The 57,671-nt window shown below is 60.8% G+C and carries 52 protein-coding genes (2 of these 52 cut by a window edge); 33 read left to right on the forward strand and 19 right to left on the reverse strand.

Translation table 11 applies throughout. The features are described 5' to 3' along the window. The 4 genes from AD668_RS18370 to AD668_RS18385 form a co-directional block, all read left to right on the forward strand. Positions 1-1,419 carry the 3' portion of an aldehyde dehydrogenase family protein gene (locus AD668_RS18370; protein ID WP_053160998.1) on the forward strand. Its footprint begins 54 nt before the window's first position, so only the last 1,419 of its 1,473 coding nucleotides appear in the window; its start codon lies beyond the left edge, outside the window; its stop codon occupies positions 1,417-1,419. A gap of 574 nt (positions 1,420-1,993) precedes the next feature. Beyond that, complete coding sequence (locus AD668_RS18375; protein WP_053161000.1) at positions 1,994-3,040, forward strand: alpha/beta fold hydrolase; 1,047 nt, start codon at positions 1,994-1,996, stop codon at positions 3,038-3,040. A 367-nt stretch (positions 3,041-3,407) separates the two neighbouring features. After that, positions 3,408-4,880 (forward strand): HAMP domain-containing sensor histidine kinase, encoded by a 1,473-nt coding sequence (locus AD668_RS18380; RefSeq protein WP_053161002.1) that lies wholly within the window; start codon positions 3,408-3,410, stop codon positions 4,878-4,880. A 143-nt stretch (positions 4,881-5,023) separates the two neighbouring features. Then, positions 5,024-6,058 carry an NAD(P)-dependent alcohol dehydrogenase gene (locus tag AD668_RS18385; protein ID WP_053161005.1) on the forward strand — a complete coding sequence of 345 codons (1,035 nt, stop codon included), beginning with the start codon at positions 5,024-5,026 and terminating at the stop codon, positions 6,056-6,058. 118 nt (positions 6,059-6,176) lie between these two features. Here the strand turns inward: AD668_RS18385 and AD668_RS18390 are convergent, their stop codons facing one another. Next, positions 6,177-6,797 (reverse strand): cell wall hydrolase, encoded by a 621-nt coding sequence (locus tag AD668_RS18390; RefSeq protein ID WP_053161006.1) that lies wholly within the window; start codon positions 6,795-6,797, stop codon positions 6,177-6,179. A 142-nt stretch (positions 6,798-6,939) separates the two neighbouring features. On the opposite strand from AD668_RS18390, the gene AD668_RS18395 reads away from it, so the two are divergent. The 6 genes from AD668_RS18395 to speF all read left to right on the forward strand — a co-directional run bounded on the left by AD668_RS18395 (position 6,940) and on the right by speF (position 16,018). Further along, entirely contained in the window at positions 6,940-7,791 is an 852-nt protein-coding gene (locus AD668_RS18395) for a CAP domain-containing protein (protein ID WP_053161008.1), read from the forward strand. A 142-nt stretch (positions 7,792-7,933) separates the two neighbouring features. Further along, a complete protein-coding gene (locus AD668_RS18400; RefSeq protein WP_053161010.1) occupies positions 7,934-8,833 on the forward strand; it encodes a bestrophin family protein in 900 nt (299 codons plus the stop codon). Positions 8,834-8,860: 27 nt separating this feature from the next. Next, on the forward strand, positions 8,861-10,192 hold the full coding sequence (gene chrA, locus AD668_RS18405) for a chromate efflux transporter (protein ID WP_371259822.1): 1,332 nt from the start codon (positions 8,861-8,863) through the stop codon (positions 10,190-10,192). A 320-nt stretch (positions 10,193-10,512) separates the two neighbouring features. Further along, positions 10,513-11,877: a glutamine synthetase family protein gene (locus AD668_RS18410; protein ID WP_053161014.1), complete on the forward strand. Its 1,365-nt coding sequence runs from the start codon at positions 10,513-10,515 to the stop codon at positions 11,875-11,877. Between the two features lie 138 nt (positions 11,878-12,015). After that, positions 12,016-13,302 (forward strand): FAD-binding oxidoreductase, encoded by a 1,287-nt coding sequence (locus AD668_RS18415; protein ID WP_053161016.1) that lies wholly within the window; start codon positions 12,016-12,018, stop codon positions 13,300-13,302. Positions 13,303-13,834: 532 nt separating this feature from the next. Continuing rightward, the gene (speF, locus tag AD668_RS18420) at positions 13,835-16,018 is read left to right on the forward strand and encodes an ornithine decarboxylase SpeF (RefSeq protein WP_053161018.1); all 2,184 of its coding nucleotides are present in this window, start codon (positions 13,835-13,837) and stop codon (positions 16,016-16,018) included. Positions 16,019-16,067: 49 nt separating this feature from the next. On the opposite strand, the gene ppk2 is transcribed toward speF, so the two are convergent. Genes ppk2 through AD668_RS18435 form a run of 3 tightly spaced genes read right to left on the reverse strand, consistent with a single transcriptional unit; the run spans position 16,068 to position 19,619 of the window. Continuing rightward, entirely contained in the window at positions 16,068-16,886 is an 819-nt protein-coding gene (gene ppk2 / locus AD668_RS18425) for a polyphosphate kinase 2 (RefSeq protein ID WP_053161364.1), read from the reverse strand. A 54-nt stretch (positions 16,887-16,940) separates the two neighbouring features. After that, positions 16,941-18,662: a SulP family inorganic anion transporter gene (locus tag AD668_RS18430; RefSeq protein WP_053161021.1), complete on the reverse strand. Its 1,722-nt coding sequence runs from the start codon at positions 18,660-18,662 to the stop codon at positions 16,941-16,943. Between the two features lie 42 nt (positions 18,663-18,704). Continuing rightward, positions 18,705-19,619 (reverse strand): LysR family transcriptional regulator, encoded by a 915-nt coding sequence (locus AD668_RS18435; RefSeq protein ID WP_053161023.1) that lies wholly within the window; start codon positions 19,617-19,619, stop codon positions 18,705-18,707. An 82-nt stretch (positions 19,620-19,701) separates the two neighbouring features. On the opposite strand from AD668_RS18435, the gene AD668_RS18440 reads away from it, so the two are divergent. From AD668_RS18440 to AD668_RS18460, 5 genes are all read left to right on the forward strand, one after another. Beyond that, positions 19,702-20,769 (forward strand): LLM class flavin-dependent oxidoreductase, encoded by a 1,068-nt coding sequence (locus AD668_RS18440; protein WP_053161025.1) that lies wholly within the window; start codon positions 19,702-19,704, stop codon positions 20,767-20,769. A 72-nt stretch (positions 20,770-20,841) separates the two neighbouring features. Continuing rightward, positions 20,842-21,834 (forward strand): flavin reductase family protein, encoded by a 993-nt coding sequence (locus AD668_RS30045; RefSeq protein WP_256220707.1) that lies wholly within the window; start codon positions 20,842-20,844, stop codon positions 21,832-21,834. A 92-nt stretch (positions 21,835-21,926) separates the two neighbouring features. Next, on the forward strand, positions 21,927-23,315 hold the full coding sequence (locus AD668_RS18450) for an MFS transporter (protein WP_053161027.1): 1,389 nt from the start codon (positions 21,927-21,929) through the stop codon (positions 23,313-23,315). A 31-nt stretch (positions 23,316-23,346) separates the two neighbouring features. Beyond that, positions 23,347-23,760: a GFA family protein gene (locus AD668_RS18455; RefSeq protein ID WP_053161028.1), complete on the forward strand. Its 414-nt coding sequence runs from the start codon at positions 23,347-23,349 to the stop codon at positions 23,758-23,760. Positions 23,761-23,793: 33 nt separating this feature from the next. Continuing rightward, the gene (locus AD668_RS18460; protein ID WP_053161030.1) at positions 23,794-25,167 is read left to right on the forward strand and encodes a DUF1329 domain-containing protein; all 1,374 of its coding nucleotides are present in this window, start codon (positions 23,794-23,796) and stop codon (positions 25,165-25,167) included. A gap of 137 nt (positions 25,168-25,304) precedes the next feature. Here the strand turns inward: AD668_RS18460 and AD668_RS29550 are convergent, their stop codons facing one another. Both AD668_RS29550 and AD668_RS18470 read right to left on the reverse strand, forming a co-directional pair. Beyond that, entirely contained in the window at positions 25,305-25,778 is a 474-nt protein-coding gene (locus tag AD668_RS29550; protein WP_053161032.1) for a hypothetical protein, read from the reverse strand. Between the two features lie 119 nt (positions 25,779-25,897). Next, positions 25,898-26,341, reverse strand: coding sequence for an anti-virulence regulator CigR family protein (locus AD668_RS18470; RefSeq protein WP_053161034.1), 444 nt, complete (start codon positions 26,339-26,341; stop codon positions 25,898-25,900). Between the two features lie 160 nt (positions 26,342-26,501). Here AD668_RS18470 and AD668_RS18475 point away from each other — a divergent pair, with 160 nt between their 5' ends. Both AD668_RS18475 and AD668_RS18480 read left to right on the forward strand, forming a co-directional pair. Next, entirely contained in the window at positions 26,502-27,410 is a 909-nt protein-coding gene (locus tag AD668_RS18475; RefSeq protein ID WP_053161037.1) for an alpha/beta fold hydrolase, read from the forward strand. A gap of 70 nt (positions 27,411-27,480) precedes the next feature. Beyond that, complete coding sequence (locus AD668_RS18480; RefSeq protein ID WP_053161039.1) at positions 27,481-27,699, forward strand: PLD nuclease N-terminal domain-containing protein; 219 nt, start codon at positions 27,481-27,483, stop codon at positions 27,697-27,699. Positions 27,700-27,788: 89 nt separating this feature from the next. On the opposite strand, the gene AD668_RS18485 is transcribed toward AD668_RS18480, so the two are convergent. The 5 genes from AD668_RS18485 to AD668_RS18505 all read right to left on the reverse strand — a co-directional run bounded on the left by AD668_RS18485 (position 27,789) and on the right by AD668_RS18505 (position 33,632). Further along, positions 27,789-28,001 carry a hypothetical protein gene (locus AD668_RS18485; RefSeq protein WP_256220708.1) on the reverse strand — a complete coding sequence of 71 codons (213 nt, stop codon included), beginning with the start codon at positions 27,999-28,001 and terminating at the stop codon, positions 27,789-27,791. Positions 28,002-28,353: 352 nt separating this feature from the next. Next, a complete protein-coding gene (locus AD668_RS18490) occupies positions 28,354-28,902 on the reverse strand; it encodes a cupin domain-containing protein (protein WP_053161042.1) in 549 nt (182 codons plus the stop codon). Positions 28,903-29,219: 317 nt separating this feature from the next. After that, positions 29,220-30,503 carry an FAD-binding oxidoreductase gene (locus AD668_RS18495; protein WP_053161045.1) on the reverse strand — a complete coding sequence of 428 codons (1,284 nt, stop codon included), beginning with the start codon at positions 30,501-30,503 and terminating at the stop codon, positions 29,220-29,222. Positions 30,504-30,555: 52 nt separating this feature from the next. Further along, positions 30,556-32,046 carry an aldehyde dehydrogenase gene (locus AD668_RS18500; protein ID WP_053161047.1) on the reverse strand — a complete coding sequence of 497 codons (1,491 nt, stop codon included), beginning with the start codon at positions 32,044-32,046 and terminating at the stop codon, positions 30,556-30,558. Between the two features lie 209 nt (positions 32,047-32,255). Then, positions 32,256-33,632 carry a glutamine synthetase family protein gene (locus AD668_RS18505; protein WP_053161048.1) on the reverse strand — a complete coding sequence of 459 codons (1,377 nt, stop codon included), beginning with the start codon at positions 33,630-33,632 and terminating at the stop codon, positions 32,256-32,258. 283 nt (positions 33,633-33,915) lie between these two features. Here AD668_RS18505 and AD668_RS18510 point away from each other — a divergent pair, with 283 nt between their 5' ends. From AD668_RS18510 to AD668_RS18530, 5 genes are all read left to right on the forward strand, one after another. Continuing rightward, positions 33,916-34,677: a gamma-glutamyl-gamma-aminobutyrate hydrolase family protein gene (locus AD668_RS18510; RefSeq protein WP_053161050.1), complete on the forward strand. Its 762-nt coding sequence runs from the start codon at positions 33,916-33,918 to the stop codon at positions 34,675-34,677. Positions 34,678-35,025: 348 nt separating this feature from the next. Then, on the forward strand, positions 35,026-36,168 hold the full coding sequence (gene potA / locus AD668_RS18515; protein ID WP_053161052.1) for a polyamine ABC transporter ATP-binding protein: 1,143 nt from the start codon (positions 35,026-35,028) through the stop codon (positions 36,166-36,168). Positions 36,169-36,197: 29 nt separating this feature from the next. Further along, positions 36,198-37,079: an ABC transporter permease subunit gene (locus tag AD668_RS18520; RefSeq protein WP_371259823.1), complete on the forward strand. Its 882-nt coding sequence runs from the start codon at positions 36,198-36,200 to the stop codon at positions 37,077-37,079. Further along, a complete protein-coding gene (locus AD668_RS18525) occupies positions 37,076-37,960 on the forward strand; it encodes an ABC transporter permease subunit (protein ID WP_053161055.1) in 885 nt (294 codons plus the stop codon). The genes AD668_RS18520 and AD668_RS18525 overlap by 4 nt, the downstream gene beginning before the upstream one ends. 141 nt (positions 37,961-38,101) lie before the next feature. Continuing rightward, entirely contained in the window at positions 38,102-39,199 is a 1,098-nt protein-coding gene (locus tag AD668_RS18530; RefSeq protein ID WP_053161057.1) for a polyamine ABC transporter substrate-binding protein, read from the forward strand. Between the two features lie 124 nt (positions 39,200-39,323). Here the strand turns inward: AD668_RS18530 and thpR are convergent, their stop codons facing one another. Continuing rightward, a complete protein-coding gene (gene thpR, locus AD668_RS18535; RefSeq protein WP_053161058.1) occupies positions 39,324-39,863 on the reverse strand; it encodes an RNA 2',3'-cyclic phosphodiesterase in 540 nt (179 codons plus the stop codon). A 110-nt stretch (positions 39,864-39,973) separates the two neighbouring features. Here thpR and AD668_RS18540 point away from each other — a divergent pair, with 110 nt between their 5' ends. After that, complete coding sequence (locus AD668_RS18540) at positions 39,974-40,168, forward strand: hypothetical protein (RefSeq protein ID WP_053161061.1); 195 nt, start codon at positions 39,974-39,976, stop codon at positions 40,166-40,168. Positions 40,169-40,182: 14 nt separating this feature from the next. Here the strand turns inward: AD668_RS18540 and AD668_RS18545 are convergent, their stop codons facing one another. From AD668_RS18545 to AD668_RS18555, 3 genes are all read right to left on the reverse strand, one after another. Then, the gene (locus AD668_RS18545; RefSeq protein WP_053161063.1) at positions 40,183-40,536 is read right to left on the reverse strand and encodes a DUF1428 domain-containing protein; all 354 of its coding nucleotides are present in this window, start codon (positions 40,534-40,536) and stop codon (positions 40,183-40,185) included. Between the two features lie 16 nt (positions 40,537-40,552). Then, complete coding sequence (locus AD668_RS18550; RefSeq protein WP_053161066.1) at positions 40,553-41,620, reverse strand: hypothetical protein; 1,068 nt, start codon at positions 41,618-41,620, stop codon at positions 40,553-40,555. 322 nt (positions 41,621-41,942) lie between these two features. Next, entirely contained in the window at positions 41,943-42,179 is a 237-nt protein-coding gene (locus AD668_RS18555) for a hypothetical protein (protein WP_053161068.1), read from the reverse strand. 179 nt (positions 42,180-42,358) lie between these two features. Here AD668_RS18555 and AD668_RS18560 point away from each other — a divergent pair, with 179 nt between their 5' ends. The 6 genes from AD668_RS18560 (at position 42,359) to yghX (ending at position 49,533) form a co-directional block, all read left to right on the forward strand. Beyond that, positions 42,359-44,122: an L-lactate permease gene (locus AD668_RS18560; RefSeq protein ID WP_053161070.1), complete on the forward strand. Its 1,764-nt coding sequence runs from the start codon at positions 42,359-42,361 to the stop codon at positions 44,120-44,122. 173 nt (positions 44,123-44,295) lie between these two features. Continuing rightward, a complete protein-coding gene (glcD, locus tag AD668_RS18565) occupies positions 44,296-45,795 on the forward strand; it encodes a glycolate oxidase subunit GlcD (RefSeq protein WP_053161071.1) in 1,500 nt (499 codons plus the stop codon). After that, positions 45,795-46,859, forward strand: a complete 1,065-nt coding sequence (gene glcE / locus AD668_RS18570) for a glycolate oxidase subunit GlcE (RefSeq protein ID WP_053161072.1) — start codon at positions 45,795-45,797, stop codon at positions 46,857-46,859. The genes glcD and glcE overlap by 1 nt, the downstream gene beginning before the upstream one ends. A gap of 3 nt (positions 46,860-46,862) precedes the next feature. Beyond that, positions 46,863-48,080, forward strand: a complete 1,218-nt coding sequence (glcF, locus tag AD668_RS18575; protein ID WP_053161073.1) for a glycolate oxidase subunit GlcF — start codon at positions 46,863-46,865, stop codon at positions 48,078-48,080. Between the two features lie 19 nt (positions 48,081-48,099). Next, positions 48,100-48,501, forward strand: a complete 402-nt coding sequence (locus tag AD668_RS18580) for a heme-binding protein (protein WP_053161074.1) — start codon at positions 48,100-48,102, stop codon at positions 48,499-48,501. 144 nt (positions 48,502-48,645) lie between these two features. Continuing rightward, positions 48,646-49,533 carry a YghX family hydrolase gene (gene yghX, locus AD668_RS18585; protein ID WP_053161075.1) on the forward strand — a complete coding sequence of 296 codons (888 nt, stop codon included), beginning with the start codon at positions 48,646-48,648 and terminating at the stop codon, positions 49,531-49,533. A 128-nt stretch (positions 49,534-49,661) separates the two neighbouring features. Here yghX and AD668_RS18590 read toward each other — a convergent pair whose 3' ends face one another. The 3 genes from AD668_RS18590 to AD668_RS18600 form a co-directional block, all read right to left on the reverse strand. After that, complete coding sequence (locus tag AD668_RS18590) at positions 49,662-50,315, reverse strand: peroxiredoxin (RefSeq protein WP_053161076.1); 654 nt, start codon at positions 50,313-50,315, stop codon at positions 49,662-49,664. Positions 50,316-50,422: 107 nt separating this feature from the next. Continuing rightward, positions 50,423-51,367, reverse strand: coding sequence for an aldo/keto reductase (locus AD668_RS18595; RefSeq protein WP_172681837.1), 945 nt, complete (start codon positions 51,365-51,367; stop codon positions 50,423-50,425). A 21-nt stretch (positions 51,368-51,388) separates the two neighbouring features. After that, entirely contained in the window at positions 51,389-52,642 is a 1,254-nt protein-coding gene (locus tag AD668_RS18600; RefSeq protein ID WP_053161078.1) for an NTP/NDP exchange transporter, read from the reverse strand. Positions 52,643-52,694: 52 nt separating this feature from the next. Here AD668_RS18600 and AD668_RS18605 point away from each other — a divergent pair, with 52 nt between their 5' ends. Then, positions 52,695-53,483 carry an alpha/beta hydrolase gene (locus AD668_RS18605; protein ID WP_053161079.1) on the forward strand — a complete coding sequence of 263 codons (789 nt, stop codon included), beginning with the start codon at positions 52,695-52,697 and terminating at the stop codon, positions 53,481-53,483. A gap of 21 nt (positions 53,484-53,504) precedes the next feature. On the opposite strand, the gene AD668_RS18610 is transcribed toward AD668_RS18605, so the two are convergent. Further along, positions 53,505-54,293: a DNA-binding transcriptional regulator gene (locus AD668_RS18610; RefSeq protein WP_053161080.1), complete on the reverse strand. Its 789-nt coding sequence runs from the start codon at positions 54,291-54,293 to the stop codon at positions 53,505-53,507. Positions 54,294-54,427: 134 nt separating this feature from the next. On the opposite strand from AD668_RS18610, the gene AD668_RS18615 reads away from it, so the two are divergent. The 3 genes in view from AD668_RS18615 to AD668_RS18625 are tightly spaced (at most 15 nt apart) and all read left to right on the forward strand, a layout consistent with a single transcriptional unit that may run on beyond the window. Further along, positions 54,428-56,086, forward strand: coding sequence for a bifunctional 3-(3-hydroxy-phenyl)propionate/3-hydroxycinnamic acid hydroxylase (locus AD668_RS18615; RefSeq protein ID WP_053161082.1), 1,659 nt, complete (start codon positions 54,428-54,430; stop codon positions 56,084-56,086). 1 nt (position 56,087) lies between these two features. Further along, on the forward strand, positions 56,088-57,041 hold the full coding sequence (gene mhpB / locus AD668_RS18620; protein WP_053161084.1) for a 3-carboxyethylcatechol 2,3-dioxygenase: 954 nt from the start codon (positions 56,088-56,090) through the stop codon (positions 57,039-57,041). Positions 57,042-57,056: 15 nt separating this feature from the next. Then, a protein-coding gene (locus AD668_RS18625; RefSeq protein WP_053161086.1) for an alpha/beta fold hydrolase crosses the window boundary here: on the forward strand, positions 57,057-57,671 show its 5' portion. It continues 249 nt past the right edge of the window; 615 of the gene's 864 nt are visible here — the first part of the coding sequence; the start codon lies at positions 57,057-57,059; its stop codon lies off the right edge, out of view.

Raw genomic sequence — 57,671 nt, forward strand, 5'->3', positions numbered from 1 at the left:
TATCTGGACGTGATCGACCCAGCCACCGAGCAAGTCTTCCATCGCGTCGCGGCAGGCACTGAAGAGGACGTTGACCACGCCGTGCGTGCGGCCCGTCGCGCCTTCGACAGTGGCTGGAGCCAGACCACCGGCGCCGAGCGCGCGCAGTGGCTGGAAGCATTGGCCAATGAACTGGAAAGCGGCCAGCAGGCACTGGCGGAGCTGGAAGTGCGTGACAACGGCAAACCGTTGCCAGAAGCGCAGTGGGACATTGGCGACGCGATTGGGTGCTTGCGTTATTACGCAGGGTTGGCCCGCGATCTCGATCAACAGCAGGACCAACCGCTGGCCTTACCGGACGCACGCTTCCGCTGCCGCATCCGCCACGAGCCGATTGGCGTGGCCGGGCAGATCATTCCCTGGAACTACCCGTTGCTGATGGCCGCGTGGAAGGTTGCGCCAGCCCTTGCCGCCGGGGCCACGGTGGTGTTGAAACCGTCCGAGCTGACGCCGTTGACCGCCCTGGAGCTGGCGGCCGCCGCCGACCGCATCGGCTTACCCGCTGGAGTGCTGAACGTAGTGACCGGACTCGGTGCCGAGGCTGGCAGCCCGCTCACCGAGCACCCGGGCGTGGACAAACTGGCCTTCACCGGCAGCGTGCCCACCGGGGCGAAAATCATGTCGGCGGCGGCGCGGGACATCAAGAACATCAGTCTGGAGCTGGGTGGCAAGTCAGCCTTCATCGTGTTTGACGACGCTGATATCGATGCCGCAGTGGAGTGGATTCTGTTCGGAATTTTCTGGAACCAGGGCCAGGTGTGCAGCGCCACGTCACGCTTGCTGGTTCAAGAATCCATCGCCCCGCGCCTGATCGAACGGCTGGTAGAAGAAACCCGCAAGATCAGCATGGGTCCCGGCATGCAGCCCGGTGTACAGCTCGGTCCGCTGGTCAGCCAGGGCCAGTACGACAAGGTGCTCGGGTTCATCGATCAAGGACTGGCCAGTGGCGCCCGTTTGCTCACGGGTGGGCGGCGGCCGGCCCACCTGAACCAAGGTTACTTCATCGAACCGGCGATTTTTGATGAGCCAGGCCACAGCAGCATTCTATGGCGCGAAGAGGTGTTCGGTCCGGTGCTGTGCATCAAGCGCTTCAAGACCGAAGAGCAAGCCGTGCAGATGGCCAACGCCAGCCGCTTCGGCCTCGCTGCCGCCGTGATGAGCGCCGACTTGCAGCGCACGGCCCGCGTCGCCAACCAACTGCGCGCCGGGATCGTCTGGGTCAATTGCTCGCAACCGACCTTCGTCGAAGCGCCCTGGGGCGGCATGAAACACAGCGGCATCGGCCGTGAACTGGGGCAATGGGGGCTGCACAATTACCTGGAGGTCAAACAAGTGACCGAGTACATCAGCGATCAGCCGTGGGGTTGGTACTTGAAGTAAGCAGGCCCTGTAGGAGCGAGCATGCTCGCGATAGCGGTGGGCCGGCCAATATCTCTGTTGGACGTGCCGACCTCTTCGCGGGCAAGCCCGCTCCTACCGGGATTTGTGGACGGCCGGCGGATTGGCATTCACTGAAGATCAAACTGTAGGAGCGAGCATGCTCGCGATGGCGGTGGGCCGGCCAATATCTCTGTTGGACGTGCCGACCTCTTCGCGGGCAAGCCCGCTCCTACAGGGATTTGTGGACGGCCGGCGGATTGGCATTCACTGAAGATCAAACTGTAGGAGCGAGCATGCTCGCGATAGCGGTGGGCCGGCCAATATCTCTGTTGGACGTGCCGACCTCTTCGCGGGCAAGCCCGCTCCTACAGGGATTTGTAATCAGCGGGATTGGCGTTCACTGAAGATCAGGCTGTGTATCACTGTGTATCGAACCGGTTTCCCGATACACAGGCTTTCATCCCTCCCACCCTTTCGACACAGAACGGATACGTCACCGCGTTCAAATGCAGGCACGGTTTGAAGGGGAGCACCCCAGAGCCCCTGGCCAATGGCTTGCAACGGAGACATCCCCATGAAGATGGCATTGCAGAAACACTTCACCGCTCACCGCCTGGTCGGCTCGTCGGTCCTTGCTCTCACCCTGTTAAGTGGTTTCGGCGTGGCCCACGCGCAAGCGACTGCGCCCTCGACCAGCGCCAGCGCCTCGTACTCGACCCCTTCTCCGTTCGGCCCGCTCAAACACGTCAACGCCGGCCTGCTGAACGTGGCCTATGCCGAAACCGGGCCGGCCGATGGCCCGGTGGTGATACTGCTGCACGGCTGGCCCTACGACATTCACAGCTATGACGAAGTCGCGCCCTTGCTCGCCGCCAAGGGCTATCGCGTGCTGATGCCGTATGCCCGTGGGTATGGCGACACGCATTTCCTGTCCGAGAAGACCATGCGCAATGGCCAGCCGGCCGCACTGGCCAGTGATGTCATCGACTTCATGGATGCACTCCAGATCAAACAAGCCGTGCTAGGGGGTTATGACTGGGGCGCTCGGTCGGCCGATATCGTGTCGGCACTGTGGCCGGAACGGGTCAAGGCACTGGTGTCGGTCAGCGGCTATCTGATCGGCAATCAGGCGGCGGGCCAGAATCCTTTGCCACCCAAGGCTGAGTTGCAATGGTGGTATCAGTTCTACTTCGCCACCGACCGAGGTCGTGCCGGGTACGAAAAGAACACCCACGACTTCGCCAAGTTGATCTGGCAATTGGCGTCGCCGAAATGGGCGTTCGATGACGCTACCTTCGACCGCAGCGCCAAGGCCTTGAGCAACCCCGACCATGTCGACATCACCGTGTTCAACTACCGCTGGCGACTCGGGCTGGTAAAAGGCGAAAGCCAATACGAAGCGCTGGAGCAAAAACTTGCCACGGCGCCGCCGATCAGCGTGCCGACCATCACCCTCGAAGGCGACGCCAACGGCGCTCCGCACCCGGCCCCCGAGGACTATGCCAGGCGATTCACCGGCAAATACGAGTTCCGCCTGATCAACGGCGGCATCGGCCACAACCTGCCGCAGGAAGATCCACAGGCGTTCGCCAAGGCGGTGATTGACGCGGATCATCTTTGAGGTGAGTCAGGCACCTTCACAGCAACGGCCCGTGTGACTGACCGGGCCGCTGTTTTCCGGGCGAGATGTACTGCAAAGAAAAACGCCACACCCTTCACTATTTCCGGCCACCCCCCACGCACAGGGGCATTTACCCCAGAGCTGGTTGGATTGCCCCAGCCCCGCCTTTCATCATTCTGGTTGCCGCGATGGCTGTGGCATTCGCTGTCCCCGGTTTCAGGCGCAACGCTGCAAAAGTGCCGGGGTCTTTCTCATTCGTCGCTCGCCCAAGCCTGTTGGCATAGAGAATGCTGGGTAATCACCCAGGCGTGACCTGCAAACCCAAGCGGGCGAACAGGGATATGAACCACACCAAAGGACACTCGCCATGCATGCACTATCCGCATTGTTCAGGCGCCTGCCTCAAAGAACGAGTGGCTCGATTGCGCCCATTGGACAATTCAACCTCCTGCGCTGGTTTTCAGTCATCAGTTTCATTCTCATCAGTGCGATCGCTGTCGGATTGGGTACGGTTTCAACGCGTTTTCTGGTGACCGAAAGCCTGGAGCGCGACGCCCTGCTGTCAGCGCAGTTCATTCAGACCATCGCGACCGGCGAGATACGCCATCACCAACTGCTCGGAATGCGAATGGGGGATGTGCTGGCGGCCACCCCGTATGGGATGTTGTCGGATGAAATGACGCAGAACAGGCACCGTGCACGCTCGGAGTTTCTCGACCACCTTTCGCACCTCCCCGATTCACTGCTGATCAGCATCTATTCCCCGCTGCGAACGGTGATCTGGTCCACCAACCCACAACGGGTCGGGCAGCGATTTCTGAACAACGACGCGCTGGAAGCAGCCTTTAGCTCCCGGGATCGCGTTTCCACCCAATACAGCGATGCGGATGAAGTCCGCGCCGAGCAGCAATTTTTGTATCCACCCAAAATGTTCTTCATCGAGAGCTACATTCCCCTGGTCGATGACCTGGGGAATACCCTGGCGGTGGTGGAAATCTACAAGGAACCGTTCGACCTGATTGAACGGTTCAACCGGGGGCATCGAATCATCTGGCTGGCCACGGCCGTGGGCGGCCTGCTCTTGTATTTCGGGCTCTACTGGATGGTCCGGCGGGCATCGATCCAGCTGGCGTCCCAGCAAGCCCAGCTGGTTGCCAACAAGACCTACGTTGGCCTGGTCGAGATGTCCACGGCGGTGGCCCACAGTTTGCGCAATCCACTGGCCTGCATCCGCTCCAGTGCTGAACTGGCCAACGACATGGACGGTCAACCGGCGACCAAAAACATCGCCGACATCGTCAACCAGGTTGATCGCATGTCCAAGTGGGTCCATGAGTTGCTACAGTGCTTGCGCCCGATCCACGGCGAGCCAGAGCTGGTGGAGCCCATGGCGATCGTTCAGGCCACAGTGTCCCGCTTCGGTACGCAACTGGCCCAGTCTAGAATTCATGTCGACCTCAACGGCAACGAGCAAACGCCACGGGTAGTCAGCAACCCGCATTTGCTTACGCAAATCGTCGACAGTGTGATGGCCCATGCCATCGAATCGATGCCGGCCGGGGGGACATTGACTATCAAGTCCCGCCTGGAGGACAGCCACCAATGGCTGCATCTGTCGATCGATGACACCGGGGAAGGCGCATCGCGTCAGCAGGAAATGCTCGCGTTCAAGTCTTTCTACACCACCCGGCAAGGCAGGCTGGGTATCGGGTTGATCATGGTGAAACAGATCATGGAAAGTTTTGGTGGAGAGGCCAGTCTGACCCGTCACGAACAACAAGGAACGTCGGTGCGATTGAGTTTCAGGGTGATAGAGAGAACAGACAGCTCCCTGCGATAAACCTTGCCCGTATCCCCGGTCATTGCTCAAATCCTTGAGCACCAACGGTACAAAGTGCAGCGCCCGCAACCCGCTACACTTTCTTCGCTCGGCCGTTGCACCCGTACGGCCGACTCCCCTGACACTTGATCCGGAGGTCTCCCATGAGCGACGCCAGTACCGAACTCAAAACCTTCACCGGCTGGGCCGCCACTGCAGCCGGCGCGCCACTGGAACGCCACAGCTACGATCCAGGTCCCTTGGGCAATGACGAAGTGGAAGTCGCCGTGGAATATTGCGGCGTCTGCCATTCCGACCAGTCGCTGATCGATAACGATTGGGGCATCAGCCAGTACCCGTTCATTCCTGGGCACGAGGTTGTCGGTCGGGTGGTGCGGGCAGGCGCGCAAGTGCGTGGTCTCAAGGTCGGCCAACGGGTGGGCATTGGCTGGTACAAGGGCAGTTGCATGCACTGCTCGTCCTGTATCGAAGGCTCGCATAACCTGTGCCGTACGGTGCAACCGACCATCATCGGCAGTAACGGCGGTTTTGCCGACCGCCTGCGCTCGCACTGGGCCTGGGCCCTGCCGATCCCCGACGGGCTCGACCCGGCCATGGCCGGACCACTGTTCTGCGCAGGCTCAACGGTGTTCAACCCACTGGTGGAATTCGGCATCAAGCCCACTGATCGAGTGGGTGTGGTCGGCATCGGCGGGCTCGGGCATCTGGCGCTGGGTTTTCTCAATGCCTGGGGCTGCGAAGTCACCGCATTCACTTCGTCATTGAGCAAACAGGATGAAGCCAAGCGCTTGGGCGCGCACAAGGTGGTGGCCTCGACCGACAGCGAAGCGCTGAAGGCCATCGCCGGCACCCTGGATTTTCTGTTGATCACCGCCAACGCCGATCTGGACTGGGCGGCCATGCTTGCCACCCTGCGTGGCAAAGGCCGACTGCATTTTGTCGGCATCGTGCCCGGTGCGATTCCGGTTCATGTGTTCGACCTGATCCCGCAGCAAAAAACCTTGTCCGCCTCGCCGGTCGGGTCGCCTGCCAACACGGCGCTGATGCTGGAGTTCTGCGCCCGGCATCAGATCCTGCCGCAGGTCGAGATGTTTCCCATGAGCCGGGTCAACGAGGCCGTCGAACATTTGCGCAGCGGCAAGGCGCGTTACCGCGTCGTGCTGGATGCCAGTAAATGACCGCCCCGCTCACACCTTAGGGATTGGCCGCCTGCGCCGGCAATGCCGGCGCCGATGGTTTATACGGGTCCAGGCGAATCGACTGGTTGAGACGTAGAACAGCGTCCGGTCAACGCAACTACTTCGCGTCTGCGCCTTGAGGCTTGTAAAACTTGAACAACCCGATGTTCGCCGTATTGGTGTACTCCCTGGCCCAATCAGGCTTCACCGTACGGTCGTGAAAATACAATGCGCCTTTTGTGCGATCCGGTAGTTGTTTGTTCAATGCCTTGCGCGCGATTTCCTTGGCCAGCGCGTAAGGCACTTCTTCCTGTACGGAATCGGAGCGCCCGTCGCACCACCAGGAGAACTGGCAGCTTTTGCTTTCAGAACCCTGCTTGACCACGGCGCAGACCGTGTCCGGAAAACCCTTGTGCCCCAGTCGATTCATGACCACATTGGCCACCGCTTCCATATCGGCGGCGTTCTTGCCTTTGGCTTCCCAGTAGATCGAGCGGGCCATGCAGGTGATTGCGTCATCCAGTGGTGCTTTGCCTGCCGGGTCCACGGCCTGGACTTCAGGCTGGGTAATGGCTTGCGCCTTGGGTGCCGGCGCCGGGCTCCTGTCCTGTGCAGCTTTTTGCTCAAGCGCTTGGGCCTTGTCTTCGGCGACTTTTTGTTTTTGCTGCTGTTCGGTGGCGAAAACCGGGCCGGCAAGCAACGTGACGGCAAGGCAAGTGGCGATCCAGTCTAGACGCATAGTGGGGTTCAACCCTGTTGGCGATGTGCCTTCAGTGTAGTAGTGAAATGATTGCACTCGCCCCACTACACTTGGAAAATCCGTTGCCCATGAGGGGGCAACTTCGCGCATCATGGGCGCAGTCAGTTCAAAGGGGATTTCCATGCGTTTGACGTCATCCGCCATGCGTTTTGCCGGTTTGTCACTGGGCCTGGTGTTCGCGGCATCAGCCGCGGCCAACGACGAGTCGCAGTTGATCGAGTCGATCAACCAGTACCGCAACCAACCGCAGCGCTGTGCCGGCCAGGCCTCCTCGGAGTTGCCGCCGCTGTCGGCCGATCCACGCCTGGTGCTGTCCGCCGCCAGTGTCGGCAACCTGCAACAGGCCATGGCCACGGCGGGTTATCCGATGAAGAACGTGCAGGCGATCAGTTTGTCCGGCCCGCGCGATGCGCCGTCGGCGATGAAAGCCATCCAGGAAAGTTTTTGCCAGATCGTGCTCGATCCGCAATTTGTCGACGTCGGCGTCAGCCGTCAGGACCGTGAATGGCGCATTACCCTGGCGCGTCCCCTGTTGAGCGGGCGACTGGGCGACTGGCAGGCCGAAGGCCAGAAACTCCTGGCCGAACTCAACACCGCCCGCAGCCGCGCCACCCAGTGCGGCACACAATCTTTTGCCGCCACCACGCCGCTGACCTGGAACGCCACGCTGGCAACGGCGGCCGAGACTCACTCGCGGTCCATGGCCAACAACAACTACTTCGATCACAAGGATCGCGACGGCCGCACCCCCGGTGATCGTGCGGAACTGGCGGGCTACGACTTTCAGCAAATCGGCGAAAACATTGCCGCCGGGCAAGACAGCGTGAGCAAGGTAGTCGACGGCTGGCTCGCCAGCCCCGGCCATTGCGCCAACCTGATGAACCCGCAGTTCCGCGATCTGGGCGCGGCGTACGCGACCGATCCGAAGAGCGACGGCGGGATTTACTGGACGGCGATGTTTGGGGCGCAGTGAACGGGGCAACGGGAAGCTTCATAGAGGTTATCGATGACCCGGTCATTAACAGTGATTGGACGCCGCGTCCCTTTGTTTCTAGCCTGCGCCGTTTGATGAACACGAGCCGTGGCTGGACTACGGCTCTTCTCTGGCGAACACCATGATCGTAAGACCCAAGCCCAACCTGATCGGCATCCTGACTTCGCTCAAGGGCTCGATTGCCAAACGCATCGCCTGGCGCGCGTTGATGGTGACGCTGCTCGCGTCAGCCATCGTGCTCGTTGAAATGTGGCACCCCAGCTACTTTTCCAAAGTCAGTGCAACGCCCTTCACCCTGCTCGGCTTGTCGTTGTCGATCTTCATGAGCTTTCGCAACAACGCCTGTTACGACCGCTGGTATGAAGCGCGTAAAGCGTGGGGCGATCTGCTGGTGGGGGTTCGCTCCCTGGCGCGCGAAGCCCAGGTCATCAAGGAGGAAAGCGAGCGTCACAGCCTGCTGCGAAACCTGTGCGGTTTTGCTCACGCGCTGAACGCCAGGTTGCGTAAGGAGGACGAACTGGCCGCCAGTGGCTCCTGGCTCGATCCGGTGCCCAAGGACACTGCCGGCGACCTCTGCGGGCGGATTCTGATGCAGGTCGGACAGCGCTGCTCGACCCTCGCCGAGTCCGGCGCGATCAATGAATGGCGCTACACGCTTATGTCCAACCAGTTGACCCGCCTGACCCAGGTCCAGGCCATCTGTGAGCGGATCAAAAACACCCCGCTGCCCTTCCCCTACACCCTGTTGCTGCACCGGACCATTTACCTGTTCTGCATCCTGCTGCCCTTCGCCATGGCCGAGCCGCTGGGCTGGATGACGCCGATTTTCACCGCGATCGTCAGCTATACCTTTTTCGGTCTGGACGCAATTGCCGATGCCCTCGAGGACCCGTTCGGCGGCGATGAGAACCAGTTGCCCACCGATGCGCTGGTGCGCATCATCGAGCGCGACGTTCTGGCGGCACAAGGTGTGAGCCCCTTGCCACCACTGCTGGAACCCGTGGACTTTGTGCTGAGCTGAACCCATAAGGAAATCCGTTTGAAGCCGATCTCGGAACAGGATCTGTCGACACCTCAAGCCATCAGCCTGCGTGCAGCATTTCTGTTCTGGCTCAAACTGGGCTTCATCAGTTTCGGCGGGCCGGCGGGGCAGATTTCGATCATGCACCAGGAACTGGTCGAACGCCGGCGCTGGATTTCCGAACGGCGCTTCCTGCACGCCCTCAACTATTGCATGTTGCTGCCCGGCCCCGAGGCCCAGCAACTGGCGACTTACATCGGCTGGCTGATGCACCGGACCTGGGGCGGTGTGATCGCTGGCGTGCTGTTTGTGTTGCCGTCGCTGTTCATCCTGATCCTGCTGTCCTGGGTGTACATCGCGTTCGGGGACGTACCGGTGGTGGCCGGGTTGTTTTACGGGATCAAGCCGGCGGTGACGGCGATTGTGCTGCAAGCGGCGCATCGCATCGGCTCGCGGGCGTTGAAGAATAATTGGTTGTGGGGCATTGCCGCGGCGTCTTTCGTGGCTATTTTTGTACTCAACATGCCGTTTCCCCTGATCGTGCTGGGCGCGGCGGTGATCGGTTATTTCGGCGGGCGACTGGCTCCGGAAAAATTCAGGACCGGGGGACACAGTGCTGCCGAAAAAACCTTCGGTCCAGCGTTGATCGACGACGACACACCGCCCCCTGAACACGCCCGTTTCAGTGGATTGAAACTGGCGCGTCTGCTGGTGATCGGCGCGGTGTTATGGACGCTTCCCATGGCGATCCTCATCACCCTGTTCGGCTGGGAAGGCACGCTGACGCAAATGGGCTGGTTCTTCACCAAAGCGGCGCTGCTCACGTTCGGCGGCGCCTACGCGGTGCTGCCGTATGTGTACCAGGGCGCGGTCGGCCACTATGGATGGCTGACACCGACGCAGATGATCGACGGCCTGGCGCTCGGCGAAACAACGCCCGGCCCGTTGATCATGGTGGTGGCATTTGTCGGCTTCATCGGCGCTTACGTGCATCAGGTGTTCGGCCCGGATCAGGCTTTTGTCGCCGGTGCACTGGCCGCATCGCTGGTAACCTGGTTTACCTTCCTGCCCTCGTTCCTGTTCATTCTCGCCGGTGGCCCGCTGGTGGAGTCGACGCACAACGAACTCAAATTCACCGCGCCGTTGACCGCGATCACGGCCGCAGTGGTCGGGGTGATTCTTAATCTGGCGTGTTTTTTTGCCTATCACGTCCTTTGGCCGAACGGTTTCAGTGCAAACCTCGACTGGCCTTCGGCGCTGATCGCGATGGCAGCGGCGGCTGCGTTGCTGCACTTCAAGCGCGGCGTGATCGAAGTATTGATCGGCAGTGGGGTGCTCGGCCTGGGTCTGATGCAATGAATCAGGCGTTTACACACGCCACATTCCCCCCTAGTATCCAGCCACGCCCGGATGGCTTGTCACACTGGCCTCCGACGAAATCCAATGCTGGAAAACTCGCTATGAACCGCATTGTCAATCTGCCCATGGCCTTGAGCCGTTCCAAACTTCGTCACTCCGCACGTCCGCCGGATAGCACCCTGCTCGTCTAAGCGCGTCCCCAACGCGTCGAGCCCTCTCCCTCGCTAATCCCTTGCCTGCATGCCCCGGATCTTTGTATCCGCCGTCGTGCCGAGGCCCGAATCCGTGCGTCCGCAGGACGCCAACGTGAGTGACGAACCATGAAATTCGCAGCCCTTGAAGACGCCAAACGCTTTCTGGCCGACAACCCCGATATCGATATGATCGAGCTGTTCATTCTCGACGCCAACGGCGTGCCGCGCGGCAAGCTGTTGCACCGCGAAGAACTGCTGGCGGTCTACGAAAGCGGCCGTCCGCTGCCCAGCACCATCCTCGGTTTGACCCTGCAAGGTGAGGACGTCGAAAACTCCGGTCTGGTCTGGGACGTGGGCGACATCGATTGCCGCGCCTATCCGCTCGAAGGCAGCCTGGTGCGCTTGCCGTGGCGGCAGATTCCGACCGCCGCCGTGCAGGTCAGCATGCACCCTGAAGAAGGCATGCCGGCGAGCATCGCCGACCCGCGTCACCTGCTGATCAATGTGATCGAGCGTCTGAAAGCCGAGGGTTACTACCCGGTGATGGCCTGCGAACTGGAGTTCTACCTGCTCGACGCCAAACGCGACCACAACGGTCGCCCGCAACCGGCGCTGGACGCGGACGGTGGTCGACCGCGACACACGCAGGTGTATGGCCTGCGCGAACTGGAACAGATCGAACCGTTCCTCGCCGACCTTTATGCGGCGTGCAAGCTCCACGGCATTCCAGCTCGCACGGCGATTTCCGAGTACGCACCGGGTCAGGTGGAAATCACCCTGGAACATGGCGATGCCCTGGAAGCGATGGACCAAGCGGTGCGCTACAAGCGTCTGGTGAAAGCCATCGCCCACAAGCACGGCATGCAGGCGACGTTCATGGCCAAGCCGTTCGATCACCTGGCGGGCACCGGTATGCACATGCACGTCAGCATCGCCGACGCCGAGGGACGCAATCTGTTCGCGTCCGAAGACCCGGCCGGTACGCCACTGCTGCGCACCGCCATCGGCGGCATGCTGGCTTCGTTGCTTGATTCACTGCTGCTGTTCTGCCCCAACGCCAACTCCTACCGGCGTTTCCAGGCCAACAGCTACGCACCGCTGGCGCCGACCTGGGGCGTCGACAACCGCACCGTCAGCCTGCGCGTGCCCGGTGGCCCGGCCAACAGCCGCCACATCGAACACCGCATCTGCGGCGCCGACGCCAACCCGTATCTGGCGGCCGCGGCGATTCTGGCGGGGATTCATCGGGGCATCAGCGAAAACATCGATCCGGGCGATCCGGTGGAAGGCAACGGCTACGCGCAAGCTACGCAATTGCTGCCGACCGATTGGCTGACGTCGCTGACAGCGCTGGAGAATTCAGTATGGGCGCGGGACGCCTTGGGTCAGGAGTTTCTGGGGGTGTATCTGGCGGTCAAACGCGCCGAGTACCGGCAGTTCATGGCTGAAGTGGGTGAGCAGGACTGGCGCTGGTATTTGACTGAAGCGTAAGCCCCTGTGGGAGCGAGCTTGCTCGCGATTGCGGTGTGTCATTGACCTGTGATGTTGCCTGACATGGCCTCATCGCGAGCAAGCTCGCTCCTACAAGATTCGCGTCGCCTTCACTTCCCCTTTTGCGTAGACACCCAAATGACCCAACAACGCTGCAACTCCTACTACACCGCAACCCTCAACCAGGACACTGATTACCCGACCCTGCAAGGCCGGCACCGCGTCGACGTGGTGATCATCGGCGGCGGTTTCACCGGCGTCGCCACCGCTGTCGAACTGGCGGAAAAAGGCCTGAAAGTCGCCATTGTCGAAAGTAATAAAATCGGCTGGGGCGCCACCGGGCGCAATGGCGGCCAGGTCACCGGCAGCCTCTCGGGCGATGAAGCGATGCGCAAACAGATGCGCCGCACCATTGGCGACGACGTCGACGATTTCATCTGGCACCTGCGCTGGCGCGGGCACCAGATCATCCAGCAGCGGGTCGAGAAATACGGTATCGCCTGCGACCTCAAGCACGGTCACCTGCATGCGGCCTACAAGCCTGCTCACATGGACGGCTTGCGCAAGGATTACGACGAAGCCGTGCGCCGTGGCATGAGCGACGAGGTCAGCCTGCTCGATCGCAGCCAGGTACGCGACCTGTTGCAAAGCGACCTCTATCACGGGGCAATCAAGAACACCCGCAACATGCATTTGCACCCGTTGAACCTGTGCATCGGTGAAGCGCGTGCGGCCGAGCGCCTGGGCGCACTGATCTTCGAAAACAGCGAAGTGCTGGAAATCATCCACGGCGACACACCGGGCGTGCGTACCGCCCACGGCCGCATCGATGCCAGTCAAGTGCTGCTGGCCGGTGACGTCTATCACAAGCTCGAACCGGGCAAGCTCAAGGGCAAGATCTTCCCGGCCATGGGCGGCATCGTCACCACTGCGCCGCTGGGCGATCTGGCGAAGCAGATCAACCCCGAAGACCTCGCGGTCTACGACTGCCGTTTCGTGCTCGACTACTACCGCCTGACCGCCGATGGTCGCCTGCTGTTCGGCGGTGGCGCCAACTACAGCGGCAAAGACTCACGCGACATCGCCGCCGAACTGCGTCCGTGCATCGAGCAAACGTTCCCGGCGCTCAAGGGGGTGGCCATCGATTACCAATGGAGCTGCGCGATGGGCATCGTGATCAATCGCATCCCGCAGCTGGGCAAGCTTTCGGACAACGTCTGGTACTGCCAGGGCTACTCCGGCCACGGCATCGCCACGAGCCATATCATGGGCGAAATCATGGGCCGGGCGATTACCGGACAAATGGAGCAGTACGATACGTTCGCCGCGTGCCAGCACATTCGTGTGCCGATGGGGGACCTGCTGGGCAACCCGATGCTGGCGGCGGGCATGTGGTATTACCAGATGCTGGAGCGGTTGCGCTGAGCCAATTGCTGCATTTTCAGCATTGATGTTGTCTGTACGGGCCTCTTCGCGAGCAAGCTTGCTCCTACAGGGATTGCGGTCGAACACAAAATTTGTGTCTGACAGATATCCCCTGTGGGGCTTGCCCGCGATGGGGCCACCCGCTACACCGCAAACACATCGTCAAGTATCAATTCTTTCGATCTCTCAAATCACTACGGCGAATTTTTTATTTGCTCCCGATCTGTTCAAGATGGCGCCATTGCCAATCGAACGGATGGAACCCTCATGAATCTCAATTTCGCTTTCGCCTGCATGATCGTGGTGTCTTTTGCCGTTGCCCTGGGACACGCCTGATCAGCACCGCTTTGTTGACCTGAATCAAGCGTCTGTCGGCAATTTCCGCAACAGGCAGGGAAAAGACTGACAGATCATGAATATGCTCTATAACCAGTGGTGACACGATTTTCGATCAGGGGAACTGGAAGGCTCCCTCGGAAATTGATCTCTATTAATGCCGCGGACAATTGAGTGCCCGCCAGGAGACGCCACGATGAAAGCCCTGAAGATTGCCGCCAGCGAAGGCGCGCAGGAATGTTTCAAAAATGCCCGGGAAGTGGTCCTGCTCGGCAACACCGACTTCACCAATGTTGCGGTTGCGGTGGTCTCTGTTGCCGATGTTTTGGCCGGTGCCCTGGACGCCATCCAGCGCACCGGATTCGATATTCCGATTTTTCTGGTCGCCTCCCCAGGGGTGGAAACCCAACCCCGACAAGTCTACAAGCACCTGCAAGACGTACTGTTGCAGGTAAATGGCATTTTCGACAGGACCCGTGCCAACGTCGAATACCATGGCAACCAACTGGAAACCGCGGCCCGGGCCTATGAAGCAACCCTGCTGCCGCCCTTCTTCGACTCGCTGAAAAAGTACACCGAATCGGCCAACGCCACATTCGCCTGCCCAGGTCACCAGGGTGGGCAGTTCTTCCGCAAGCACCCGGCAGGCCGGCAGTTTTTCGACTTCTTTGGCGAGACGCTGTTTCGCGCCGACATGTGCAACGCCGACGTCAAGCTCGGCGACTTGCTGATCCACGAGGGCCCGGCACTGCTGGCACAAAAACACGCGGCGAAAGTGTTCAACGCCGACAAGACCTACTTCGTGCTCAACGGCACTTCCGCCTCCAACAAAGTGGTGACCAACGCCCTGCTCACCCCGGGCGATCTGGTGCTGTTCGACCGCAACAACCACAAGTCCAATCACCAAGGGGCGCTGATCCAGTCCGGCGCGACGCCGGTGTACCTGGAAACGGCGCGCAACCCCTATGGTTTCATTGGCGGGATCGACTCGCATTGTTTTGAAGAAGACTACCTGCGTGAGCTGATTGCCGAGGTCGCGCCGGATAAAGCCCAGCTGCCACGCCCGTTCCGCCTGGCGATCATTCAGCTCGGCACTTACGACGGCACCATCTACAACGCCCGGCAGGTCGTCGACCGCATCGGCAAATTGTGCGACTACATCCTGTTCGACTCGGCATGGGTCGGTTACGAACAGTTCATCCCGATGATGAAAGACTGCTCGCCCCTGCTGCTGGAGCTGAATGAAAACGACCCCGGCATCTTCGTCACCCAATCGGTGCACAAACAACAAGCCGGTTTCTCCCAGGCGTCCCAGGTGCACAAGAAAGACCGGCACATCAAGGGCCAGGACCGCTACTGCAACCATCATCGGCTGAACAACTCCTTCATGGCCCAGGCCTCGACCAGCCCGTTCTACCCGTTGTTCGCCTCGCTGGACGTCAACGCGCGTATCCACGCCGGACGCAGTGGCCTGCGCCTGTGGGAAGACTGCGTGAAGTTCGGCATCGATGCCCGCAAACTGATTCTGGAAGCCTGCACCATGGTGCGCCCATTTGTGCCCGATACCATTGAAGGCCGCGCCTGGGAAGACTATCCGACGGATGAGATCGCCAACGACCTGCGTTTCTTCGAATTCCATCCGAAGGATCGCTGGCATGCCTTTGGCGGATACGCCGAGAAGCAATACTTCATCGACCCGTGCAAGCTGCTGTTCACCACACCGGGGATCGACCCGGTCGATGGCAGCTACACCGACTTCGGCATCCATGCGGGCATCCTCGCCAACTTCCTGCGCGAGAACGGCATCGTGCCGGAAAAATGCGACCTGAACTCGATTCTGTTCCTGCTCACCCCGGCCGAAGACTGGGCGAAAATGACCCACCTCGCCGCGCAGATCGCTCGTTTTGAGCGTTTCATCAGCGATGACGCGCCAATGAGCCGGGTGTTGCCAACGATCTACGCGGCGAACGAGGAGCGCTACCGCAACTACACCATCCGCCAGCTCTGCCAGGAAATGCACGACCTCTACCGCGAGCGCGACGTCCAGCATCTGCAAAAGGCGATGTTCCGCAAGGAACACTTCCCGAAAAAAGCCATGAACCCGCAGCAAGCGCAGAACGAGTACATCCGTGGCAACGTCGAACTGGTGGCGCTGGCCGATGCAGACGGCCGGATCGCCGCCGAAGGCGCACTGCCCTATCCGCCCGGCGTGCTGTGCGTGGTACCTGGCGAAATCTGGGGTGGCGCGGTGCTGAAGTATTTCCTGGCACTGGAAGAAGGCATCAACGCCTTGCCGGGTTTCACGCCGGAGCTGCAAGGCGTGTATTTGAAGAACGAAGGTGGCCGCACTCGGGCTTACGGCTATGTGATCAAGGCCTGATGCGCTGATGCAGGGGCCAGGCTTGCCTGGCCCTTGTCATTTTTACGGGTCAGTACTTTTCCGTAATGAACTTGAACGGATAGTTGGGATCCCGATAGTTACCCGGCCCCTGGCGTTTTGGCAGCTTCACTTTCGCCCGAGGAACGTCCTCATAGGGAATGCTGGCGAGCAGATCACTGATGATATTGAGCCGGGCCCGGCGCTTGTCGTTCGAATTGGCAACACGCCAGGGGGCGAACTCGGTGTCGGTGGCTGCGAACATGTCGTCCCGGGCGCGGGAATAGTCGTACCAGCGGTTGTAGGACTTGAGGTCCATTGGCGACAGCTTCCAGATTTTTCGTCCGTCGGTGATGCGCCCCTTGAGCCGTCGAGTCTGTTCCTCTTCACTCACTTCAAGCCAGTATTTGATCAGGATGATCCCCGACTCGACCAGGGCCTGTTCGACACGAGGCGCCACTTTGAGGAAGGTATCGACCTGCTCTTCAGTGCAAAAACCCATGACCCGTTCCACGCCCGCACGGTTGTACCAGCTGCGGTCGAAGATCACCACTTCACCGGCTGCCGGCAGGTGCGGCAGATAGCGTTGCAGATACATCTGGCTTTTTTCCCGCTCGGTGGGTGCCGGTAATGCCAGCACCCTGAATACCCGCGGGCTGACGCGTTCGGTGATGGCCTTGATCGTACCGCCCTTGCCTGCCCCGTCACGCCCTTCGAAAAGAATGCAAACCTTCAGGCCCTTGTGCTTGACCCACTCTTGCAGCTTGACCAGCTCGACATGCAGCCGGGCCAGTTCCTCGAGATAGTCCTTGGTCTTGAGCTTGTCACTTTCAACAGGCTTGCTCTTCGCTGCAGCCTTCTTCTTCGCCATCGCCGATACCTCGTTCATTTCGTGAAATAACGTTCGCAAAGCGTCCGACAGCATTCACTGTCGACTGCGCTGGTAATGATCGACTGCCTGCTCAAGGTTCAAGAACATATGCCCCTCGCCCAGCGTGCGACCCAACGGAGCCTTGACGACCATGTCCCAAACCGTCGGGCTCATGCCCACCATCCACAGCGAAACGCCTTTTTCGCGCATTCGCTGCTCCGCCACGGTGAGCATCTTCAAGGCGGTGTATTCGAGGTCGAACACGCTGCGCAGGTCGAGAATCACCACCTCGGGGTTGGCGTCATTGATCAGCGGGCGCATTTTGTCGCCGATGCGTTCGGCATTGGCGAAGAACACGCGACCTTCCGGGCGCAATAACAGCAACCCGTCAAACTGCTCGTCTGCGGCATTCTCTGCGGACTGCGGACGATAGACGTTGGTACCGGGTTTGCGACCCAGTCGATGCACAGGAGGATCGGACACCTGATAGGCCAGCGCTACCAGCGAGACAACGATCGCCACGACGATGCCTTGCAACGTGCCCAGCAACATCACCCCCAGCATTGCCACCAAGGCCCAGACAAACTCGGTGCGCCGCACCGACAGGATCTCGCGAAACTCTGCCGGTTCGATCAGACCCACCGAATAGACGATCACCACCGCGGCGAGCGTGGCGTTGGGCATCAGGCCAATGAACGGTGCCAGCAGCAGGCAAGTGCCCAGCGACAACCCCGCAGTGACCAGCGCGGCCAGCTGCGAACGCGCCCCGGCCAGGCGATTCACGGCAGTCTGAGTAGTCCCGCCCCCGGCGACCATGGCCCCGAGAAAGGCTCCGCCGATGTTGGCGACACCGGTGGCAACCAGTTCGCGGTTCGGCTGCGGGGTGGGCTCGTCATTGCGGGCGAAGGCGCGTCCTGCGGCAATGGTTTCGGTAAAACTCATCAGCGCGATACCCAAAGCCGAAGGCCACAACGCTTCGGCCATCGACCAGATGGGCATCGTCAGCGCCGGCAGGCCAATCGGCACTGTGCCAACGGACGAGACGCCGAATCGCTCAAGGTCCAACAGACTCATCGCGAGAATGCCGATCCCCACGGCAATCAGCGGTGCCGGCAAGCGCGGGGTAAAACGCTTCATGGCGATCAGCAGCAGCACCATGGACACGCCAACCACCACGGTCGGCAGCGAGGCGTGTCCGAGGCTTTGAAAAGTCGCCACAACGTTATGCAGGAACCCGCCTTTGTCGATGTGCGTACCCAGCAGTTTGGGCATCTGATCGAGCACGATGACCACACCAATGCCAGCCTTGAATCCCACCAGCACCGGTTCAGAAATGAAGTTGGCGACAAAGCCCAGCCGCAGTATCCCAGCGACAATCAGGATCGCCCCCACCATCAGCGCCAGCGTGGCGGACGCCGCGAGCAAGGTCGCCGCATCGCCGTCGGGGCTGACCTGTCCGAGTGCCGAACCGGCCAGGATGGCCAGGGTGGTGGTGGTGCTGACGCTGAGCGGGCGCGAACTGCCGAGCAGCGCATAAATCACCATCGGCACCAATGCCGTGTACAGCCCGACCTGCACCGGCAGACCGGCGATGGTGGCATAGGCCAGTGCCTTGGGAATCACCACCGCCGCGGCGGTGAGTCCGGCGATGATGTCCCCCCTGAACCAGTCGGGCCGATAGTTGCTCAGCCACTCCGGTATCAACAGGTCACGCACCCTACTCCCGCGTTGAAACCCGGGAGTGTGTTCGTGCGGATGGCTGCCTTGCTGATCCATGAGTAACTCCGTCGCAAATCGTGATGCGGATGATGAGTGAACTCAGCTGACCGCACTATCCCTTATCTGCACACGTAACCATTGCAGACCTTCATCGGCATCGAATCGCGTGTGCCAACAGGCAATCAACTCGGGCTCGGGAAACTCAAGCGGCGGGGCGTGACAACTGAGGCTGAACATGTCGGCGAACGTGCGCGCAATAGGGCTCGGCAAGTTACAAATGTAGCCGGTTTGCGAGGCGATGACCGGCATCGCCATGAAATTTTGCACGACCGCGCCAATGCGTCGGCTCAAGGACTTCGCGGCCAGTGTGCGGTCGATGATGTTGCCGCCGCGATCATGCATGCTGATGACGACGTGGGGCCGTTCCAGGTACAGCGCCAGTGGAAAACGCCCGGCGTCCAGGCGCTCGCGCTGCCAGATCAGCGTGAGCAACTGAATGGTCGCCAATTGCTCAAAGCGCAGGCCTGCCCCCAATGCCATCGGGGTATTGACCACCAGATCAATCGCCCCGCTTTCCAGCATCAATGGCAACGCCGCAGGCTCCGGCAAGGGCACGATTTCAATGACAACGCCCGGCGCCGCGATGGAAATGTGTTGCAGCAGCCTGGGCAGGATCAGGAACTCGACAAAGTCGCCCGCCGCGATACGGAACGTGCGGCGGGCCGTTGCGGGCGCGAACGACGCGTCACCCTGCAAGGCCTGGTCAATCTTCTCCAGAGCCTCGCGTATCGGACCGATCAGTTCGGTGGCGCGTGGCGTGGGCAACAGGCCTGCGCGCCCGAGTACGAACAATTCATCGCCCATTCGCTCGCGCAATCGACGCAGGGCATGGCTGACGGCGGACTGGCTCAACGCCAGGCGTTCGCTGGCGCGGGTCACGCTCTGGGTTTCCCAGAGGGTGATGAACACCACCAGCAGATTCAGATCCAGGGTACGGATATTAATATTGTGCATTCCTCGAATGGTACATATTCATTTTACTCATTGTAAGGCCTTTGATTTAGTGGACCCATCGTTCACCGTCGGGAGACTCACAATGAATAAAAAAATCCCCCTGAGCATGGGTTGGTTCTGTCCAACCCTTGGCGACACCAGCGCATTTGGTGATCCGAGCCAGGAAATTCCACGCTCGCTGGAGCACTTCGAACGCGTCGCCCTTGCGGCCGAAAACGCCGGTTTCGACTACATGCTGATTCCAGTCAGCGCCATTTGCTGGGACGCCTGGGTCGTGGCTTCGTACCTCGCCGCGCGCACCACCAAGCTGAAAATGCTGGCTGCCTTGAAACCCGGCTATATCCACCCGGTCGCCCAGGCCAAAATGATCGCGACCTTCGACCAACTGTCCCAGGGCCGCATTTACCTCAACCTGATCGCCGGTGTCAGCGACAAAGACGCGTTGGCCGAAGGTCAATTCGAGGCCAAAGAGGATCGCTACGACCAGCTGCTGGAAGAAGTCGAGCTGATGAAGCGCCTGTGGACCGAGCAAGGTGTCGAGCACAACGGCAAACATTTTCAGGTCAATGGGCCGAAGATCATGCCGGCCACTTTCCAGCAGCCGCATCCACCCTTCTTCCTCGGCGGCGGTTCTGAACAGGCCGCTGAAATCTCCGCCAAGCATTCGTCGGTCCACCTGTTCTGGGGCGATTACCCGGAACGCATCGCCGGGCAGATCATCGAGATGCGCGCCCGCGCGGCCAAATATGGACGCGAAGACGAGATCCGTTTCGCCATGCGCCTGCAAATTATTTGCCGCGAAAACGAAGACGATGCCTGGGCCGCCGCGCAGGCGCTCATCGCCGGTGCGGAAAACTCGGCGCTGGCCGCTGCGGTTCAACTCGCGGCGAAGAGCAACTCCGTCGCCAGCCAGCGTGCCGCTGAACTGTCCAAAACCGCCGGACGCAAGATGACGCCGCACCTGTGGACCGGCATTACCGAAGTGCGTCCGGGCGCCGGGGTTGCCGTGGTCGGCAATCCGCAGCAAGTCGCCGCGCAACTGATGGAGTTCGTCGACGCGGGCTGTACCGGTTTCTGCCTGTCGGGTTATCCGCATCACGAGGAAGCCGAACGCTTTGGCCGCTTGGTCATGCCTTTGCTCTGCCCTTGAAATACAGCGTGATCGCCAGAACAAAAACAAAAAAATTCGCCGCGATCCGTCAGCGGCGATGGAGCCCCTTGCATGAACCCTTCGAATTTCGACCCGCGACAGTTTCGCCAGGCACTCGGTGCCTTTACCACCGGCGTGACCATCGTCACTACCCGCGGCGCGGACGGCCAGGACTATGGCCTGACCGCCAACAGCTTCAACTCGGTGTCTATCGACCCGCCGATGGTGCTATGGAGCTTGAACAAAGACTCGACGTCGGCCCACGCCTTCACCGGTTCCGAACACTTTGCCGTGCACATCCTGGCCACCGACCAGGAACATCTGTCCAACCTGTTTGCCAAGCGCGGCGCCGACAAGTTCGCCGGGCTGACCACCACCCGCGGTTCCGACGGTATCCCGTTGCTGGAAGGTTGTTCGGCACGTTTCCAGTGCCGCACCACCTATCAATATGAAGGTGGCGATCACGTCATTCTGGTCGGTGAAGTGCTGGCCTTCGACCGTTTCGACACCCCGCCGCTGGTGTTTCATGGCGGCGGTTACCGGCGTCTGATGCAGCCTGTACCCACGGTGGACAACAGCGTCTACGGCGAGAACTGGCTCGGCTTCCTGCTCGGCCGTGCCTACTACCAGATGCAACTGCCGATTCGCCAGCAACTCAAGGCCATGGGCATGAGCGATCTCGATTTCGAACTGCTGGGCATGCTCAGTTTTGGCGAAGGCAAAACCCTGGGCGAATTGCGTCGGTTGTTTGAGTTCGTCGGTAAACAGCTGCTTCAGGAACACCTGGACATCTGGGTCGACAAGGGCCTGCTCACCCTGCAAGCGTGTGGCGAACAATCGCAACGGATTTACTTCACCGAGCCCGGGCGGCAATTGACCATCCAATGGCTGGCGTTCGCCAAGGCGGCGGAAATGACAGCGATGGAGTCACTCGACTACGAAGAAGCCCAGCAACTGAAACTGCTGATCGGCCGCGTGATCCAGCAAACCGGCGAAACCCTGCCGGATCACTGGCGCAAGGAAAACATCTGGCAGGACAACAATCTTTGGCAGCAGCCCGGCTAAACGTTTTGCCAAGGCACCACCGGGGGCAGCAACTTGCCCCCACGGGTCGGGTTCAACAATAAAAACAGCGCATGCCATGAGGTCATCACCAGATGTCGAGTTCAACCGGTATCCAGGTCTCCACTGCTCAGCCTTCTGTCGTGGAGCTGCCCCATCGCGGGCAGGCGTATTACACCGTCAGCGTTTTGCTGATCGCCTACATTTTTTCCATCATGGACCGGCAAATCCTGACACTGCTGGTTGGCCCGATTCAGCAGTCGCTGCAGGTCAACGACAGTTGGATGGGGGTGCTTCACGGTTTTACCTTTGCTGCGTTTTATTCCCTGGTCGGCCTGCCAATTGCGCGGCTCATCGACCGTGGTAATCGGCGGCTGGTGATTGCCATCGGTATCGGCCTGTGGTGCCTGGCGACGGCGGCTGGCGGACTTGCCAACGAATTCTGGCATCTGTTGCTGGCGCGCATCGGTGTCGCGGTGGGTGAAGCGGTGCTGTTACCCGGGGCAGTGTCGTTGATCAGCGATCTGTTTACCCCGGAAAAACGCGGGCGCGCCTTGGGAGTATTTGGCACCGGCGCCTCGTTCGGCGCCGGCGCCGGGTTACTCGCCACCGGATTGGTGCTCGGTTACTTCACTGCACATCCGCTGACCCTGCCCGGGTTGGGCTTGCTGCAACCGTGGCAGACCACGTTGATGTCGATCGGGCTGCCAGGGTTGCTGGTATTGGTGCTGATGATCGGCGTTGCGGAGCCACGCCTGCGTAAAAATGCCTTGGGCGTCAAACCCGTCGCACAGCCGCAGGTGCCATTGCGTGAAGTGCTGGCCTACCTGCGAGAAAACCGTCGCACTTTCGTCGCGATCTTTGTCGGTGCCGGCTGTTTCTACACTGCGGTGTATGGCAGTGGCAGCTGGGTGCCGACGTTTCTGGTGCGTGAATTTGGCTGGACCTACGCCCGGGTCGGCGCCTTGATGGGCGCAATCATGTGCGTTTGCGGTCCGCTCGGCGTGATCATCGCCAGCTGGCTGGGTGAGCACTGGCGCAATCGTGGAGTCGCCAACGCCAACCTGCGCATCGCCTTGATTGCCAGTGTGCTGTTGGCGCTGGTGAGCGCTCCGTTGTTGATGGCGTCGAGCATCGAGCGGGCGATCCCCTTCCTCGCACTGGCCGCCACGCTCTGGACCTGCCTGTTCGGCGTCGGCGCAGCCCTGATCGTCGAAGTGGCCCCGGCGTCCATGCGTGGCCAGTTCATGGCGATGTTCACCGGCGCATTGAGCCTGTTGGGCGCCGGCTGCGGACCAGTGCTGGTCGGGATGTTGACCGACTACGCGTTCAAGGATCCGCACGCCATCAAGTACTCGATTCTTTATGTAGTTCTCTTCGGCTGCGGCCTCGCGGCGCTGCTGTTTTTCAGCGCCTGGAGCAGCTTGCGGCACACCGCGCAAAAAGCCTTGCAATGGGAGGCCGAGCGCCTCGTTCACCCGTAATCCCTTTCTCCTCCAAAAAGAGCATTCAACCATGAGCACCCTCAATGGCAGTTGCCTGTGCGGCAACGTTCAGTATTCCACCCTCGCCGTCCCCCTGATGACCGCCGTGTGTCACTGCAAGGATTGCCAGAAACAGTCAGGCAGTGCGTTCTCCGTCAACGTGGTAGTGCCGGCCGACGGCTTTGAAGTCCAGGGCCAGAGTTTGAGCAGCTACTCCAGCAAGGGTGGCAGCGGTCTGCCGGTACAGCGTTTTTTCTGCAGTCACTGTGGCTCGGCGCTGTACACCTCGTTGATGGCCATGCCCGGCCTGTTCGCCGTCAAGGCCGGCACCCTCAGCGACGCGTCGACCCTCACCCCGGCCCTGAACATGTGGTGTGCATCGGCGCAACCCTGGGTCGCCATTGATCGCGATGTAGCGTGTTACGAGCACGCCGTCACCGAGTAAAACTGACTTCAAACCCTGCGAGCGAACCTGCACATGACAACAACAAAAATGATGCTGCAAACCGGCGCTCTCGCGCTTTCACTGTTGGCCACCGCCGTCATGGCCAAAGTCTCTCCCGATGAAGCTGCGCAACTGGGCACTACCCTCACACCCATCGGCGCGGTAAAAGCCGGGAACGCCGACGGCAGCATCCCGGCCTGGAACGGCGGATTGCCGACCAGTGCCGGCACTGTCGACAGTAAGGGCTTCTTGAGTGACCCGTTTGCCAACGAAAAACCATTGTTCGTGATCACTGCCGCCAACGCCGAAAAGTACAAGGACAAACTGTCCGCCGGGCAGTTGGCGATGTTCAAGCGTTACCCCGACACCTACAAGATCCCGGTCTACCCCACGCACCGCACGGCCGCAGCCCCGGCTGATATCTATTCGGTGATCAAAAACAGTGCGGTCAAGACTGAAGAGGTGGATGGCGGTAATGGCCTGGCGGGGTTCACGGACACGCGGTACTACGCGTTCCCGATCCCCAAGAGCGGCGTCGAAGTGCTGTGGAACCACCTGACCCGCTATCGCGGCGGTAACCTCAATCGCCTGGCCACCCGCGTGCAGCCCCAGGCGAACGGCGATTTCAACATGGTGCAACTGGAGGATGAAATCTCCTATCCGCGCGAACTGCCTGACCTCGACAAGGACAAGGCGGAAAACATACTGTTCTACTTCATCCAGCGCGTGACCGGCCCGGCACGGCTGGCTGGCAACGTGCTGCTGGTCCACGAAACCATCGACCAGGTCAAAGAGCCTCGCGAAGCCTGGCTGTACAACGCCGGCCAGCGTCGCGTGCGCCGTGCGCCGCAAGTGGCCTATGACGGTCCGGCCACCGCTGCCGACGGCCTGGCCACCACCGACAACTACGACATGTTCAACGGAGCACCGGATCGCTACACCTGGGAACTGGTCGGCAAGAAAGAACTGTACATCCCCTACAACAGCTACAAACTCGACTCGCCGAACCTCAAGTACGCCGACATCCTCAAGGCGGGCCACATCAACCAGGACCTGACGCGCTATGAATTGCACCGGGTCTGGGAAGTGGTGGCCAAACTCAAGCCGGGCGAACGCCACATCTATGCGACACGCCACATGTACTTCGATGAAGACACCTGGCAATTGGCAGAGGTGGATCACTACGACGGGCGCGGCCAACTCTGGCGCGTGGGTGAAGGTCATGCCCAGCAGTACTATCACAAGCAAGTGCCCGGCTATACCGCCGAAACGCTGTACGACCTGCAATCGGGCCGCTATTCAGTACTGGGGCTGAAAAACGAGGAGAAACGCAGCATCGCGTTTGGTGCGACTGCGTCGGCGGCGAGCTATACCCCGGCGGCGTTGCGCCAGGAAGGAATTCGGTAAGTCAGCCATTGGACTTGTAGGAGCGAGCTTGCTCGCGATGGTCACCAACGATAACGCGTAGTGCTGGTTAATCGTGGCGATCTTGAGTCCATCGCGAGCATGCTCGCTCCTACAGGGGATCATTTCGCAACGTTGAATCAATGACCGGTCTTGCTCAACCCTTTGGTGTTGTGATCACCCGGGGTTGTAGCCGAGATCGCCGTGGCCTTGCTCAGGCCGCGGGTGTCTTTGGAATGGGCGACGCCGGAGGTCGTGGTGCCATGACCTCGATCGCTGTTGCGATCACTGCCGTAGTGGTTCCCGCTTTCGCCATGGTCGCGGACAGACTTTCCGGCGTGGTCGCTGGCCAAACCTTTACCGTGACCGTTACTGGCAGAGCCACCGGAGTGACCCGCACCGCCATTGCCATTGCCGCCGCCCATTCCACCGCCATGGCCGCCACCATTGCCGCCGCCGTTTCCACCGCCATTGCCACCGCCACCGCCACCGCCACCGCCATCTTTCGCGTAGGCGGAGCCCATGATCGACAGGCCATCAGGCAACAACGGGGCAGCTGCCAACATCAGGGCGCACGACAGGACTGCAACGAGACTCTTGTTTTTTAAAAGCATGATCGCTTCCGTAAGGGGGGTTGATATCGCGTGATTTAAGACGCGATTTCGCCCTTACAGTTCAAGTGCCTCGACGGACGGATCGGGGTTGGCGACCAGAGAAATCCGCCGTTCGAAGGTTAATCAAATGCCCCATCGAGAATTTCATAAATCAGCCCGGTGGCCAGCGCAACCAGGATCAGATCCGTGCCGACCTGCTGCCATTCGTAGCCATCATAATGAGGCAACCGGCCGATCAACCGACCGTCCAGCTTCTTGGCGATGCCCGGCGGCAGCGGTTTGCCGCGAGCGAGGTTTTTCTGGATACCCGGTGGCAACGCAGGACCCGGGCTCCAGTAATCCCGATTGCCGCCAATAATCCCGAACACGCTGTCACGATTGACGCTCGGGCCATTGCTCCAGTCCTCTGCGCCACTGTTCTTGTTTTTGTTTCCATGACTGCCCTGGTTGCCATGTTCCTTCCCATTGCCCTGGCCCTTGCCGGGATCGGCCAATGCAGTGACGGAACCGCAGGCCAGTGCCAGGCAGGTAGCGGCTGCGATCAATAGGCGGGATCTGGACATGAGTCGCTCCTTCGTTGCGGGAGAATTCCCTGAAAATTTAGACGCGCCTGGTGAGGTTGGTTCCGTCGGTGAGCGCCCATTAAACCGACTACTCTCATCCGACCGGGGTCTTGAGTCAAACGCACTCAGCGCTTGCACGACCACATCTGGAGACAACGCCATGACCCGAATGCTGCTGACCGCCCTCACGATGCTCGCTCTGCATTTCCCGGCAAACGCTGCGGTGACGCCTTTCCCGGACGCATTCCGCATTCAGGACATTCCCGTCGACGGCGTCACGATGCACGTTCGCATCGGCGGCAAAGGCCCGGCGGTGGTGCTGTTGCACGGTTTTGGCGATACGGGTGACATGTGGGCGCCGTTGGCGGCGGATCTGGCGCGGGATCACACCGTGGTGGTGCCGGACCTTCGCGGCATGGGCTTGTCGTCCATTCCCGACAGTGGCTACGACAAGAAAACCCAGGCAGCCGACATTCGCGGTGTGCTGAGCGCACTGAAGATCGAGCGCTCGATCGTCATCGGCCACGACATCGGCACCATGGTCGCCTTCGCCTACGCGGCGCGTTATCCGCAACGCACGGATCGGCTGGTGGTGATGGATGCGCCGGTGCCGGGCATCACGCCGTGGAACGACATCGTTCGCTCGCCGATGCTGTGGCACTTCGACTTCGGCGGCCCCGACATGGAACGCCTGGTGGCCGGGCGCGAGCGCATTTACCTGGACCGTTTCTGGAACGAGTTCGCCGGTGACCCCACCAAGGTCGATGAAGACATCCGCCAACACTACGCCAAACTCTACGCCCGCCCCGGTGCCATGCACGCGGCGTTCGCCCAGTTCCGCAGCATTCGCCAGGATGAACTGGACAACAAGGCGACCATGACCACGCGTCTGACCATGCCGGTGCTGGCCATCGGCGGGGAAAAATCCTTCGGCAACAACGAAGCCATCGTGATGCGCAATGCTGCGGATAACGTCACCGAAGCGGTGATTCCGGGCGCCGGGCATTGGTTGATGGAAGAAGCGCCGACACAGACGATCAAGGTTGTCCGGGATTTCATCGCCCAGTGACAGCGACGCAAATTAAATGAACCCTGCGAGTGAGCATCCACCTAACTGAAGGACTATCAGGAGGTGGCGAATGCAAAACGTATCAATCTGGATCGTACTGGCGGCAGTGCTGCTGCTCATCGAATTGTGGGCAATCAATCGGGTGCGCAAAAGCCAAGGCAAAGCGAGTACCAAAGGGGTGTGGATGGTGGTGATCGTGTTTGTGCCGTTGGTTGGTTTGATTTTGTGGGCATTGGCGGGACCCAGGCATATCGCTCACAACCCACGGTCGGCACAGGCCCGGCAGTAAGCGCAATACACACTTTACCTGTAGCGATACTCAACCTGTGGCGAGGAAACTTGCTCCCTCGCCACAGGTTTTCGATCGTCTCAACATTTTTACCCGCCAGCACTGCCACCCGCGCCGCCGCCCGATCCACCGCTGCTGCTACCGGTCTGACCGGCCCCCGCAGGCTTGGACCCCGCAGGGATTGGACCGTTGTCAGTCGTCCCGCCGTCCGCCCCTTTAGGCAGCGCCGCCGCATCCGGATCGGCGTTGGTGGGTTTGGGAGCCGGTTCACGCGTCTGGCTTTTGCCATCGGTGGACATCATGTCCCCAGAGCTCGTTTCAGCAGCCACCGCATACAGCGACCCGCTGGATAAAAACGCCGCAAGCGCGAGCGCGACCACCTTGTGAGTCATCATGTCGATTCTTCCTGCGTAGTGTAGGTAAAACATTGGAAGAAACGGTCACGAGAAGGTGCGGGGCAGCGGACGAACGGTCGACTAAAGTCCCGTCATTGACTCAGACCGAGTGAAGGCAAGCGCGAGATAACTTCAGCGTTGATAGGATTGGTCATCGCAATGCCGACCAGTTTTTCCTCAGTCAATGCCATTTTTCACTCTTGAAAAATCGATTGAACAGACAACGAGCAATGCTGCCCACAAAGGGCTGCTGTCGGAATCAGAAGTTTGCCGGCGTATTCGCGCTGATGATCTCCGCCTCATCCTGGCCGATGTTGCGGAAGCGATGCGGCAAGGTCGTGGGGAAGTAATAGCCGTCCCCGGCGTTGAGCACGCTGATCTGGCCATCGACGGTCAATTCCACGGTGCCACGCGTGACGAGTCCGCACTCCTCGCCCTCGGAATGCACGATCGGCTCTTCTCCGGAGCTTGCACCTGGCGCGTATTGTTCGCGCAGCAGACGCATTTGGCGGCTCGGTACGGAGGCGCCGATCAGCAGCAGGCGCAGGCCGTGGCGGCCGAGGTCTGGTTGCTCGCTGCTGCGGAAGACGTATTGATGTTCGCGGGGCGGCTGGTCGAACGTGAAGAAGTCGGCCAGAGACATGGGGATGCCCTCCAGCAGTTTCTTCAGAGAGCTGACGGAAGGACTGACCCGATTCTGTTCGATCAGGGAGATGGTGGCATTGGTGACGCCGCTACGCCGCGCCAGCTCGCGCTGGGACAGTTTGTAGCTTTCGCGTACTAATTTGAGTCGTGAGCCCGTATCCATGACAGCCTTATGCGCCAACCTGAAGGAGGGGTGGAGAGCAGGCGCGGTTTACGCCGTTTTCCGGTCCCGGAAACGTGAAAGGCGGCTATTAAATCACGTTTGTTGGTAATGCTCAGCAGGTTCGATAAATGGCCGAAAAAATAGCCATTTGCCATGAAGTCGCACAACCTGTGGGAGCCAGCCTGCTGGCGAAAGCGGTGTGTCAGGCGACATCTATTTTGGCAGATATGGCCTCATCGCCAGCAGGCTGGCTCCCACAGGAAAAGCATAAAAAACCAGCGGCGCCTGTTACACAGAAGCCGCCGGCGAGGTAACGCTTAGATACCGAAACGGTCGCGCAGCGAGTAGTACACGGCGCCCAGAGCGGTCAACGGTGCCGAGAAGGTGCGCCCGCCGATCATCGGCATGTGCGGCAGCGAGGCAAACGCGTCGAAGCGCTCAGCGTCGCCACGAATCATTTCCGAGATCAGTTTGCCGGCCAGGTGCGAACAGGTGACGCCGTGACCGCTGTAGCCTTGCATGTAGTAGGCGTTTTTCTCGATACGGCCGAATTGCGGCATGCGTGACATGGTCAACAGGAAGTTGCCGGTCCAGCGGTAGTCGATCTTCACGTCCTTCAATTGCGGGAAGGTCTTGAGGATTTTCGGGCGGATCAGTTGCTCGATGTCGTCCGGTTCACGGGCGCCGTAGACCACGCCACCGCCGTACAGCAGACGGTTGTCCGCTGTCAGGCGGTAGTAATCGAGCAGGTAGTTGCAGTCTTCGACGCAGTAGTTGTTCTTGATCAGGCTACGCGCTTGCTGCTCCGACAACGGCTCGGTGACGACGATCTGCGAGCCGCACGGCATGCTTTTGCTGGTCACGCGGTTGTCCAGGCCCTGCGGCAGGTACGCGTTACCGGCGATCAGCAGGTACTTGGCCTTTACCACACCTTTTGCGGTGCGTACGGTGATCGGCTCACCGTAGGTGATGTCCACCGCCGCCGATTGTTCGTAGATCTTGCCGCCCAGGCCGATGATCGCCGAAGCCTCGCCGAGGGCCAGGTTCAGCGGGTGAATGTGGCCGCCCTGCATGTCCAGCAGGCCGCCGACGTAGGCTTGGGAACCGACTTCGCGCTTGATATCAGCCGCGTCGAGCATTTTCAGGCTCTTGTTGCCGTAGCGCTCCCAGCTCTTCTTCTGCTCGGCCAGGCCGTTGAGTTGTTTCTTGTTCATCGCCGCGAAGATGCCGCCGGGACGGTAATCGCACTGGATGTCGTAGTGCTGTATGCGCTGACGGATGATGTCGGCGCCTTCGAAAATCATGCTGCCGAGGATTTCGGCAGTTTTGTCGCCGTAGCGCTCTTCGATGACATCGACGTCGCGGCTGTAGGAGTTGACCAGTTGACCGCCATTGCGGCCGCTGGCGCCGAAACCGACCTTGGCCGCTTCGAGTACGGTCACGCTGTAGCCCGCTTCGGCTAAGAACAGGGCCGAGGACAGGCCGGTGTAGCCGGCGCCGATCACGCAGACATCACAATCCACCGCACCTTCCAGCACAGGGAAATCACCGGTGAAGTTGCGGGTGGCGGCGTAGTAGCTGTTTACATGCGTTTGTTTCATACATTTCTCCGAGGGCCACCGACAGCTGTCGACGACCGTCGCCTTATTGTTATCAGAGCTTGATCCAGGTCGCTTTGAGTTCGGTGTACTTGTCGAACGCGTGCAGCGATTTGTCCCGACCGTTACCCGACTGCTTGAACCCGCCGAACGGCGCGGTCATGTCGCCGCCGTCGTACTGGTTGACCCAGACACTCCCGGCACGCAGGCCACGGGCGAAGGTGTGGGCCTTGCTCAGATTGCTGGTCCAAACACCGGCGGCCAGGCCGAAGATGCTGTCGTTGGCAATCGCCAGGGCTTCTTCCGCCGTGTCGAAGGTGATCACCGACAAAACCGGGCCGAAGATTTCTTCCTGGGCGATGGTCATGGCGTTGGTCACGCCGTCGAAAATCGTCGGTTCCACGTACTGGCCACCGGTGTCTTCGAGGGTGCGGTTGCCACCCGCGATCAGTTCGGCGCCTTGCGCTTTGCCGATGCCGATGTAGCGCAGCACGTTGTCCAGTTGACGCTGGTCGACGACCGCGCCGACGGTGGTTGCAGGATCGAGCGCGTGCCCCGGTTTCCACGCTTGCAGCGCTTCGACCAACAACGGAATGAACTGCTCGCGGATCGAACGCTCAATCAGCAGACGTGAACCGGCGGTGCAGACTTCGCCCTGGTTGAAGGCGATGCCGCTGGCCGCTGCCTGCGCGGCTGCACGCAGATCCGGTGCGTCGGCGAACACTACGTTCGGGCTCTTGCCCCCCGCTTCCGCCCAGACGCGTTTCATGTTGCTCTGGCCGGCATAGATCATCAGTTGTTTAGCAATCGCCGTGGAGCCGGTGAAGGCCAGCACGTCGACGTCCATGTGCAACGCCAGCGCCTTGCCGACGGTGTGACCGTAGCCCGGCAAAACGTTGAAAACGCCTTTCGGGATACCGGCATCCAACGCCAACTGCGCGATGCGGATCGCGGTCAGCGGCGACTTTTCCGAAGGTTTGAGGATGAACGAGTTGCCCATCGCCAGGGCCGGGGCGAATTTCCAGCTGGCCATGATCAGCGGGAAGTTCCACGGCACGATGGCCGCGACCACGCCGACCGCTTCGCGGGTCACCAGGCCCAATTGGTCCTGAGGTGTCGCGGCGACTTCGTCATAGATCTTGTCGATAGCTTCGGCGGTCCAGCGGATCGCGTTGGCGGTCGCCGGAATGTCGATGCTCATGGAGTCGCTGATCGGCTTGCCCATGTCGAGGGTTTCGAGCAGGGCCAGTTCTTCCCGGTTCGCCAGGATCAGGTCGGCGAAACGGATCAGGATGCGTTTGCGCTCGGCCGGGGCCAGGTTGGACCAGACGCCGGACTCGAAGGTGCGGCGCGCGACAGTGACTGCCGCATTGGCGTCGGCTTCGTCGGTACTGGCGACGTTCGCCAGGAAGCGACCGTCCACCGGGCTGATGCATTCAAACGTAGCGCCATCGGCGGCGGTGCAATATTGGCCGTCGATGAAGGCGCGACCTTCAATAGAGAGGGACTGGAAGCGTTGCTCCCAATCGCTGCGAGTGTTTGTCATGGTTGTGACTCGACGCAGGGGAATAGGTGATCGTCGGGCTGAATGCCCACCCAATCAAAAAATGAAATGCGATCCCTGTAGGAGCTGGCTTGCCAGCGATTGCGGTGGATCAGACGTCATCAATGTTGACTGTGACGACGCCATCGCTGGCAAGCCAGCTCCTACAGGGTTGGCGGCGCACACGAGATTTGTGTACACCGCCAACGCCGTCAGACGGTGTGCAAGTACCAGTTGTACTCAAGGTCCGAGATGGAATTCTCGAACTCGGCCAACTCGCTTTCCTTGCACGCCACGAACACGTCGATGTACATCGGGTCGATGTATTTGGCCATGACGTCGCTGTCGTCCAGCTCGCGCAGTGCATCGCGCAGGTTGTTCGGCAGGCTCTGTTCATTCTGCTCGTAGCTGTTGCCTTCAACCGGAGCGCCCGGCTCGATTTTGTTGGTCAGGCCGTGGTGCACGCCCGCCAACACAGAAGCCATCAACAGGTACGGGTTGGCATCGGCGCCGGCCACGCGGTGTTCGATGCGTACGGCGTCCGGCGAACCGGTCGGTACACGCACGGCCACGGTGCGGTTGTCGATGCCCCAGCTCGGCGAGTTCGGCACGTAGAACTGTGCACCGAAACGACGGTACGAGTTGACGTTCGGGCAGAGGAACGCCATCTGCGCCGGCAGGGTCTCGAGCACACCGCCGATCGCGTGTCGCAGCGCGGCGTTCTGCTCGGGATCCTCGCTGGCAAAGATGTTGTTGCCTTCTTTGTCGAGAATCGAAATGTGCACGTGCAGACCGTTACCCGCCTGGCCCGGATACGGCTTGGCCATGAAGGTGGTGTCCATTTCGTGGTCGTAGGCGATGTTCTTCACCAGACGCTTGAGCAGGACGGCGTAGTCGCACGCCTTTATAGGATCGGCCACGTGGTGCAGGTTGACTTCGAATTGTGCCGGGGCGCTTTCCTTGACGATGGCGTCAGCAGGAATGCCCTGCTCTTTCGCGCCTTCGAGGATGTCTTGCAGGCAGTCGACGTATTCGTCGAGGTCGTCGATCAGGTACACCTGGGTCGACATCGGACGCTTGCCGGACACCGGCGAACGCGGCGATTGCGGGCGACCGTTCACGTTGTCCTGGTCGATCAGGTAGAACTCCAGCTCGAACGCGGCGCAGATGGTCAGGCCAAGGTCGTCGAACTTGCGCACGATATTGGCCAGTACTTCACGCGGGTCGGCGAAGAATGGCTGACCTTCGATTTCATGCATGGTCATCAGCAGTTGCGCGGTTGGGCGCTTTTGCCATGGCTCGATGCTCAAGGTGCCGGGGATCGGGTAGCAGATCCGGTCGGCATCGCCGATGTCCAGACCCAGGCCGGTGCTTTCCACCGTGGAACCATTGATGTCCAGAGCAAACAGAGACGCCGGCAGGTTGATGCCTTTCTCGTAAACCTTATGAAGACTGGTGCGTTCGATGCGCTTACCGCGCACCACACCGTTCATATCCGCAATCAGAAGGTCGACGTACAAAACCTCAGGATATTTCTTAAGGAATGCGTTTGCTTCGTTGAGTTGAACGGTACGCAGAGGGACCGACATGATGCACCTATTTTTTACTGTTAATTATTATGTTCACCGCCCTTTCACGAGCCCAGTCAATCCGAAAGGCAAAGTGAAGTCAATAGCGAACACTTGGCCTTTCGACGTTTATTTTAGGGGCTCTCAGGGGGACGAGAGTGCCAGATAGACCCTCAAACACGCGTAGATCCTGAAGATCGGACGTGTGGCGTTTAGAATTTTTTACATGAGAGTTGTTAATTAAAATCAACAAGGCTAAGCTCCGGAAAAGCTCGTTCAAGTGTGAAACTTCGAGGTGATAAAAATGGCATTCAAGCCATTGATCGGCGTTACAGCCTGCGTCAAACAGATTGGCCTGCACCCCTACCACATCAGCGGCGACAAGTACGTTCGCGCTGTCAGCGTTGCGGCGCTGGGGCTGCCTGTCGTTATTCCTTCCTTGGGCGACCTGATCGAAATCGAGGACCTGCTGCCGCAGCTCGACGGTCTGTTGCTGACCGGCTCGCCGTCGAACGTGGAACCTTTCCACTATCAAGGCCCGGCCAGCGCCCCCGGCACGGAACATGATCCGCAACGGGACCGCACCACCCTGCCCCTGATCCGCGCAGCCATCGCTGCCGGCGTTCCGGTCCTCGGCATCTGCCGTGGTTTCCAGGAAATGAACGTGGCGTTTGGTGGCAGCCTGCATCAGAAGGTCCATGAGCTTCCTGGCATGCTCGATCATCGCGAAGCCAACCATCCGGACCTGGCCGTGCAATACGCTCCCGCCCATGCGGTGGACGTGCAGCCCGGCGGTGTGTTCGAAGCGCTGGATCTGCCGACGGTGTTCCAGGTCAATTCGATTCACAGTCAGGGCATCGACCGCCTCGCTTCCGGCCTGCGCGCCGAAGCCGTCGCCCCCGATGGCTTGATCGAGGCGATCTCCGTCGAACACAGCAAAGCGTTTGCCCTCGGCGTGCAATGGCACCCGGAATGGCAGGTGCTGGACAACCCTCCTTATTTAAGGATTTTCCAGGCGTTCGGCGATGCGTGTCGGCAACGGGCGGCACTGCGCCACTCGAGCTGACGGCCTCAAACCACGTTCAACGATTAACTGCCCTGTGCGAGCGGGCAGGCGCTTTTGCGTGCCTCGCTCGCGCAAGCAACACACTGCGATAACAACAAGTACGACCAGGCAGCCAGGATGGCGGCGCCGAATTAACCCGAGGTGGGACACGCAATTCCCTGTAGGAGCGAGCCTGCTCGCGATGGATGTCCGGACACCGCGGGCATTCAGACTGCCAGCGTCATCGTTGGCGACCATCGCGAGCAGGCTCGCTCCTACAGAGGAATGCGCGGACCTGCCCCGGGTTTGCAATCCACTATTAAGCAGGGCCGCGTTGGCCCGGCGACTGAAACCTGTTGGGAGTTTCACATGGCAAACGCCTCCAGCATCTACAGGAAGGCTCTTGAGGGTCACCAGGCACCGAAAAAGGTGTTGGTGAAAGTCGATCGCGTCACCAAGAAATTCGACGAGACCACGGCGGTGGACGATGTGTCCCTGGAGATCCATCAGGGCGAAATCTTTGCCCTGCTCGGCGGCTCCGGTTCGGGCAAATCGACCCTGCTGCGCATGCTCGCCGGTTTCGAGCGCCCGACCGAAGGCCGGATTCTGCTCGACGGTGTCGACATCACAGACATGCCGCCGTACGAGCGTCCGATCAACATGATGTTCCAGTCCTACGCCCTGTTCCCGCACATGACCGTGGCACAGAACATCGCCTTCGGCCTCAAGCAGGACCGTTTGCCCGCCAGTGAAATCGACGCCCGCGTTGAAGAGATGCTGCGCCTGGTGCACATGACCCAATACGCCAAACGCAAACCCCATCAACTGTCTGGCGGTCAGCGTCAGCGCGTGGCTCTGGCCCGTTCCCTGGCCAAGCGTCCAAAGCTGCTGTTGCTCGACGAACCGATGGGTGCACTGGATAAAAAGCTGCGCTCACAAATGCAGCTGGAACTTGTCGAAATCATCGAGCGCGTCGGCGTGACCTGCGTGATGGTGACCCACGACCAGGAAGAGGCCATGACCATGGCCCAGCGCATTGCAATCATGCACCTGGGCTGGATCGCACAGATCGGCAGTCCGGTGGACATTTACGAGGCGCCGGTCAGCCGCATGGTCTGCGAGTTCATCGGCAACGTGAACGCCTTCGACGGCACCGTGATCGAAGACCTGGAAGGTCACGCGATCATCCACAGCCCGGACCTGGAGCAGAAGATCTACGTGGGTCATGGCGTCAGCACATCGGTGCAGGACAAGTCGATCACCTACGCGATCCGCCCGGAAAAACTGTTGGTCAGCACCACCAAGCCTGATACCCGTTACAACTGGTCCAGCGGCAAAGTGCATGACATTGCCTACCTCGGCGGTCACTCGGTGTTCTACGTCGAGCTGCCGGGCGGCAAAGTCGTGCAGTCGTTCATGGCCAACGCCGAACGCCGTGGCGCCCGTCCGACCTGGGACGATCAGGTCTACGTATGGTGGGAAGACGACAGCGGCGTGGTACTGCGCGCATGAGAACCTTCAATCAGCAATTGCTGCGCCTGGTGCCCAGTGGGCGAAAACTGGTCATCGGCATTCCGTTCGTATGGCTGTGCCTGTTCTTCATGTTGCCGTTCTTCCTGGTGATGAAAATCAGCTTCTCGGAAGCCGCACTGGCCATTCCGCCCTACTCGGAGATCTACACCTTCGCCGAGCAGAAATTCAATCTGCTGCTCAACATCGGCAACTACACCTTGCTGGGCGAAGATGAGCTGTATCTCTCGGCTTATCTCGGTTCGTTGAAGGTCGCGCTGTTCAGTACGCTGATGTGCCTGGTGATCGGTTTTCCGATGGCCTACGCCATTACCAAGGCGAGCAAGGAAGCGCAAAACGTCCTGATGCTGCTGATCATGATGCCGACCTGGACCGCGATCCTGATCCGCGTGTATGCGTGGATGGGCATCCTCAGCAATAACGGTTTGCTCAACGGCTTCCTGATGTGGACCGGCCTGACCTCGCACCCGATCGAGATCCTCAACACCAATACCGCCGTGTATATCGGCGTGGTGTATGCGTATCTGCCGTTCATGATCCTGCCGCTCTACGCCAACCTGGTCAAACATGACCAGAGCTTGCTGGAAGCCGCGTCGGACCTGGGTTCGAGCACCTTCAACAGCTTCTGGAAAATCACCGTGCCGCTGGCCAAGAACGGCATCATCGCCGGTTGCATGCTGGTGTTCATTCCGGTGGTCGGCGAGTTCGTGATTCCGGAACTGCTGGGTGGCCCGGAAACCCTGATGATCGGCCGAGTGCTGTGGCAAGAGTTCTTCAATAACCGCGACTGGCCGGTGGCGTCTGCCCTGGCGGTGGTGATGCTGTTGATCCTGATTGTGCCGATTCTGCTGTTCAACCGCAGCCAGGCCAAAGAGATGGAGGCACGGGGATGAAACGCTTCGAATTTTCAAAGTTCATGCTGATTTTCGGCCTGTCGTTTATCTACCTGCCGATGCTGATTCTGGTGATCTACTCGTTCAACGCCTCGAAACTGGTGACGGTGTGGGGCGGCTGGTCGTTCAAGTGGTACGCCGGTTTGCTCGACAACTCACAGCTGATGGGTTCGGTGGTGCGCTCGCTGGAAATCGCCTTCTACACCGCGATTGCCGCGGTGGCGTTGGGCACCTTGGCCGCGCTTGTGCTGACTCGCGTCAGCCGCTTCAAGGGTCGCACGCTGTTCGGTGGCCTGGTGACCGCGCCGCTGGTGATGCCTGAAGTGATCACCGGTCTGTCGCTGTTGCTGCTGTTCGTGGCCATGGCGCAACTCATCGGCTGGCCGATGGAGCGTGGCATCGTCACGATCTGGATCGCGCACACCACGTTTTGTGCCGCCTACGTGGCGGTGGTAGTCTCCGCCCGCCTTCGCGAGCTGGACCTGTCCATCGAAGAAGCGGCCATGGACCTCGGTGCCAAGCCGTTCAAGGTGTTTTTCCTGATCACCATTCCGATGATCGCGCCGTCACTGGCGGCCGGCGGCATGATGTCGTTCGCCCTGTCGCTGGATGACCTGGTGCTGGCGAGCTTCGTCTCGGGTCCGGGTTCCACGACCTTGCCGATGGAAGTGTTCTCGGCGGTGCGACTGGGTGTTAAACCCGAGATCAACGCCGTGGCCAGCCTGATCCTGTTGGCCGTGTCGATCGTGACCTTCATGGTCTGGTACTTCAGCCGCCGTGCCGAAGCCAGCCGTAAACGGGCGATCCAGGAAGCGATGGACCAGACCGCCAGCGAATCCTGGCAACAACCGCAAAAGCAAATGGCAGGGGCCACCGCGTAGGAGCTGCCGCAGGCTGCGATTTTTTGATCTTGCCTTTAAAAGATCGCAGCCTCGTTGCACTCGACAGCTCCTACAGGATGATGGGCACCCTCCCTCGCCACAGGTTTTGTGATTTATATAAAAAGAAATGGAGTTGTACCGATGAAAATGTTTGGCAGGACTCTGCTGACACTGTCCTTATTGGGCGTGATTGCCTCCGGCGCCCAGGCCAATGACAAGGTTCTGCGCGTCTACAACTGGTCGGATTACATTGCCCCGGACACCGTCAAGAAGTTCGAAGACGAGACCGGCATCCGCGTGACCTACGATGTGTTCGACAGTAACGAAACCCTTGAAGCCCGCCTGCTGGCAGGCAAATCCGGCTATGACATCGTCGTGCCGTCCAACAGTTTCCTGGCCAAGCAGGTCAAGGCCGGCGTCTATCAGGAACTGGACAAGTCAAAGCTGCCGAACTGGAAAAACCTCAATCCGGTCCTGCTGAAAAACGCGTCCGCCAGCGACCCGGACAACGCCCATGCGTTCCCGTACATGTGGGGCTCGATCGGCATCGGATTCAACCCGCAAAAGGTCAAGGAAGTGCTCGGCGCCAACGCACCGACCAACTCCTGGGACTTGCTGTTCAAACCACAAAACGCTGAAAAGCTCAAAGCCTGCGGCATCAGTTTCCTCGATTCGCCCACCGAAATGATCCCGGCCGCCCTGCACTACCTGGGCTACCCGGTGAACGATCAGGACAAGGCGCACATCGCCGAAGCCGAAGCGCTGTTCATGAAGATCCGTCCGTCGGTGGCCTACTTCCACTCGTCCAAGTACATCTCCGACCTGGCCAACGGCAATATCTGCGTCGCCGTCGGTTACTCCGGCGATGTGCTGCAAGCCAAGGCCCGCGCCGAGGAAGCCGGCGACAAAGTGAAGATCGACTACAGCATTCCGAAGGAAGGCGCCGGCAGCTTCTACGACATGGTCGCCATCCCGCGTGACGCGGCGAACGTCGAGGAAGCGTACCTGTTCATGAACTTCCTGATGCGCCCCGACATCATCGCCGAGATCACCAACAACATCGGCTACAGCAACGCCAACCTGGCGGCCACGCCGCTGGTGGATGAAGCGATCCGCAACGATCCCGGTTCGTACCCGTCCCAGGACGTGATGGCGACGCTGTATGCAATTCCGGACATGCCGATTGGCGTGCAGCGGGTCATGACCCGCGGTTGGACCAAGGTAAAGTTGGGTAAATAACCACCGTTTGCGTAGGAGCTGCCAGAGCACATTCATGCAGCGCCTTACCACCGCTGCATCACTCACCTGGCTCCCTCGGTCAAGGTGGATTTCGGCGCCCTCGGGCGCCTTTTTTTGCTTTGGATCACACCGAACCCAGCGGCCACTCGGCCAGTGCCCGGTAGCGTCCCTTGTGCGATTCGAACAAGGTGAACCGATCGGCACGCAGGAAGAATTCCGGCGCCGAGGTGGACTCGGGAACAGCCGCACGAAAGTCACGGGCCAGCGTCAGATGCGGACGGTATTCCCGTGGCGCATCCTCCAGGGCAAACGGCAACAACGCCTGCTCAAGGTCATACACCAGACGCAACAAACCCGGTGGGGTCTGTTCCGGCACCATTACCAGCGCCCCTGCCCTGCGCCAGACATCCAGTCGATCAAGCGTCACGGTCAAGCGACCGGTCGAGGTGCGTACCGCCGCCGCAGCCTCGCAGATATCCGCGATCTGCGCGGTGGCGATCGAACCGAGAAACTTCAATGTCAGGTGAAAATTGTCCGCAGGCACCGGTCTTCCGCTGCGCAGTTGCAGGGCGCTGCGCCATTGGGCGATTGCCTTGCGCTGCGCCGGCGGGCAATCGAGGGCAAAGAACAGCCGCTTGAACGGTTCGCGCGATTCGTCATTCATGCCGGGCTTCTCTTGCGGGAATCTTTGGAGTCTACATCCGGCCAGCGGGTTTCTGGCACCTTGCGGCATGCACGTTATAGTTCAAGCAGGCGAATCACGCGGAGGGGGCCATGCGACAGATCATCAGCAAAGAGCCATGGTGGGCCATGCCACCCACGCCCGGACAGGACGAGCTCACGCTGGAATGGGGCTGGCTGGTGCATTACAGCGAAGGTGAGCCACGTTTCGAATTCATTCGCGAGCGTCCGACGGACGAAGAAATCCGCCAGCGTAAAAGTTGCAGGATCACCCCGACAGCGGAGTGACCCTGTGGCTGGCGTCAGGCCTTGAGGAGTATTTCAAACCCGCCGAACACCATGCGCTGACCGTCAAACGGCATGGGATTGACGTCCGGCTGCATGCGCGGGTCCTGCATCATCTTGTCCATTGCGGCGTTACGGGTCTCCTTGTCCGGCCAGATGATCCAGCCTATCGCCACGGTTTCGTCTTCCTTGAGTTTGACCGCCAGCGGGAACGAGGTGACCTTGCCTTGCGGCACATCATCGCCCCAGCACTCGACCACTTCCAGTGCACCGTTTTCCTTGAAGATCTGCGCGGCGATTTCGGCGTGCTTCAGGTATTGCGCGCGATTGGCGGTGGGTACCGCCGCGATGAATCCATCAACGTAAGACATGAGTGTTCTCCTTCGGTCATGGGGTGTTCTGTTGGGTAGTCGATGGCACCGGACTCCAATCGACAGCGCCGGCACTCAAGCCGACCGGCGGTTGATCAGTGACCGCCAGGTTGCCTTCGATCTGCCCCGCCATATACAACGTGCCGGCCATCACACCGCTGGTCGGGTTCTGCACCAGTTTCGTCCAGGCCTTGTCGAAGGTGTTGCCCAGACTGCTGCGGATCAGCGCCTCGCTGTCGGGTCGGTCGTTGGCTCGAATGATTGCGCGAATGCCCGCCACGCCAACGGTGATCAAGCCACCGGCGAGTTTCCCTGCGGCTGCGGCCACGGCGCTGGCGGCCCCACGCGGGGCCATCTCGGCCTCTATCTGCTGGCTGGCGCGCTTGGCGACCGGAGCCATCGCAGTATCGGTCGAGTCGACGCCCTTGCTCCCCCCGGCCTTATGGATTTTATCGATCAACGCCGCGTACGCCGGCAACGTATTCAATGGCTCGGTGCGCATCACCTGGTACAGCGAGGCATTGCGCGCCGCCGGTGGCCCGAGCGCTATGGCGGGGACTTTCTGGATTCGGCCGTTCAGTTGGGCCATCGGCACGCCGTGGCGCTTGGAAATTTTCTGAAGTTCTTCCTTGAGAATGTCCACATAGAACGCCGAGGCATTGCCCAGGATCGCATCGGGATCAATCTCCTGCGCCACCGGGGCCAGTACCTTTTCCTGATACGCCTCCAGCAGATAGGCCGCCAGCCGTTTGGCGGACGCATCCTGCTCCCCCTCGGAACTGAGGGTGTACCAGCTGACTTTCATCGAGATCCATTCCTGGGTCCAGTAACTGCTGAACCAGGGGATGAAATTCTCTTCGGTCAGTTGATAAACCCGTGTGCGCCAGTAATCCATGGCACCGTGCGCATAGATTTTGGTCTGCTCGGTCGCGGATTTTGACGCATCGACAATTTCTCGATCCACTTGTTGCCAGGTATCGGGGGAAACGAAGACGGGGGCCGCTTGTTGTACAGGGGCGCGCTCAGGCGTGGCGCAACCCGCCAACACCAGTAGCATGACGACGATCAGCGAACGCAGGTCCAAGATCGCGATTCTCTAAAGTCTGCGCCGAACGATATGCTCGACGCGCAAAAAGGCCCTGATCTGAGTATAGGTGGCAGCGTTTGCCCACTCCTCGGCAAACTGGTTGCCTTTGCGGGCAAGTCCGGCTCTTACAAGGTATCGGGCTGATTCAATAGGTGTGACCACTGCGCGAGCCTATTCTCTCGCCCGTACGTCGGTGGCGGGTCGATCAGTCGCCTGACTCATCAAAGAGCTCGCGGTCGTTAGTGAGTTTTTTGCCAGTCGGTGGGAAACCGCACATTCGGCAATGGTGTCGGACCCGGTTAAAAACCTGCCCCGCATGTCACAGCGTTCGCTGGCTGTTGCCGATGCCCTTGGCGATGTCGATGCCCCAATCCATCGCAGCTTCCATGTCCAGCATGTGGGGTCTCGGATCGTGGTTCTCATCGATGACCGTGCCGTCCGGCCGGTAAACACCGATGAACATTCCCAGCGAGCCGTCCTTCAGGATCTCGGCTTTGACTTTGATACTGCATCCGTTCGACAGCGTTTCCTTGTGTTCCACATGGCGCTCGGTCATGGCTGCGTTCCTCCCCAGGCTGGTTTCAAAACCCTACTGGCCATGCTAGTTCAGCCTGTCGAAAAGCGCTGTTTGTCGAGACCAGAGGCCTTACCTGACAGCGGCGTAATGCCACCTATACTACAAGCCACCGCCCCCCCGGGGTCTGCACGTCCAACAATAAAAAGCAGAGGTGGAACATGGTTTGGCAGCAAATCTACGATCCGTTCAATAGCCCGGTCCTTTCAACCCTCATGGCCGCCGTGCCGGTGGTGGTGATGCTGGCGTCGTTGGCGTTCTTCCACGTCAAGGCACACCTGGCGGCGTTGCTCGCACTGGGCTCGGCATTGATCATCGCGATCTTTGCGTTCGGCATGCCGGCGAGCATGGCGGGCTCGGCGGCGCTGTACGGCGCTGCCAACGGTTTGCTGCCGATTGGCTGGATTGTGTTGAACATCATCTTCCTGCACCGGCTGACCACCGAGAACGGCTCGTTCAAAGTGCTGCAGGATTCCCTGGCGCGCATCACCGACGATCGGCGCCTGCAATTGCTGCTGATCGCCTTCTGCTTCGGTGCCTTTTTCGAAGGCGCGGCGGGCTTCGGTACGCCCGTGGCGGTGACAGGGGCAATTCTGATCGGCCTGGGTTTCTCGCCGTTGGCCGCCTCGGGCCTGGCGTTGATCGCCAACACTGCGCCAGTGGCGTTCGGCGCCCTGGGTACACCGATCATTACGTTGGCCAAGGTCACTGGGCTGGATGAGATGGAATTGTCGATGATGGTCGGTCGGCAACTGCCATTTTTCTCGGTGATCGTACCGTTCTGGTTGATCTGGGCCTTCGCTGGCTGGCGCAAGATGCTGGAAATCTGGCCGGCGATCCTGGTGGCGGGCGTCAGCTTTGCCATTCCGCAGTTCCTCGTGTCCAACTATCACGGGCCGATGCTGGTGGACGTGATTGCCGCGCTGATTTCCATGGCCTGCCTGACCGGTTTCCTGAAAGTCTGGAAACCGGCCACCGTACACACCTCCGCCGCCCTGACCGGCCGGGTCGACGACTCGAAAATCGATGCCGAATATGAAAACACATCCGAGCCGACCGCCGCGTTTTCCAGCGACTCGAAAAAAGCCGTCAGACGTGCATGGTTGCCGTGGATCATCCTCACGGTGTTCGTCTTCGCCTGGGGCACCCAAAGCTTCAAGAATCTGTTCGACACCCGCCCGGCGATTGATCCGGCCACGAGCGCAGCCAGGCTCGACCCTCAGGGCAAACCGCTGCGCGAAGCCAACCCTGTGTTCGCTCCGGTCCTGACGTTCACCACCATCCACCAGCAGATCGAGAAAGTACCGCCGGTGGTGCCTGCGCCGAAAGTCGAAGAAGCGGTGTACAAGTTCACCTGGTTCACCGCGACCGGCAGCGGCATCCTGCTGGCCGCGATCGTCGGTGGTCTGTTGATGGGTTACTCCATCCCACAACTGATCCACCAATACCTGCGAACCCTGTGGGTGGTGCGCTACTCATTGATCACCATCACCGCGATGCTCGCCCTCGGCTTCCTCACGCGTTACTCCGGGCTGGACGCCACGATGGGCCTGGCCTTCGCCGCGACGGGGATTTTCTACCCCATGTTCGGGACGTTACTGGGCTGGCTTGGCGTGGCGCTGACGGGCTCGGACACCGCCTCCAACGTGTTGTTTGGCGGTTTGCAGCGGGTCACCGCCGAGCAGTTGGGCCTCAGTCCGGTATTGATGGCCGCAGCCAACAGTTCCGGCGGGGTCATGGGCAAGATGGTCGACGCCCAGTCGATCGTGGTTGCCTCCACCGCCACCCGCTGGTACGGGCATGAAGGGGAAATCCTGCGTTATGTGTTCTTCCACTCCATCGTGCTGGCGATCCTGGTCGGCGGGTTGGTGACATTGCAGGCCTACGTCGCGCCGTTCAGCAATATGGTGGTGGGCGGGCATTGAGTCGCTCTTTGTGTACACCCTTTTCCACGCCCGGGCTCACTGCCCGGGCGTCGGTGCTTTTTGCACAGAGTTAATTAGCGATCAGACGTATCCAACGATCAAACGAGCCATGGACAGCGGACCGTTCCGGGCCAATCATTAACGTCAGTGGCATCTGCGAGTGTCGTGAAGCGATGAACATTCTCTACGATGAACGGGTTGACGGCGCCTTGCCGGACGTCGACAAAACCACGCTGCTGCTGGCCTTGCACACGCAGTGGCCGGAACTGGAAGTCCTGCACCAGAAGGAAGAGCTCAAGCCGTACGAATGCGACGGTCTGTCCGCTTACCGCACCACGCCGATGCTGGTGGTGCTGCCACGGGACATTGCCCAGGTGCAGGGCGTGCTGCGTATCTGTCACGAAATGCGCGTGCCGGTGGTCGCCCGGGGTGCCGGCACCGGCTTGTCCGGCGGTGCATTGCCGCTGGAAAAAGGCGTGTTGCTGGTGATGGCGCGCTTCAACAACATCCTTCACATCGATCCCGCGGCCCGCACCGCGCGAGTCCAGCCGGGCGTGCGTAACCTGGCGATTTCCCAGGCCGCCGCGCCGTTCGGCCTGTATTACGCGCCGGACCCTTCATCGCAGATCGCCTGTTCCATCGGCGGCAACGTCGCGGAAAACGCCGGTGGCGTGCATTGCCTGAAGTACGGCCTGACCGTGCACAACGTATTGAAGGTCGACATTCTCACCGTGGAGGGCGAGCACTTGAGCCTGGGCTCCAATGCCCTGGACTCACCTGGGTTCGACCTGCTCGCGTTGTTCACCGGTTCCGAAGGCATGCTCGGGGTGATCACCGAAGTCACGGTCAAGCTCTTGCCCAAACCGCAGACCGCCAAAGTGCTGCTGGCGGCATTCGACTCCGTGGAAAAGGCCGGACGCGCCGTCGGCGACATCATTGCCGCCGGAATCATCCCCGGAGGCCTTGAAATGATGGACAACCTGGCCATCCGCGCCGCCGAAGATTTCATCCATGCCGGTTATCCGGTCGACGCCGAAGCCATTCTGCTCTGCGAACTTGACGGCGTTGAAGCCGATGTCGCGGATGACTGCGACCGGGTGCGCGAGGTGCTGCTACGGGCGGGCGCGACCGAGTTGCGCCAGGCCAGGGATGAAGCCGAGCGCGTGCGGTTCTGGGCCGGACGCAAAAATGCCTTCCCGGCCGTTGGCCGCCTCTCGCCGGACTATTACTGCATGGACGGCACCATCCCCCGCCGCGAGCTGCCCGGCGTGCTGCACGCCATCGCCGAACTGTCGAACGAGTACGGCCTGCGTGTGGCCAACGTGTTCCATGCCGGCGACGGCAACATGCACCCCTTGATTCTGTTCGATGCCAATCAACCGGGCGAACTGGAACGCGCCGAAAACCTGGGCGGCAAGATTCTGGAGTTGTGCGTAAAGGTCGGTGGCAGCATCACCGGTGAGCACGGCGTGGGACGCGAGAAAATCAATCAAATGTGCGCGCAGTTCAACAGCGACGAGCTGACGGTGTTCCATGCGGTCAAAGCCGCCTTCGATCCGGGCGGTTTGCTCAACCCCGGCAAGAACATCCCGACCCTGCACCGCTGCGCCGAGTTTGGCGCATTGCACGTGCACGGCGGTCAGTTGCCCTTCCCTGAGCTGGAGCGTTTCTGATGCGCAGCACTGAGGATTTCGATGACAGCGCCCTGCTGCTGGAACAGGTCAATCTGGCCCTGGAAAACGCCACGCCCCTGCGCATCCAGGGCTCCAACAGCAAGGGCTTTCTCGGGCGCACCACGGCCGGCGAGATCCTCGATACCCGTTCGCACCGGGGCATCGTCAGCTACGACCCGACCGAACTGGTGATCACCGCCCGCTGCGGCACGCTGTTGTCGGAACTGGCTGAGGTGCTGGACGCCGCGCAACAGATGCTGCCCTGTGAACCGCCGTCCTTCGGCGAGAGCGCCACCCTCGGCGGCATGATCGCCTGCGGACTGTCGGGGCCTCGGCGCCCGTGGTCAGGTTCGGTACGCGACTTCGTCCTTGGCACCCGGGTCATCACCGGTCAGGGCAAGTTGTTACGATTCGGCGGCGAAGTCATGAAAAACGTCGCCGGCTACGACCTGTCACGCTTGATGGCCGGCAGTTTCGGCTGCCTCGGAGTGATCACCGAGGTCTCTTTGAAGGTACTGCCCAAACCTCGGCAGACCTTGAGCATCAGCCTCGACATGGACAGCGAACTCGCGCTGCGCCGTTTGGCGCAATGGGGTCAGCAACCGTTGCCGATCAGCGCGGCGTGCCATGATGGCAAACGCTTGCACCTGCGCTTTGAAGGCGGCGAAGGTTCGGTGGCGGCGGCCCATGACCGCCTGGGCGGTGAGCGTCTGGACGGCATGTTTTGGGACGATCTCAACGAACATCGCTTGAGCTTCTTCGATGAGGACCAGCCGCTTTGGCGTTTGTCCGTGCCGCACAACTCACCGCGCCTGTCGCTGCCCGGTCGCCAGTTGATCGACTGGGGCGGCGCGCAGCGCTGGTTGAAATCCGACGCCGAAGTGACGTTCATTCGCAAGGTCGTCGAAGAGGTTGGCGGCCATGTCACCGGCTTCAGCCATGGTCTGACCGATTCTCCCTTCCAGCCGTTGCCCGCGGCACTGATGCGCTACCACCGCAGCCTGAAACAACAACTCGACCCCCAGGGCATTTTCAATCCCGGACGCTTGTACGCGGAGCTTTGAACCATGCAGACGACATTGAGCGAACGCGCCCGCCACCTGCCCCGTGCCGCAGAAGCCGAAAGCATCCTGCGCACCTGCGTGCACTGCGGGTTCTGCAATGCCACGTGCCCGACCTATCAGTTGCTCGGCGATGAACTGGACGGGCCGCGTGGGCGGATCTACCTGATCAAGCAGGTGCTGGAAGGCAACGAAGTTACGCAAAAGACTCAACTACACCTTGATCGCTGCCTATCGTGCCGCAACTGCGAAACCACCTGCCCGTCGGGCGTGGATTACCACAACCTGCTGGATATCGGCCGGGCCGTGGTCGATGCGGCGGTGCCGCGACCGCTCGGTCAGCGCCTGTTGCGCGAGGGCTTGCGCCAGACCGTTCCTCATCCGGAGTTGTTCAAGGGGCTGGTCAACAGCGGGCAGGTATTCCGGGCGCTGCTTCCCGATGCCCTGCAAAGCAAATTGCCGCGTCATGCGACGCCCGCCAAGCCGCGCCCGCAGACCCATCGCGACCGCCAGGTGTTGATGCTCGAAGGTTGCGTGCAGCCCAGCCTGTCGCCCAACACCAACGCCGCAGCGGCGCGTGTCCTGGATCGATTGGGGATCAGCGTCATCGGTAGCCGCGAGGCCGGATGCTGCGGCGCCGTGGACTATCACCTCGATGCGCAGGCCTCAGGCCTGGACCGTGCCCGGCGCAACATCGACGCCTGGTGGCCGGGCATTGAAAACGGCGCCGAGGCGATTGTGCAAACTGCCAGCGGTTGCGGCGCCTTTATCAAGGATTACGGACATCTTCTCGCCAGCGATCCGATCTATGCGGACAAGGCCAGAAAGGTCAGCGCGCTGGCCCGGGACCTGGTGGAAGTGCTGCGTGATGAACCACTGGAAAACCTCGGCATCCACGCGTCTCAACGCCTGGCGTTCCACTGCCCTTGCACCTTGCAACACGCGCAGAAACTCGGTGGTGCCGTGGAGGCGTTGTTGATCCGGTTGGGCTTCAACCTGACCAGCGTTCCCGACGGCCACCTCTGCTGCGGTTCGGCGGGCACCTATTCGCTGACCCAGCCGGCGTTGTCCCGGCAACTGCGCGACAACAAGCTCAATGCGCTGGAAAGTGGCTACCCCGAGGTCATTGCCACGGCCAATATCGGCTGTCAGTCACACTTGGACGGCGCTGGCCGAACCCCGGTTCGGCATTGGATCGAACTGGTCGAAGCCGCCTTGCCCTAACCGAACCCTGGAGATATCCATGAACCGTAAAGCTGTCCTCAGCCAGACCGAAGTCAGCCAGATCCTCGCTGCCGCCCGGACACAAGCGCAAAACAATCAATGGGCGGTGACCATCGTGGTGGTCGATGACGGCGGACACCCGCTCGCCCTCGAACGCCTCGACGGCTGCGCGCCCGGCAGCGCCTACATCGCCACCGAAAAGGCCCGCACGGCGGCCTTGGGACGACGCGAATCCAAAAGCTACGAGGACATGGTCAACGGTGGGCGCTACGCGTTCCTGTCAGCGCCGCTGCTGACTTCGCTGGAGGGCGGCGTGCCGATTGTTTTCGAAGGCCAGGTGATTGGCGCGGTCGGCGTGTCCGGCGTCAAGGCCGAGCAGGATGCGCAGGTGGCGAAGGCCGGTGCGCAGTGCGTGAAATAATGGATTCGCAACCGACCCTGTAGGAGCGAGCTTGCTCGCGATAGCGGTGTGTCAGACACATGAATATTGAATGTGACACCGTCATCGCGCGCAAGCTCGCTCCTACAGGGATTGTGCTCAACCCGCCCGAAAGGTACGCCAAACATGACCCGTCTCACCGCCAAAGACTTCGCCCCCGAATTGCTGGAGCTGTACGACTACTACGCCCATGGCAAGATCAATCGCCGGGAGTTTCTTGATCGTGCGGCACTGTTCACCCTCGGTGGATTGACCGCCAGTGCCCTGCTGGCGTCGTTGAGCCCCAACTACGCACTGGCCGAGCAAGTCGAGTTCACCGACCCGGACATCATTGCCGAGTACGTCACCTACCCTTCGCCCAAGGGCCATGGCGAGGTTCGGGCTTATCTGGTACGCCCGGCCAAGGCCCCCGGCAAAGTGCCGGCGGTGGTGGTGGTGCATGAAAACCGCGGGCTCAACCCGTACATCGAAGACGTCGCCAGGCGCGTGGCCAAGGCAGGCTTCATCGCCCTCGCCCCGGACGGCCTGAGTTCCGTCGGCGGCTATCCTGGCAACGATGACAAGGGTCGTGAGCTTCAGGCGACGGTCGACCCGGAAAAACTCATGAACGACTTCTTCGCCGCCGTCGAGTGGATGATGAAACACCCGGCCGCCACCGGAAAAGTCGGCATCACGGGATTCTGCTACGGCGGAGGTGTGACCAACGCAGCCGCGGTTGCCTACCCGGAACTGGGTGCCGCCGTTTCGTTCTATGGCCGCCAGCCGACGGCCGAAGAGGTGCCGCGGATCAAGGCACCGGTGATGCTGCATTACGGCGAACTGGACACGCGCATCAACGAAGGCTGGCCGGCCTATGAGAAGGCGTTGAAGGCCGGGGGCAAGACGTATGAAGCGTTTATTTACCCTGGCTGCAATCATGGCTTCCACAACGATTCCACGCCGCGTTATGACGAGGCGGCGGCGAAACTGGCGTGGGAGCGCACGCTGGGGTGGTTTAAAAAGTACCTGGTTTGAATCGAAGTTCGAGGCCGACAGGACCGGCCGGCCTCATCGCCAGCAAGCCGGCTCCTACAGTGGATTTGTGGCGTTCACAAAACCTGTAGGAGCCGGCTTGCTGGCGATGGCGGTTACATTGCCGAAAACTATTTTGGCTGAGGTACAGTCCGCAAATAGGGCTTCAGGGTCTTGAACCCGTCCGGGTACTTCTTCTTCGCATCCTCGTCAGACACCGAAGTCGGAATGATCACATCCTCACCTGGACGCCAGTTCACCGGCGTCGCCACGGTATGTTTGGCATTCAGTTGCAGGGAGTCGAGCAACCGCAGCACCTCATCGAAATTGCGCCCGGCACTCATGGGGTAGATCAGCATCGCCTTGACCTTCTTGTCCGGACCGACAATGAACACCGAGCGCACCGTGGCGTTGTCCACCGCCGTGCGCGAACCGCCGCTGGCGTTGGGGTGGATCATGTCGTAGAGCTTGGCGACCACCAGGTTTTCGTCACCGATCAGCGGATAGTTGACCGCCGTGCCCTGGGTCTCGGCGATATCACCTACCCAGCGGTTATGGTCGCTGACCGGGTCGATGCTCAGCCCGATAACCTTGGTGTTGCGCTTGTCGAACTCCGGTTTGAGCTTGGCCAGGTATCCCAGCTCAGTCGTACAAACCGGGGTGAAATCCTTGGGATGGGAAAACAGAATCGCCCAGCCGTCGCCGATCCATTGGTGGAAGTTGATGCTGCCTTCGGTGGTGTCGGCGGTGAAGTCCGGGGCTTCGTCGCCAATACGAATTGCCATGTTCGATCTCCTTGCAGTGATGGACAGGGACGCCACCGACAGCGCATTTGCGGTGCCGCGACGTGGACGCGAAACAGTATAGGAGAGCTTTCGCGGCCTGTTGCCGACTAGCTCACCAACGCAATCAGCTGCTGGCGCTGGGCATCGGTGAGCATCGGGCCGAAACCGGCACCGGCGTTTTCCGCCATGTAGCGTGGGTTACCGGTACCGGGAATGACACAGGTCACCGCCGAATGGGACAGCAGGAATTTGAGCGCCAGTTGCGGCCAGCTCTTGACCCCGACTTGTGCGGCCCAGCCGGGCAGCGGTTTACCCTGGAGCCGGCCAATCAAGCCACCGCCACCGAACGGTCGGTTACAGATCACCGCCACGCCCCGGTCACGGCACAGCGGCAGGATGCGTTTTTCAACGCCGCGGTCGTCCAGCGCATAGTTGATCTGCAAGAAGTCCAGCGGCTCGGCCTTGAGCACTGCTTCCACTTCTTCATAGGCCGACGCGGTGTAATGGGTGATGCCGATATAACGGATGCGCCCCTGTTCCTTCCAGTGACGCAAGATCGGCAAATGGGTTTGCCAGTCCAGCAGGTTATGGATCTGCATCAGGTCGATGCGGTCGGTCTGCAACAGGCTGAAGGATTGCTCCATCTGCGCGATGCCTTCCTCGCGGCCACGGGTCCACACCTTGGTCGCCAAAAAAGCCGGCGAGCGTGGCTCATGGATCGACAGCAGCTCACCGGTGGTCTGTTCGGCGCGGCCGTACATGGGCGAGCTGTCGATCACCTTGCCGCCCTTCTCGAACAACGCATCAAGCACCGCGGGCAGGTTTTTGTAGGCGGGATCCGACGGGGCCACATCAAAGCCGCGATAGGTGCCCAGCCCGACGATCGGCAATGACTCGTTACTGGAAGGAATGACGCGGGTCTGCATGGTCTTGCCTCCTGTTCCCGTCGGCGGCGCCGATTGTGCGCCGACCGGACCGAACGTGAAGACCGCCGAAGCGCCGGCAGCCAGCGTAAGAAATTTTCTACGGGTGTAACCCTCAGAATGGCTCATAAAATGTCCTTCACCAGTCGATCAGGTTTGAACTTGTTGCGCCTGTCGCCGCGCCAGCCACAGACATAACCAGCCCCACGCCCCGGCGAACGGCACAATAAACAGTGCCACCGAGGCAAAACCTGCGCCCATCGCCGTCAAACCTGCCGACAACCAACCGCTGGCCGCATCGCCACCGCGATACACCAGGGTTTCGATCACGTTCTTGGCCTTGTATTTCTCCTCGCGGCTGACCACCGTCCACAACACCTCCCGCGCCGGGCGCACAATCGCGAACTCCACCGCCCGCCGCAGTCCTTGTGCCAGCGCGACCGTGGCCGGCACCGGCGCAAGTGCCATGGCGGCAAACGCCACGACCGTCGCCAGCGGCAAGGCCACCAGTGCCCCGCCCATCCCGACCGCACGGATCAGCGGCGCCGTGAGCAGCAGCTGAAAAATCAAGGTCAGGGCCGACACCGTCAGGTCGACCAGCGCAAAGAATTGCGTCCTGCTTGCCACATCAGCGTAGCTGCCAGCGACGATTCTTCCCTGTTCGAAATACAACAAGGTTGCGGCACTGGTATGCAAGAGCATGAACAACACCAGCCCCAACAGGTAAGGCGAGCGCACGATCAGCGTGATCCCGGCGAGCATGCTGCCGCCCATGCGCCGATCGTCGACCCATCGGCCTTGCGCATGCGCCTGTGTTTGCCTGAGCAGTCGGCGATAGCAATGCACGGCGATTTCCAGCAACAGCGCCGCAGTGAACGTCAGGGCAATCGGCCCCAGACGGGTCGCCATGGTCGCGGCCAACATTGGCCCGATAAACGTGCCGAGGGTGCCTCCCGCCGCAATAAACCCAAACAGGCGCCGACCTTGCTCACTGGAAAAACGATCGACCAACACGCTCCAGAAAATCGACACGATGAACAGGTTGTAGATACTGATCCAGACGAAAAACACCCGCCCGACCGCCACGGGCGCGATGTGATTGGCGATCAACAGCCCAAACACCAGCATCGACAGCGCAATCACGCGATAGATCAGCGGTACGAACCGCGTGGCCGGCAGCCGCGAGGCCAGCGCGCCGAACACCGGAACCATCAGCAGCATCACCACGAACGTGGCGGTGAACAGCCATTGCAGTTTGTCGGCGCCTCCTTCCAGACCCAAGGCATCGCGCAAGGGTCGCACCAGGTAATAGCTGGCGAGCACACAGAAATGGAAGGCGAACCCCAGGGCCAGCGCCGCTCTTTCTGACGGCAACACGTTGAGCCACTTCAGACCGATGGGCATCGATGCCCTCCTTTACCGCCAGCTACACTCCGACTGCACCCCGGAGCCGTCAATGCCGCCCACTAACGTTAGCCGAATGTCCCGAACCCTGGTGTTACTCGTCGTCGTCCTCGCAGCGCTGTACCTGGTGCTCTGCCTGGCCCTGTTTGTCTTTCAGCGCTCGCTGATCTACTACCCGCAACCCCGTGCCTCAGACTCATCCGTACCCCTGCTGACGCTGTCCGTCGACGACGCGCAGGTGCTTGTGTCGGTGCGTGAGCATCAGGGTCCTCAAGCGCTGGTTTATTTCGGCGGCAATGCCGAGGATGTCGCACGCAGCCTGCCGGAATTCGCCGAAGCCTTCCCCGACCTTGCCTTGTATTTCATGCATTACCGGGGCTTCGGCGGCAGCAGCGGCTCACCCTCCGAAGAAGCCATCGCCCGGGATGCCATGGCCTTGTTCGACAAGGTTTACGCCGACCATCGGCAGATTACCGTGGTCGGTCGCAGTTTGGGTTCGGGGGTCGCGGTACGCCTGGCCAGCGCCCGGCCGGCGACGAAGCTGGTGCTGATCACGCCGTACAACAGCCTGGAAGAACTCGCTGCCCGCCAGTTCCGCTGGTTTGCGGTGCAGTGGCTATTGAAGGACAAATTCGAGTCCTGGCGCTACGCCGCGCATATCACAGTGCCGACAAAGCTGATCGCCGCCGAGCACGACGAGGTGATTCCCGGCACCAGTACCCAGCGGCTCTACCGCCATTTCCCCCCGGGTGTGGCGTCATTGCAGGTGATTGCGGGGACCGGGCACAACTCGATCAGCGACAGCCCCGAGTACTTCAAGGCATTGGCGGATGGCTTGTGAATCTGCAGGCGCAACATGCCATCAGCCTGGCGAGCCGCCCAACTGCACCTGGATCTTTTCCACCACGGCCTGCATCGCCGGCAAATAGCGGCGAGCCGCTTCCTCGATAGACATCGCCTTGGCGATGTAGACCAGATTCAGGCAACCCATCAGACGGGCTTCGTGGCTGATCGGGATGGCAATCGAGGCGATCTTGCGCTCCTGCCCCCAATGGGCGTTGTTTTCGCCGTAGCCCCTGGCCAGGGTGTGCTCCACCAGTCGCTCGACAAAACGGCGGTCCGCCGCCAGCGCCGATTGTTCGTCCTCGCGACTGATCATCAACTCGATCAGTTCTTCACGCTCGGCGGGCGGGCAAAACGCAAAATACGCCCGTCCGGTGGCGGTCATCAGCAACGGCAAGCGCCGGCCAACCATGGAGCGGTGGAACGACAGGCGACTGAAGCGATGGGTGGTCTCGCGAATCACCATGGCGTCGCCGTCCAGGGTACACAGATCAGTGGGCCAGACGACTTCCTGCAACAGCTCCCCGAGCAGCGGTGCGGCGACGGAAGAAATCCATTGCTCGTCGCGAAACCCTTCGCTGAGTTCGCGCACTTTCAGGGTCAGGCGATAGCTGTCGTCCGACTCGCTGCGCCGCACGTAACCCTCTGTCTGCAAGGTCTCGAGCAAACGCCGGACCGTGGTGCGATGCAGCCCGGTCTGCTCGGCCAGCTGCGCGGTACTGGCCCCGCCGTCGAAGCGATTGAGGCCGTTGATCAGCGCCAGGCCACGCATCAGACCACGCACGGCCTTGTATTCTGTCTCGCTCATTGATCGCTCCGTTTGTGTTGTAAATCAACGATGTGCACTAAGTGCACACTAGCAAGGGTTGTCGTTGTCGACCAGCCCGGTGATTTCCATACTGCGCCCAACAAGAAATCCAAAAGCGCTGTACGGAGATACCCATGAGTCCTGCACCCACTCCTGCCACGGTGGAACTGACCACCGACGTCGCCATTGTCGGCGCCGGCCCTGTCGGCCTGATGATCGCCAACTACCTCGGTCAGTGCGGCGTGAAAGTTACCCTGGTGGAAAAACTCGACAGCCTGATCGACTACCCTCGCGCCATCGGCCTGGACGACGAAAGCCTGCGCACGTTCCAGGCCGTCGAACTCGCTGACGCGGTGTTGCCACACACCACCCCCTGGCATGCCATGCGTTTCCTGACGCCGAAAGGTCGGTGCTTTGCCGACATCCAGCCAAAGACCGACGAGTTCGGTTGGCCGCGGCGCAACGCCTTCATCCAGCCCCTGGCCGACCGCGTGCTGTTCGAAGGCCTGCAGCGCTTCGACAAGGTCAAGGTGCTCTTCAACCGCGAGCTGGACAGTTTTGAACAAAGCGACAGCGCGGTGGTGCTCAACCTCAAGGATCAGCACGGCCGTGGCGAACGCCTGCACGCCCGCTACCTGATTGGTTGCGACGGCGGCAACAGTCTGGTGCGACGCAGTCTGGACATCAGCTTCGAAGGCAAGACCGCGCCAAACCAGTGGATCGTGGTCGACATTGCCAACGACCCGTTGAGCACGCCACATGTCTACCTGTGCTGCGACCCGGTGCGGCCTTATGTCTCCGCCGCCCTGCCCCATGGCGTGCGCCGCTTCGAATTCATGGTGATGCCCGGCGAAACCGAAGCCGAGCTGAGCAAGCCGCAAAACATGCGCAAACTACTGGGCAAGGTGCTGCCGGACCCGGAGCGCATCGAGCTGATCCGCAGCCGCGTCTATACCCACAACGCTCGCCTGGCCGGCCGCTTCCGTCAGGGCCGGGTGCTGTTGGCCGGCGATGCCGCGCACATCATGCCGGTCTGGCAAGGCCAGGGTTATAACAGCGGCATGCGCGACGCTTCCAACCTCGCGTGGAAACTGTCGCTGGTGATCAAGGGCCTGGCCGCCGACAGCCTGCTCGACACCTATGAACAGGAACGTCGCGACCACGCCAAGGCGATGATCGACCTGTCCGTGCTCGCCGGCCATGTGCTGGCGCCACCCAAGCGCTGGCAGGGCACCCTGCGCGACGGCGTGTCGTGGTTGCTCAACTATGTGCCGCCGGTCAAACGCTACTTCCTGGAAATGCGCTTCAAGCCGATGCCGCAATACACACAGGGCGCCTTGATTGCACCGGATCAAAAGTCGTCGCCTGTGGGCAAAATGTTCATTCAACCGCAGGTCCTGACCGAGACTGGCGAACGTGTACTGCTCGATGAAGTGATCGGCAGCAATTTCGCCATCATCGCCTGGGGTTGCGATCCGATCTGGGGCATGAGCCGCGCGCAAGTCGAACAATGGAGCGCACTGGGTACGCGCTTTATTCAGGTATTGCCGGACGTTCAACTCAGGGCTGCCAGTGATGTCAGTCCCGGTGTGATTCGCGTCGGTGACAGCACCGGGCGCCTGCGTGAATGGTTCGCCCATGGATCGTCATCCATAGCGCTGGTACGCCCTGACCGTTTCCTCGCAGGGCTTGCGATCCCGCAAACCGTCGGCCAGGCCTGCGATCAATTGGCCCTGGCGCTCAAGGCTTTGCCACAACCGGCCACGGCGACCGTCGCCAGCAAGGTGGCATGAGATGAGCGCCTACGTTCACTGCCTGTCCCACACGCCACTGGTGGGCTACGTCGACCCGACGCCAGAGGTGCTGGCCGACGTCGATCGGATGACCGCCGCCGCCCGTGAGCGCATTGCCCGCTTCGACCCGGAGCTGATCGTGCTGTTCGGTCCGGACCATTACAACGGCTTTTTCTACGACGTGATGCCGGCGTTCTGCATCGGCATGGCCGCCGAGGCGATCGGTGATTTCGGCACCGCCGCCGGTCCCCTGGCGGTGCCAAAAGCGCTGGCCGAGGCCTGTGCCCAGGCCGTCCTCGATGCCGGTGTCGATACGGCGGTGTCCTACCGCATGCAGGTCGACCACGCCTTCGCCCAGCCACTGGAGATTTTGCTCGATGGCCTGCAAGGCTGCCCGGTGATCCCGGTGTTCATCAATTCGGTTGCTGTTCCGTTGCCCGGTTTCAAGCGCGCCCGCCTGCTCGGTGAAGCCATCGGTCACTGGGCGAAAACCCTGAACAAACGCGTGCTGTTCCTTGCCTCCGGTGGCCTGTCCCACCAACCCCCGGTACCGGAACTGGCCAAGGTCGACGCACGCATGGCCGACCGGATGATGGGCAGCGGTCGGCAACTGCCGGTCGATGAACGCCTGGCCCGCCAGAACCGGGTCATCCAGGCGGCCCGGGACTTTGTCGAAGACCAAAACAGCCTGCACCCGCTGAATCCGACGTGGGACCAGGGTTTTCTCGACACCCTCGAACAGGGACGCCTGAGCGACCTCGATGCCTTGGGCAATGACGCGCTGTCGGCACTGGCCGGCAAGTCCACCCATGAAGTGAAAACCTGGGTCGCCGCCTTCGCCGCGCTGTCGGCGTTCGGCCCTTACCAGAGCGAAGGCCGCTACTACCGGCCGATCCCCGAATGGATCGCAGGTTTTGCCGCCCTCGGTGCACGCCCGCTGAACAACCACCACTGAATTCAAGGAACCGCCATGACTGCCATTGCATTCACCGAAGCGTCCACCAGCCGCTTTGCCCGTATCAAGGAAGGCGACCTGGACCTGCAACTGCATTACAACGACATTGGCCAGGGCACTGAAACCGTGGTCATGCTCCACGGTTCCGGACCCGGCGCCAGCGGCTGGGCCAACTTCAACTGTAACCTCGAGCCATTGGTGAATGCCGGTTATCGCGTGGTCCTGATGGACTGCCCGGGGTGGAGCAAGAGCGACCCTGTGGTCTGCGACGGTTCGCGTTCGGACCTTAACGCCCGTGCGCTCAAAGGATTGCTCGACGTGCTGGACCTGGACCGTGTGCACATCATCGGTAACTCCATGGGCGCCCACAGCACCGTGGCCTTTGCCCTCGCCTACCCGCAACGCATCGGCAAACTGCTGTTGATGGGCGGCGGCACCGGCGGCCCCAGCGCTTTCGTCCCGCAGCCAACCGAAGGCATCAAGCTGATCGGTACGCTGTACCGCGAGCCGACCATCGACAACCTGAAGAAGATGATGAACGTCTTCGTCTTCGATGCCAGCAGCCTCACCGAGCAAATGTTCCAGACTCGCCTGGACAACATTCTGTCGCGCCGCGATCACCTGGAAAAC

The organism is Pseudomonas sp. P1.8, assembly GCF_001269805.1.
In the GTDB taxonomy this organism is placed as follows: domain Bacteria; phylum Pseudomonadota; class Gammaproteobacteria; order Pseudomonadales; family Pseudomonadaceae; genus Aquipseudomonas.

Coding starts and splice junctions, on each gene's coding strand:
- AD668_RS18375 (WP_053161000.1), top strand. CDS start 1,994: ATGAAGATGGCATTGCAGAAACACTTCACCGCTCACCGCCTGGTCGGC.
- AD668_RS18380 (WP_053161002.1), top strand. CDS start 3,408: ATGCATGCACTATCCGCATTGTTCAGGCGCCTGCCTCAAAGAACGAGT.
- AD668_RS18385 (WP_053161005.1), top strand. CDS start 5,024: ATGAGCGACGCCAGTACCGAACTCAAAACCTTCACCGGCTGGGCCGCC.
- AD668_RS18390 (WP_053161006.1), bottom strand. CDS start 6,797: ATGCGTCTAGACTGGATCGCCACTTGCCTTGCCGTCACGTTGCTTGCC.
- AD668_RS18395 (WP_053161008.1), top strand. CDS start 6,940: ATGCGTTTGACGTCATCCGCCATGCGTTTTGCCGGTTTGTCACTGGGC.
- AD668_RS18400 (WP_053161010.1), top strand. CDS start 7,934: ATGATCGTAAGACCCAAGCCCAACCTGATCGGCATCCTGACTTCGCTC.
- AD668_RS18410 (WP_053161014.1), top strand. CDS start 10,513: ATGAAATTCGCAGCCCTTGAAGACGCCAAACGCTTTCTGGCCGACAAC.
- AD668_RS18415 (WP_053161016.1), top strand. CDS start 12,016: ATGACCCAACAACGCTGCAACTCCTACTACACCGCAACCCTCAACCAG.
- speF (WP_053161018.1), top strand. CDS start 13,835: ATGAAAGCCCTGAAGATTGCCGCCAGCGAAGGCGCGCAGGAATGTTTC.
- ppk2 (WP_053161364.1), bottom strand. CDS start 16,886: ATGGCGAAGAAGAAGGCTGCAGCGAAGAGCAAGCCTGTTGAAAGTGAC.
- AD668_RS18430 (WP_053161021.1), bottom strand. CDS start 18,662: ATGGATCAGCAAGGCAGCCATCCGCACGAACACACTCCCGGGTTTCAA.
- AD668_RS18435 (WP_053161023.1), bottom strand. CDS start 19,619: ATGCACAATATTAATATCCGTACCCTGGATCTGAATCTGCTGGTGGTG.
- AD668_RS18440 (WP_053161025.1), top strand. CDS start 19,702: ATGAATAAAAAAATCCCCCTGAGCATGGGTTGGTTCTGTCCAACCCTT.
- AD668_RS30045 (WP_256220707.1), top strand. CDS start 20,842: ATGAACCCTTCGAATTTCGACCCGCGACAGTTTCGCCAGGCACTCGGT.
- AD668_RS18450 (WP_053161027.1), top strand. CDS start 21,927: ATGTCGAGTTCAACCGGTATCCAGGTCTCCACTGCTCAGCCTTCTGTC.
- AD668_RS18455 (WP_053161028.1), top strand. CDS start 23,347: ATGAGCACCCTCAATGGCAGTTGCCTGTGCGGCAACGTTCAGTATTCC.
- AD668_RS18460 (WP_053161030.1), top strand. CDS start 23,794: ATGACAACAACAAAAATGATGCTGCAAACCGGCGCTCTCGCGCTTTCA.
- AD668_RS29550 (WP_053161032.1), bottom strand. CDS start 25,778: ATGCTTTTAAAAAACAAGAGTCTCGTTGCAGTCCTGTCGTGCGCCCTG.
- AD668_RS18470 (WP_053161034.1), bottom strand. CDS start 26,341: ATGTCCAGATCCCGCCTATTGATCGCAGCCGCTACCTGCCTGGCACTG.
- AD668_RS18475 (WP_053161037.1), top strand. CDS start 26,502: ATGACCCGAATGCTGCTGACCGCCCTCACGATGCTCGCTCTGCATTTC.
- AD668_RS18480 (WP_053161039.1), top strand. CDS start 27,481: ATGCAAAACGTATCAATCTGGATCGTACTGGCGGCAGTGCTGCTGCTC.
- AD668_RS18485 (WP_256220708.1), bottom strand. CDS start 28,001: ATGATGTCCACCGATGGCAAAAGCCAGACGCGTGAACCGGCTCCCAAA.
- AD668_RS18490 (WP_053161042.1), bottom strand. CDS start 28,902: ATGGATACGGGCTCACGACTCAAATTAGTACGCGAAAGCTACAAACTG.
- AD668_RS18495 (WP_053161045.1), bottom strand. CDS start 30,503: ATGAAACAAACGCATGTAAACAGCTACTACGCCGCCACCCGCAACTTC.
- AD668_RS18500 (WP_053161047.1), bottom strand. CDS start 32,046: ATGACAAACACTCGCAGCGATTGGGAGCAACGCTTCCAGTCCCTCTCT.
- AD668_RS18505 (WP_053161048.1), bottom strand. CDS start 33,632: ATGTCGGTCCCTCTGCGTACCGTTCAACTCAACGAAGCAAACGCATTC.
- AD668_RS18510 (WP_053161050.1), top strand. CDS start 33,916: ATGGCATTCAAGCCATTGATCGGCGTTACAGCCTGCGTCAAACAGATT.
- potA (WP_053161052.1), top strand. CDS start 35,026: ATGGCAAACGCCTCCAGCATCTACAGGAAGGCTCTTGAGGGTCACCAG.
- AD668_RS18525 (WP_053161055.1), top strand. CDS start 37,076: ATGAAACGCTTCGAATTTTCAAAGTTCATGCTGATTTTCGGCCTGTCG.
- AD668_RS18530 (WP_053161057.1), top strand. CDS start 38,102: ATGAAAATGTTTGGCAGGACTCTGCTGACACTGTCCTTATTGGGCGTG.
- thpR (WP_053161058.1), bottom strand. CDS start 39,863: ATGAATGACGAATCGCGCGAACCGTTCAAGCGGCTGTTCTTTGCCCTC.
- AD668_RS18540 (WP_053161061.1), top strand. CDS start 39,974: ATGCGACAGATCATCAGCAAAGAGCCATGGTGGGCCATGCCACCCACG.
- AD668_RS18545 (WP_053161063.1), bottom strand. CDS start 40,536: ATGTCTTACGTTGATGGATTCATCGCGGCGGTACCCACCGCCAATCGC.
- AD668_RS18555 (WP_053161068.1), bottom strand. CDS start 42,179: ATGACCGAGCGCCATGTGGAACACAAGGAAACGCTGTCGAACGGATGC.
- AD668_RS18560 (WP_053161070.1), top strand. CDS start 42,359: ATGGTTTGGCAGCAAATCTACGATCCGTTCAATAGCCCGGTCCTTTCA.
- glcD (WP_053161071.1), top strand. CDS start 44,296: ATGAACATTCTCTACGATGAACGGGTTGACGGCGCCTTGCCGGACGTC.
- glcE (WP_053161072.1), top strand. CDS start 45,795: ATGCGCAGCACTGAGGATTTCGATGACAGCGCCCTGCTGCTGGAACAG.
- glcF (WP_053161073.1), top strand. CDS start 46,863: ATGCAGACGACATTGAGCGAACGCGCCCGCCACCTGCCCCGTGCCGCA.
- AD668_RS18580 (WP_053161074.1), top strand. CDS start 48,100: ATGAACCGTAAAGCTGTCCTCAGCCAGACCGAAGTCAGCCAGATCCTC.
- yghX (WP_053161075.1), top strand. CDS start 48,646: ATGACCCGTCTCACCGCCAAAGACTTCGCCCCCGAATTGCTGGAGCTG.
- AD668_RS18590 (WP_053161076.1), bottom strand. CDS start 50,315: ATGGCAATTCGTATTGGCGACGAAGCCCCGGACTTCACCGCCGACACC.
- AD668_RS18595 (WP_172681837.1), bottom strand. CDS start 51,367: ATGAGCCATTCTGAGGGTTACACCCGTAGAAAATTTCTTACGCTGGCT.
- AD668_RS18600 (WP_053161078.1), bottom strand. CDS start 52,642: ATGCCCATCGGTCTGAAGTGGCTCAACGTGTTGCCGTCAGAAAGAGCG.
- AD668_RS18605 (WP_053161079.1), top strand. CDS start 52,695: ATGCCGCCCACTAACGTTAGCCGAATGTCCCGAACCCTGGTGTTACTC.
- AD668_RS18610 (WP_053161080.1), bottom strand. CDS start 54,293: ATGAGCGAGACAGAATACAAGGCCGTGCGTGGTCTGATGCGTGGCCTG.
- AD668_RS18615 (WP_053161082.1), top strand. CDS start 54,428: ATGAGTCCTGCACCCACTCCTGCCACGGTGGAACTGACCACCGACGTC.
- mhpB (WP_053161084.1), top strand. CDS start 56,088: ATGAGCGCCTACGTTCACTGCCTGTCCCACACGCCACTGGTGGGCTAC.